This window comes from Pseudomonas moorei (assembly GCF_042846945.1).
Taxonomy (GTDB): Bacteria; Pseudomonadota; Gammaproteobacteria; order Pseudomonadales; family Pseudomonadaceae; genus Aquipseudomonas; species Aquipseudomonas moorei.
In genome coordinates this window covers 3,201,794-3,259,464 of sequence record NZ_AP035776.1, presented here as the reverse complement: position 1 = coordinate 3,259,464, position 57,671 = coordinate 3,201,794, and the positions used below count along the sequence as shown (strand labels likewise).

The 57,671-nt window shown below is 58.5% G+C and carries 45 protein-coding genes and 1 pseudogene (2 of these 46 running past the window's edge); 26 read left to right on the top strand and 20 right to left on the bottom strand.

Annotated elements, in window-relative coordinates:
• On the top strand, positions 1-459 hold the 3' end of the coding sequence (locus ACGJAX_RS15195; protein ID WP_390959771.1) for a transglycosylase SLT domain-containing protein. It extends 1,470 nt beyond the left edge of the window; 459 of the gene's 1,929 nt are visible here — the last part of the coding sequence; its start codon lies beyond the left edge, outside the window; the stop codon is at positions 457-459.
• Positions 460-536: 77 nt separating this feature from the next.
• On the opposite strand, the gene ACGJAX_RS15190 is transcribed toward ACGJAX_RS15195, so the two are convergent.
• Positions 537-2,318: an ABC transporter transmembrane domain-containing protein gene (locus ACGJAX_RS15190; protein WP_390959769.1), complete on the bottom strand. Its 1,782-nt coding sequence runs from the start codon at positions 2,316-2,318 to the stop codon at positions 537-539.
• Positions 2,319-2,569: 251 nt separating this feature from the next.
• Between ACGJAX_RS15190 and ACGJAX_RS15185 the strand changes: the two genes are divergently transcribed.
• A complete protein-coding gene (locus tag ACGJAX_RS15185) occupies positions 2,570-2,749 on the top strand; it encodes a PA1571 family protein (RefSeq protein WP_090318513.1) in 180 nt (59 codons plus the stop codon).
• Between the two features lie 154 nt (positions 2,750-2,903).
• On the opposite strand, the gene pdxB is transcribed toward ACGJAX_RS15185, so the two are convergent.
• Entirely contained in the window at positions 2,904-4,046 is a 1,143-nt protein-coding gene (pdxB, locus tag ACGJAX_RS15180; protein WP_390959767.1) for a 4-phosphoerythronate dehydrogenase PdxB, read from the bottom strand.
• A gap of 217 nt (positions 4,047-4,263) precedes the next feature.
• Here pdxB and ACGJAX_RS15175 point away from each other — a divergent pair, with 217 nt between their 5' ends.
• Positions 4,264-5,667 (top strand): MATE family efflux transporter, encoded by a 1,404-nt coding sequence (locus tag ACGJAX_RS15175; RefSeq protein WP_247254130.1) that lies wholly within the window; start codon positions 4,264-4,266, stop codon positions 5,665-5,667.
• A 105-nt stretch (positions 5,668-5,772) separates the two neighbouring features.
• On the opposite strand, the gene tusA is transcribed toward ACGJAX_RS15175, so the two are convergent.
• Positions 5,773-6,024, bottom strand: coding sequence for a sulfurtransferase TusA (tusA, locus tag ACGJAX_RS15170; protein WP_247254129.1), 252 nt, complete (start codon positions 6,022-6,024; stop codon positions 5,773-5,775).
• A gap of 173 nt (positions 6,025-6,197) precedes the next feature.
• Positions 6,198-7,271, bottom strand: coding sequence for a 23S rRNA (cytidine(2498)-2'-O)-methyltransferase RlmM (rlmM, locus tag ACGJAX_RS15165; protein WP_390959765.1), 1,074 nt, complete (start codon positions 7,269-7,271; stop codon positions 6,198-6,200).
• 222 nt (positions 7,272-7,493) lie between these two features.
• On the opposite strand from rlmM, the gene acnA reads away from it, so the two are divergent.
• The 9 genes from acnA to ACGJAX_RS15120 all read left to right on the top strand — a co-directional run bounded on the left by acnA (position 7,494) and on the right by ACGJAX_RS15120 (position 19,277).
• Positions 7,494-10,235 carry an aconitate hydratase AcnA gene (gene acnA / locus ACGJAX_RS15160; RefSeq protein WP_390959763.1) on the top strand — a complete coding sequence of 914 codons (2,742 nt, stop codon included), beginning with the start codon at positions 7,494-7,496 and terminating at the stop codon, positions 10,233-10,235.
• Between the two features lie 487 nt (positions 10,236-10,722).
• Entirely contained in the window at positions 10,723-11,514 is a 792-nt protein-coding gene (locus tag ACGJAX_RS15155; protein ID WP_390959761.1) for a type II CAAX prenyl endopeptidase Rce1 family protein, read from the top strand.
• A 239-nt stretch (positions 11,515-11,753) separates the two neighbouring features.
• A complete protein-coding gene (locus ACGJAX_RS15150) occupies positions 11,754-12,548 on the top strand; it encodes an ABC transporter permease (RefSeq protein ID WP_390959759.1) in 795 nt (264 codons plus the stop codon).
• A 13-nt stretch (positions 12,549-12,561) separates the two neighbouring features.
• Positions 12,562-13,215, top strand: a complete 654-nt coding sequence (locus tag ACGJAX_RS15145; RefSeq protein WP_390959757.1) for an ATP-binding cassette domain-containing protein — start codon at positions 12,562-12,564, stop codon at positions 13,213-13,215.
• Positions 13,216-13,263: 48 nt separating this feature from the next.
• Positions 13,264-14,370: an ABC transporter permease gene (locus ACGJAX_RS15140; protein ID WP_390959755.1), complete on the top strand. Its 1,107-nt coding sequence runs from the start codon at positions 13,264-13,266 to the stop codon at positions 14,368-14,370.
• 40 nt (positions 14,371-14,410) lie between these two features.
• A complete protein-coding gene (locus ACGJAX_RS15135; RefSeq protein WP_390959881.1) occupies positions 14,411-15,487 on the top strand; it encodes a polysaccharide biosynthesis/export family protein in 1,077 nt (358 codons plus the stop codon).
• 56 nt (positions 15,488-15,543) lie between these two features.
• Positions 15,544-17,682, top strand: a complete 2,139-nt coding sequence (locus ACGJAX_RS15130) for a glycosyltransferase (RefSeq protein ID WP_390959752.1) — start codon at positions 15,544-15,546, stop codon at positions 17,680-17,682.
• A complete protein-coding gene (locus ACGJAX_RS15125; RefSeq protein WP_390959750.1) occupies positions 17,666-18,631 on the top strand; it encodes a hypothetical protein in 966 nt (321 codons plus the stop codon). Before ACGJAX_RS15130 ends, ACGJAX_RS15125 begins: the two co-directional genes overlap by 17 nt.
• Positions 18,618-19,277: a 6-hydroxymethylpterin diphosphokinase MptE-like protein gene (locus ACGJAX_RS15120; RefSeq protein ID WP_390959748.1), complete on the top strand. Its 660-nt coding sequence runs from the start codon at positions 18,618-18,620 to the stop codon at positions 19,275-19,277. The genes ACGJAX_RS15125 and ACGJAX_RS15120 overlap by 14 nt, the downstream gene beginning before the upstream one ends.
• A gap of 146 nt (positions 19,278-19,423) precedes the next feature.
• Here ACGJAX_RS15120 and ACGJAX_RS15115 read toward each other — a convergent pair whose 3' ends face one another.
• Together ACGJAX_RS15115 and ACGJAX_RS15110 are read right to left on the bottom strand one after the other, a co-directional pair.
• A complete protein-coding gene (locus ACGJAX_RS15115; protein ID WP_390959747.1) occupies positions 19,424-20,446 on the bottom strand; it encodes a hypothetical protein in 1,023 nt (340 codons plus the stop codon).
• 182 nt (positions 20,447-20,628) lie between these two features.
• The gene (locus ACGJAX_RS15110) at positions 20,629-21,564 is read right to left on the bottom strand and encodes an SIS domain-containing protein (RefSeq protein ID WP_282482100.1); all 936 of its coding nucleotides are present in this window, start codon (positions 21,562-21,564) and stop codon (positions 20,629-20,631) included.
• Positions 21,565-22,035: 471 nt separating this feature from the next.
• On the opposite strand from ACGJAX_RS15110, the gene ACGJAX_RS15105 reads away from it, so the two are divergent.
• The 6 genes from ACGJAX_RS15105 to ACGJAX_RS15080 are packed head-to-tail and all read left to right on the top strand — an operon-like array spanning position 22,036 to position 29,720.
• Positions 22,036-24,066, top strand: a complete 2,031-nt coding sequence (locus tag ACGJAX_RS15105; protein WP_390959745.1) for a capsular polysaccharide biosynthesis protein — start codon at positions 22,036-22,038, stop codon at positions 24,064-24,066.
• A gap of 32 nt (positions 24,067-24,098) precedes the next feature.
• The gene (locus ACGJAX_RS15100) at positions 24,099-25,325 is read left to right on the top strand and encodes a capsule biosynthesis protein (protein ID WP_390959879.1); all 1,227 of its coding nucleotides are present in this window, start codon (positions 24,099-24,101) and stop codon (positions 25,323-25,325) included.
• The gene (locus tag ACGJAX_RS15095; protein ID WP_390959743.1) at positions 25,322-26,098 is read left to right on the top strand and encodes an SDR family NAD(P)-dependent oxidoreductase; all 777 of its coding nucleotides are present in this window, start codon (positions 25,322-25,324) and stop codon (positions 26,096-26,098) included. Before ACGJAX_RS15100 ends, ACGJAX_RS15095 begins: the two co-directional genes overlap by 4 nt.
• A complete protein-coding gene (locus tag ACGJAX_RS15090) occupies positions 26,091-27,653 on the top strand; it encodes a sulfatase-like hydrolase/transferase (protein WP_390959741.1) in 1,563 nt (520 codons plus the stop codon). The genes ACGJAX_RS15095 and ACGJAX_RS15090 overlap by 8 nt, the downstream gene beginning before the upstream one ends.
• Complete coding sequence (locus tag ACGJAX_RS15085) at positions 27,646-28,257, top strand: GNAT family N-acetyltransferase (protein ID WP_390959739.1); 612 nt, start codon at positions 27,646-27,648, stop codon at positions 28,255-28,257. The genes ACGJAX_RS15090 and ACGJAX_RS15085 overlap by 8 nt, the downstream gene beginning before the upstream one ends.
• Before the next feature lie 11 nt (positions 28,258-28,268).
• Positions 28,269-29,720, top strand: coding sequence for a capsule biosynthesis protein (locus tag ACGJAX_RS15080; RefSeq protein ID WP_390959737.1), 1,452 nt, complete (start codon positions 28,269-28,271; stop codon positions 29,718-29,720).
• A gap of 36 nt (positions 29,721-29,756) precedes the next feature.
• On the opposite strand, the gene ACGJAX_RS15075 is transcribed toward ACGJAX_RS15080, so the two are convergent.
• Complete coding sequence (locus tag ACGJAX_RS15075) at positions 29,757-30,932, bottom strand: MFS transporter (RefSeq protein WP_390959735.1); 1,176 nt, start codon at positions 30,930-30,932, stop codon at positions 29,757-29,759.
• A 163-nt stretch (positions 30,933-31,095) separates the two neighbouring features.
• On the opposite strand from ACGJAX_RS15075, the gene ACGJAX_RS15070 reads away from it, so the two are divergent.
• Complete coding sequence (locus tag ACGJAX_RS15070) at positions 31,096-32,922, top strand: glycoside hydrolase family 15 protein (RefSeq protein WP_390959733.1); 1,827 nt, start codon at positions 31,096-31,098, stop codon at positions 32,920-32,922.
• Positions 32,923-33,081: 159 nt separating this feature from the next.
• Positions 33,082-33,477 carry a hypothetical protein gene (locus ACGJAX_RS15065; RefSeq protein WP_390959731.1) on the top strand — a complete coding sequence of 132 codons (396 nt, stop codon included), beginning with the start codon at positions 33,082-33,084 and terminating at the stop codon, positions 33,475-33,477.
• Between the two features lie 32 nt (positions 33,478-33,509).
• Here ACGJAX_RS15065 and ACGJAX_RS15060 read toward each other — a convergent pair whose 3' ends face one another.
• Complete coding sequence (locus ACGJAX_RS15060; RefSeq protein ID WP_390959729.1) at positions 33,510-34,490, bottom strand: helix-turn-helix domain-containing protein; 981 nt, start codon at positions 34,488-34,490, stop codon at positions 33,510-33,512.
• Between the two features lie 90 nt (positions 34,491-34,580).
• Here ACGJAX_RS15060 and inhA point away from each other — a divergent pair, with 90 nt between their 5' ends.
• Positions 34,581-35,267 (top strand): isonitrile hydratase, encoded by a 687-nt coding sequence (gene inhA, locus ACGJAX_RS15055; RefSeq protein WP_090318449.1) that lies wholly within the window; start codon positions 34,581-34,583, stop codon positions 35,265-35,267.
• Positions 35,268-35,387: 120 nt separating this feature from the next.
• On the opposite strand, the gene ltrA is transcribed toward inhA, so the two are convergent.
• Positions 35,388-36,809 carry a group II intron reverse transcriptase/maturase gene (ltrA, locus tag ACGJAX_RS15050; protein ID WP_390959727.1) on the bottom strand — a complete coding sequence of 474 codons (1,422 nt, stop codon included), beginning with the start codon at positions 36,807-36,809 and terminating at the stop codon, positions 35,388-35,390.
• Positions 36,810-37,521: 712 nt separating this feature from the next.
• Complete coding sequence (locus tag ACGJAX_RS15045) at positions 37,522-38,004, bottom strand: SRPBCC domain-containing protein (RefSeq protein ID WP_390959725.1); 483 nt, start codon at positions 38,002-38,004, stop codon at positions 37,522-37,524.
• Positions 38,005-38,206: 202 nt separating this feature from the next.
• Between ACGJAX_RS15045 and ACGJAX_RS15040 the strand changes: the two genes are divergently transcribed.
• Together ACGJAX_RS15040 and ACGJAX_RS15035 are read left to right on the top strand one after the other, a co-directional pair.
• The gene (locus tag ACGJAX_RS15040; RefSeq protein ID WP_248914009.1) at positions 38,207-38,605 is read left to right on the top strand and encodes a GFA family protein; all 399 of its coding nucleotides are present in this window, start codon (positions 38,207-38,209) and stop codon (positions 38,603-38,605) included.
• Positions 38,606-38,669: 64 nt separating this feature from the next.
• A complete protein-coding gene (locus ACGJAX_RS15035) occupies positions 38,670-39,071 on the top strand; it encodes a lysozyme inhibitor LprI family protein (protein ID WP_247258174.1) in 402 nt (133 codons plus the stop codon).
• Positions 39,072-39,211: 140 nt separating this feature from the next.
• Here the strand turns inward: ACGJAX_RS15035 and peaD are convergent, their stop codons facing one another.
• The 4 genes from peaD to peaA form a co-directional block, all read right to left on the bottom strand.
• Positions 39,212-40,330: a quinohemoprotein amine dehydrogenase subunit beta gene (peaD, locus tag ACGJAX_RS15030; protein WP_390959722.1), complete on the bottom strand. Its 1,119-nt coding sequence runs from the start codon at positions 40,328-40,330 to the stop codon at positions 39,212-39,214.
• Between the two features lie 24 nt (positions 40,331-40,354).
• Entirely contained in the window at positions 40,355-40,678 is a 324-nt protein-coding gene (gene qhpC, locus ACGJAX_RS15025; protein ID WP_007971075.1) for a quinohemoprotein amine dehydrogenase subunit gamma, read from the bottom strand.
• Position 40,679: 1 nt separating this feature from the next.
• Positions 40,680-42,110, bottom strand: a complete 1,431-nt coding sequence (gene peaB / locus ACGJAX_RS15020; RefSeq protein ID WP_090318434.1) for a quinohemoprotein amine dehydrogenase maturation protein — start codon at positions 42,108-42,110, stop codon at positions 40,680-40,682.
• Positions 42,111-42,205: 95 nt separating this feature from the next.
• The gene (peaA, locus tag ACGJAX_RS15015) at positions 42,206-43,786 is read right to left on the bottom strand and encodes a quinohemoprotein amine dehydrogenase subunit alpha (RefSeq protein ID WP_390959719.1); all 1,581 of its coding nucleotides are present in this window, start codon (positions 43,784-43,786) and stop codon (positions 42,206-42,208) included.
• 573 nt (positions 43,787-44,359) lie between these two features.
• Between peaA and ACGJAX_RS15010 the strand changes: the two genes are divergently transcribed.
• Together ACGJAX_RS15010 and ACGJAX_RS15005 are read left to right on the top strand one after the other, a co-directional pair.
• Positions 44,360-46,060 (top strand): acid phosphatase, encoded by a 1,701-nt coding sequence (locus tag ACGJAX_RS15010; protein ID WP_390959717.1) that lies wholly within the window; start codon positions 44,360-44,362, stop codon positions 46,058-46,060.
• 320 nt (positions 46,061-46,380) lie between these two features.
• Positions 46,381-47,871, top strand: a complete 1,491-nt coding sequence (locus ACGJAX_RS15005; RefSeq protein ID WP_090318424.1) for an aldehyde dehydrogenase — start codon at positions 46,381-46,383, stop codon at positions 47,869-47,871.
• A gap of 134 nt (positions 47,872-48,005) precedes the next feature.
• Here the strand turns inward: ACGJAX_RS15005 and ACGJAX_RS15000 are convergent, their stop codons facing one another.
• The 5 genes from ACGJAX_RS15000 to mrdA form a co-directional block, all read right to left on the bottom strand.
• Positions 48,006-49,304 (bottom strand): tryptophan 7-halogenase, encoded by a 1,299-nt coding sequence (locus ACGJAX_RS15000; RefSeq protein WP_390959715.1) that lies wholly within the window; start codon positions 49,302-49,304, stop codon positions 48,006-48,008.
• Complete coding sequence (locus tag ACGJAX_RS14995) at positions 49,301-49,978, bottom strand: S8 family serine peptidase (protein WP_390959713.1); 678 nt, start codon at positions 49,976-49,978, stop codon at positions 49,301-49,303. Before ACGJAX_RS14995 ends, ACGJAX_RS15000 begins: the two co-directional genes overlap by 4 nt.
• Positions 49,968-51,686, bottom strand: a complete 1,719-nt coding sequence (locus ACGJAX_RS14990; protein ID WP_390959711.1) for an ABC transporter transmembrane domain-containing protein — start codon at positions 51,684-51,686, stop codon at positions 49,968-49,970. Before ACGJAX_RS14990 ends, ACGJAX_RS14995 begins: the two co-directional genes overlap by 11 nt.
• The gene (locus ACGJAX_RS14985; RefSeq protein WP_390959709.1) at positions 51,686-53,590 is read right to left on the bottom strand and encodes a sigma 54-interacting transcriptional regulator; all 1,905 of its coding nucleotides are present in this window, start codon (positions 53,588-53,590) and stop codon (positions 51,686-51,688) included. The genes ACGJAX_RS14990 and ACGJAX_RS14985 overlap by 1 nt, the downstream gene beginning before the upstream one ends.
• 206 nt (positions 53,591-53,796) lie before the next feature.
• Positions 53,797-55,689: a penicillin-binding protein 2 gene (gene mrdA / locus ACGJAX_RS14980; RefSeq protein WP_390959707.1), complete on the bottom strand. Its 1,893-nt coding sequence runs from the start codon at positions 55,687-55,689 to the stop codon at positions 53,797-53,799.
• Positions 55,690-55,962: 273 nt separating this feature from the next.
• On the opposite strand from mrdA, the gene ACGJAX_RS14975 reads away from it, so the two are divergent.
• Positions 55,963-56,235: a hypothetical protein gene (locus ACGJAX_RS14975; RefSeq protein WP_390959705.1), complete on the top strand. Its 273-nt coding sequence runs from the start codon at positions 55,963-55,965 to the stop codon at positions 56,233-56,235.
• 1,199 nt (positions 56,236-57,434) lie between these two features.
• Here ACGJAX_RS14975 and tnpC read toward each other — a convergent pair.
• Positions 57,435-57,671, bottom strand: a pseudogene (gene tnpC, locus ACGJAX_RS14970) (IS66 family transposase); it runs 1,306 nt beyond the window's last position.

The window sequence follows — 57,671 nt, the reverse complement described above, 5'->3', positions numbered from 1 at the left end:
CTGCACTCGAGCTGGGTATTCGCCATCACCCGCCAGGAAAGCGCCTTCATGGACGACGCCCGCTCCGGCGTCGGCGCGTCAGGCTTGATGCAACTGATGCCCGTGACCGCCAAGGAAACCGCGCGCAAGTTCAGCATTCCCTATGCCTCGCCGCAGCAGTTGTTGGAGCCGGACAAGAACATCCAGCTCGGTGCCGCATACCTGAGCCAGGTCCACAGTCAGTTCAACGGCAACCGCGTCCTCGCCTCCGCTGCCTACAACGCCGGACCCGGTCGGGTTCGCCAGTGGCTGCGCGGCGCCGATCACCTGAGCTTCGACGTGTGGGTGGAAAGCATCCCGTTCGACGAAACCCGTCAGTACGTACAGAACGTGCTGTCTTACTCGGTAATCTACGGCCAGAAACTCAATTCACCGCAACCGCTGGTGGATTGGCATGAGCGGTATTTCGACGATCAGTAACCTGAGCCGGCTTGCCGGCGATCGGTCCGCAAGGTGGTGCATCACCCTTGCGAATGCCATCACTGGCAAGCCAGCGCCTACAGGTCGGCCAGTACCTTGCCATCACTGAACTGCAACGCCGCCAATCTTGCATACAGCGCATTAGTGGCAATCAGCTCCTGATGCGTCCCTACCGCCACCAGTTTTCCCTGATCCATCACAGCGATCCGGTCGGCATTTTTCACCGTGGCCAAGCGGTGGGCGATCACCAGGGTCGTGCGGTTTTTCATCAGGCTCGGCAGGGCTTGCTGGATCAGGTGTTCGCTTTGGGCATCTAGCGCGCTGGTGGCTTCATCCAGCAACAGGATTGGAGCATCCACCAGTAGCGCCCGGGCAATGGCCAGGCGCTGGCGCTGACCACCGGACAAGCCCAGGCCGCCGTCACCCAAGTGAGTCTGATAACCGTTGGGCATGGCTTCGATAAAGTCATGGGCATAGGCAATTTTCGCCGCCTCCTGAACCTCCATCAGCGTCGCCGTTGGCTTGCCATAGCGGATGTTCTCCTCGATGCTGCCGAAAAACAGCGCCGGGGTTTGCGAAACGAGGGCAAAGCAGCGGCGCAGGTCCAGAGGATCGAGACAGGTCAGCGGCACGCCATCGAGCAGAAGGCGCCCTTCAGCAGGATCGTAAAAGCGCAGCAGCAGGTCATACACCGTCGACTTCCCGGCCCCGGACGGCCCGACCAGGGCCAGGGTTTCGCCGGCCTTGACGGTCAGACTCAAGCCATCAACGGCATAGCTTTCCGGACGTGACGGGTAGGAAAAACGTACGTCTTGCAGTTCCAGATCACCCCTTACCCGCTCGGGCAAGGTCGCGAGCCCCGTGCTCGGTGGCTGGATGATGTTTTCCGAACGCAGCAACTCGGCAATCCGCTCGGCTGCGCCGGCCGCGCGCTGCAATTCGCCAATCACTTCGCTCAGGGTGCCGAATGCACTGCCGACGATCAGGCTATAAAAGACAAACGCCGCCAGCTCACCGGCAGAAATACGACCGGCTATCACGTCCATGCCGCCGACCCACAGCATGACGCCGACTGCACCCAGCACCAGCACGATCACCAAGGTGATCAACCAGGCCCGCTGGAAAATACGCTTGCGCGCGGTGTTGAACGCTTCTTCCACGGTCAGCGCAAAACGCCGCTCGTCCTGGGCCTGGTGGTTGTAGGCCTGCACGGTTTTAATCTGGCCCAGGGTTTCGGAGACATAACTGCCGATATCGGCAATCCGGTCCTGGCTCAGGCGCGACAGGTTGCGCACCCGGCGACCGAAAATCAGGATCGGCGCAACCACCAGTGGCAGTGCGACCACAACGATGCTGGTGAGCTTGGGATTGGTCACAAACAACAGGACGATCCCGCCGATCACCATCAACAGATTGCGCAAAAACAGTGACAAGGAAGAGCCGATTACCGATTGCAGCAAGGTGGTATCGGCGGTCAACCGTGACTGGATTTCAGAGCTGCGGTTGTTTTCGTAGAACCCGGGATGCAGGTAGATCAGATGATTGAACACCTGACGACGGATGTCGGCGACACAGCGCTCGCCAATCCACGACACCAGGTAAAAACGCGCAAAGGTACCCACCGCCAGGCCGACCACCAACAGCATGAATAGACCGATCGATTGGTTGAGCAAGTGCGGGGACTGGGTCATGAAGCCCTGATCCACCAGCAGGCGGATACCCTGCCCCATGGATAAAGTGATGCCTGCCGTGACGATCAGCGCCAGCAAGGCGCCGAACGCCTGCCAGCGATAAGGCGCGATGAAATGGCTGGCCAGACGTATCGCACGGCGGTGACGAACAGAGAGCATTGGCATCATCCACAACGGAGCAGTGATTAAGGTCGGCCTAGACCGCTGAACGGGGCGGAACTCGGTAAATCATAATGAGTCAGGTTAATTATGACCGCCCCTGCTAGATGCTAGACACTATTGGTCTAAAGTCCGGGTGGCAACATCGCGCTATTTCTGGTGGACTGGTGCTGCCGCCATGCAGAGATCGCAGGGAGTTGTCACAGCCTGGTCACTTGGCGGTTCTAAAGTAGGCACACAACCTGATGAGGAGACAGGCCATGTCCTTGCAAGACAGCAGAGATGACAAGATTCAAGTGATCCGCACACAGCCCGACCAGTCTCTGGGTTGCTCCATAATCGATGCAGATGGCCGCGAAGTACCGATCACTGAAGACATGATCCAGACCGCGTGCCGTGAACTGGAACAGCGATTGGTCAAGCCTGCCGAACAAAAGTGATATAGCCACCGTCTTCTTGACCCGGCCCCTGTTGGCCGGGTTTTTTATGCTGTTTTTTTGAGGGTGCTGCGCCCCCCACGGATTCAATGCGATGCCAATGTTTCCGCATGACCTGTGGGAGCGTGGCCTGCCCGCGATAGGGCCAACGTGGTTATCAGACAGCCGACGCGCCCAACGCCGCCACGATCTGCCGCAATGCCGGCGAATCTCCTTCAATGCGCACCTTCAATCCGTCGATCTCACGGCGCGAAGGATAGTTTTTGCGCAAAGCATCGAACGCCGCCCGCTGCTCGCTCACGCTGCCTACAAGGCTGCGGCGGAAATCCGCGTCATCACGGCGCGGGTCGTACACCCCGCGGCACAACATCGCCAGTGCCCAGGCCGGATCGCTTTCAGCGCTCAAGGTCGCTGCGGACAACCATGGCGCCGGCAGCAAATCGTTCAGGCTGACCTCGGCCGATTGTCCGAGAAAATCGCAATACGCCTGGTAGATCTGCGCTGTTCCGCGTTGTTTGCCATCCAGGCTGTAGCCGGCAATGTGCGGCGTGGCCAGCACACAGAGTTCGGCGAGTGCCACATCCACCTCCGGCTCTCCCTCCCAGACATCGAGCACCGCTTGCAGGTCTTCACGCTGCAACAGCACCTGGCGCAGGGCGCTGTTATCCACCACCGGGCCACGGCTGGCATTGATCAGCCAGGTGCCGGGCTTGAGTTGGTTCAGGTGCTTTTGATCGAACAAATGCCAGGTCGAATGAGCGCCCTGCTTGGTCAGCGGCGTGTGCAGGCTAATGACATCGCACTGTTCGATGATCTGCTCCAGGCTGACGTAGTCCCCCCCTTCGGCGGCCTGGCGCGGCGGGTCGCAGACCAGTACCTTCCAGCCCAGCCCTTGCAGGACCTTGATCAGGCGCCCACCCACTTCACCGGCCCCCACCACCCCGTAAGTACGCTGAGTCAGGTCGGCGCCTTCGATTTCAGCCAGGGTCAGGAGACTGCCGAGCACGTAGTCGACCACGCCACGGGCATTGCAGCCCGGCGCACTGGACCAGGTGATCCCGGCCTGTTGAAAGTAATTGAGATCCAGATGATCGGTGCCAATGGTGCAGGTGCCGACAAAACGCACCTTGCTGCCTTCAAGCAACGCGCGGTTGACGTTGGTCACCGAGCGCACCAACAGTACATCGGCCTGTTCGACGGTGGCACGGTCGATGGAACGCCCTGGCACCCGGCGGATTTCACCGAAACTTGCAAAGAAGGCATCAAGCAGGGGGATATTTTCGTCGGCAACAATCAGCATGGCAGGCTCCTTAGGCGGATCGGCAGTGTAGGCGTAGATACGGGTGGTGGGCCAGTGTGCATTGCGCATGCTGGATAGGAAGGACTGCAGATTCCTGCGGCGTTGCGGATTCATTCAAGAGGTCGATTACAAATCCCCAACACGGGTCTTTTCCTGACCGTTGCGTCAATGCGTAGAATGCGCGTCTGCGCATCAATACCTTCTGGACGTTTTGCCCTTGAACTCTGTGACTGACCGCTCCACCGCCAAGCCCCTCAATCGCCCGGCCCGGGTTCGCCTCGAGCTGAAAAACCTGCTCGCCCTGGCGCTGCCGATCATGATCGCGCAACTGGCGACCACGGCCATGGGGTTCGTCGATGCGGTGATGGCCGGCCGGGTTGGGCCACGTGATCTGGCTGCCGTGGCATTGGGTAATTCGATCTGGGTGCCGGTGTTCCTGCTGATGACCGGCACCTTGCTGGCCACCACACCGAAAGTCGCTCAACGTTTTGGCGCCGGCACCCACAGCGAAATCGGTCCGATCGTGCGTCAGGCGCTGTGGCTGGCATTGGTGGTCGGGCTAATGGCGACCGGCATACTGTTCAGTGCCGAACCGATTTTGCGCGTCATGAAGGTCGACCCCGAACTGATCGGCCCGTGCATGCAGTATCTGCACGGCATCGCCAGTGGCCTACCCGCTGTTGCCTTCTACCATGTGCTGCGCTGCTTCAGTGATGGCCTGGGCCGTACCCGGCCGGCGATGGTGCTGGGCCTGTGCGGGCTGGCGCTGAATATTCCGCTGAACTACATCTTCATTTATGGCCACCTCGGTGTCCCGGCCATGGGCGGCGTCGGCTGCGGCTGGGCCACGGCGATCGTGATGTGGGTCATGGCGCTGGGCATGGCCGGCTGGGAGCGCTGGGCGCCGGCGTACCAATCGAGTGAATTGTTCAGCCGCTTCGACTGGCCACAATGGTCGGTGATCAAGCGCTTGCTGGGCATCGGCCTGCCCATCGGCATCGCGGTATTCGCCGAGTCGAGCATCTTTGCCGTCATCGCCCTGCTGATCGGCAGCCTCGGCGCCACCGTGGTCGCCGGGCATCAGATTGCCCTGAACTTCAGCTCGCTGGTGTTCATGATCCCCTACTCCCTCGGCATGGCAGTGACCGTGCGGGTCGGCCAGGCGCTGGGCCGCCAGGAGCCGCGCGAAGCACGCTTCGCTGCCGGGGTCGGCATGGGCACAGCCCTGGCCTACGCCTGTTTGTCGGCGAGCATGATGCTGTTACTGCGCGAGCACATCGCGACGATCTACACCGCTGACCCGACGGTGATCAAAGTGGCGGCAATGCTGATTGTCTACTCGGCACTGTTCCAGTTTTCCGATGCGATCCAGGTGACGGCAGCCGGCGCGTTGCGCGGCTATCAGGACACACGGGTGACGATGATCCTGACGCTGTTCGCTTACTGGGGCATTGGCTTGCCGGTGGGTTACGCCTTGGGCCTGACCGATTGGTTCGGCGCACCGAGTGGCCCGAGCGGGCTGTGGCAGGGTTTGATCGTGGGCCTGAGCTGCGCGGCGCTGATGCTGTCAATCCGCCTGACACGCAGTGCGCGCAAGCGGATTCGCAACAGCCTGAATTGACTCTGTGGGAGCGAGCCTGCTCGCGATTGCGATGCATCATTCAACATTGATGGCGACTGATACAGCGCCTTCGCTGGCAAGCCAGCTCCTACAAGGCTTTGAGCGTCAAACGGACTTCTTGCGGATCCAGTAGAGGTAGGTGCCCGCCTCTTCCTGCTGACCGACCAGTTCATGATCGAGAAACACGCAGAACTTGGGGATGTCGCGCCGGGTCGACGGATCGGTGGCGATCACCTTCAGCAGACCGCCAGGCGCCAGGTCACGGATGTGCTGGTGCAGCATCATGACCGGCTCCGGGCAATTGAGGCCGGTGGCATCCAGGGTGCCGTCAACCGGCGTATTGATCATTTCACTCATGATTTGCTCCTGAAACGTGCCGGCATTGTCGCGCATTGCCGGGCTTAACGTCATCTGTGTCGTACACCAGACCTGTGGGAGCGAGCCTGCTCGCGATGAGGGCATCAGATCGAACATTGATGCTGGCCACCGCTATCGCGAGCAGGCTCGCTCCCACATTTGGCCCGAGTGATTCAGCGGGCCTTGGGTTTCTTCACATCCAGCCGCCGCAAATGGCAGGTCACTTCTTCACGGTCGTGATACAGCTGTTTGCAGCCAATTTCGACCTTGATGCCCCGCGCCTTGAAGCCATCGGCAATCCGTTCCAGCAGACGTTTCACTTCGGCGTAACGCTGTTTCATCGGCAACTTGAGGTTGACCACCGCTTCGCGGCAATGCCCCTCGCCAATCCATTCTTCGAGCATCGCGGCGTTGCGCGCCGGTTTCTCGACGATGTCGCACACCATCCAGTCCACCGGTTGCTTGGGCTTGAAAGTGAAACCGTCGGCCATCAGATGTTGCACCAGTCCAGTGTCCATCAGGCTTTCGGCCATCGGGCCGTTATCGATGGCGGTCACCAGCATGCCGCGATTGACCAGTTGCCAGGTCCAGCCACCGGGCGCGGCGCCCAGATCGACGCCGGTCATGTCGCCGTGCAGGCGTTCGTCCCACTGGTCGCGCGGGATGAAATGGTGCCACGCCTCTTCCAGCTTCAGCGTCGAACGGCTTGGCGCCTCGCGGGGGAATTTCAAACGTGGAATGCCCATCGGCCACATCGCCGAGTTGTTCGCCTCTGCCACGCCCATGAACACTTCACGACCGCTTTTGAAGGTCAGCAACAAACGCGGCTTGTGGGCGTCTTCCACCAGTTTGCCGGCCGCCATCAGCGCCTTGCGCAGGTGGACTTCGAATTTCTTGCAGAAGTTCGACAGTTCCTTGCCGTCGTTGGTGTCGACCATCTCCAGCCACAGGCTGCCGCACAGCGGAAAGTCGGCCATATGGGCGAGGATTACACTGATGCGATCGGTTTCCGGCAAATCGATGAAGATCCCCCGAGCCCATTGGCGCGGGAAGATCAATTGATCGAAACGCTGACCGCGCATCAACCGTTCGGCGCCGTCTTCTTCGGTGCAGACAAATTCGGCACAGGCACTGGCGGTCTTGGCCTTGGCATAACCGGCTACATTCAGCCGCGCGGCAAGGTCGGAAATCTCGGAACAGACTTCGCCTTCGAAGCCCGGCCGGCAATGCATAAAGAGGGTGTTCATTCTTACTCCTGGGCAGATGGCGAGACATTCAACCACTGCGCGATGCCCAGACCTGCGTTGAAGCAAAGCCTGTCACGAAAACCGGCGCATGATAACTGAGATCGGAACCTGGGGTCTGTCCATAGAGTCCAGTTATTAGCCAGCTACTCAAAACAGGGCTAGGTTTAATGCTCTGCCCGTCCCCTCCGTCCGTAGCCATGCGGACTCAAAGGAGTGATTGCGATGCCCTCCCTCAACAGTTTGAACACCCTTAAAACCCTGCAAGTCGACGACAAGACCTACCACTATTTCAGCCTGCCGGATGCCGCCAGGAGCCTGGGCGATCTGGATAAGCTGCCGATGTCGTTGAAAGTGTTGCTGGAAAACCTGCTGCGCTGGGAAGACGAAAAAACCGTCACCGGCGCTGACCTCAAGGCGATTGCCGCCTGGCTCAAGGAGCGCCGCTCCGACCGCGAAATCCAGTACCGCCCGGCGCGGGTACTGATGCAAGACTTCACCGGCGTGCCCGCCGTGGTCGATCTGGCGGCCATGCGCGCGGCGATGGCCAAGGCCGGCGGTGACCCGCAACGAATCAACCCGCTGTCGCCGGTGGACCTGGTGATCGACCACTCAGTGATGGTCGACAAATTCGCCAGCAGCAGCGCCTTCGAACAGAACGTCGACATTGAAATGCAGCGCAACGGCGAACGTTATGCCTTCCTGCGCTGGGGTCAGAGCGCCTTCGACAACTTCAGCGTGGTGCCGCCCGGCACCGGGATCTGCCACCAGGTGAACCTCGAATACCTCGGTCGCACGGTCTGGACCAAGGACGAGGACGGGCGCACCTACGCCTTCCCCGACACACTGGTGGGCACCGATTCCCACACCACCATGATCAACGGTCTCGGCGTGCTCGGCTGGGGCGTTGGCGGGATCGAAGCGGAAGCGGCGATGCTCGGCCAACCGGTGTCGATGCTGATCCCCGAAGTCATCGGCTTCAAGCTCAGCGGCAAACTCAAGGAAGGCATCACCGCCACCGACCTGGTGCTGACGGTCACCCAGATGCTGCGCAAGAAAGGCGTGGTCGGCAAGTTCGTCGAATTCTACGGTGACGGGCTGGACGACTTGCCGTTGGCCGATCGCGCGACCATCGCCAACATGGCCCCGGAATACGGTGCCACCTGCGGCTTCTTCCCGGTGGATGACGTCACGCTGGAGTATCTGCGCCTGTCCGGCCGCCCCCTCTCGACGGTGAAACTGGTCGAGGCCTACAGCAAGGCCCAGGGTCTCTGGCGCCTGCCGGGCAAAGAGCCGGTGTTTACCGATAACCTGGCGCTGGACATGGGCAGCGTCGAAGCCAGCCTCGCCGGGCCGAAACGCCCGCAAGACCGCGTCTCGCTGCCGAACGTCGCGCAAGCGTTCAGCGATTTCCTCGGCGTGCAGCTCAAACCCACCAGCAAGGAAGAAGGCCGCCTGGAAAGCGAGGGCGGTGGCGGCGTGGCCGTGGGCAATGCGGACATGGCCGGCGAAGCGGACTACGAATATGAGGGTCAGACCCATCGACTGAAAAACGGCGCGGTGGTGATCGCCGCGATCACCTCCTGCACCAACACCTCGAACCCGAGTGTGATGATGGCCGCCGGACTGGTGGCGAAAAAAGCCGTGGAAAAAGGCCTGCAACGCAAACCCTGGGTGAAAAGCTCGCTGGCCCCCGGCTCGAAAGTGGTCACCGACTACTACAAGGCGGCCGGGCTCACGAAGTACCTCGATCAACTGGGTTTCGCCCTGGTCGGTTATGGCTGCACCACCTGCATCGGCAACTCCGGGCCGCTGTCGGAACCGATCGAAAAAGCCATCCAGCAGGCCGACCTGACCGTGGCCTCGGTGCTCTCGGGCAACCGCAACTTCGAGGGCCGGGTGCATCCACTGGTGAAAACCAACTGGCTGGCCTCCCCGCCGCTGGTGGTCGCCTATGCGTTGGCGGGCACGGTGCGCATCGACCTCAGCACCGAGCCGCTGGGTAAAGACCAGAATGGCAATCTGGTGTACCTGCGTGACATCTGGCCGAGCAGCAAGGAAATCGCCGAAGCCGTGGAACAGGTCAACACCGCGATGTTCCACAAGGAGTACGCCGAAGTGTTTGCCGGCGACGAGCAGTGGCAAGCCATCGAAGTGCCGCAAGCCGCCACTTACGTCTGGCAGGCGGATTCGACCTACATCCAGCATCCACCGTTCTTCGATGACATCGGCGGGCCGCCACCCATGGTCAAGGACATTACCGGCGCCCGCGTCCTCGCGCTGCTGGGTGACTCGGTGACCACCGACCACATTTCACCGGCCGGCAACATCAAGGCCGACAGCCCGGCGGGCCGTTATCTGCGCGAGAAAGGCGTGGAACCGCGGGACTTCAACTCCTACGGTTCGCGGCGCGGCAACCATGAAGTGATGATGCGCGGCACCTTCGCCAACATCCGCATTCGCAACGAAATGCTCGGCGGCGAAGAAGGTGGCAACACCCTCTATATACCGACCGGCGAGAAACTGGCGATCTACGACGCGGCCATGCGCTACCAAGCCTCGGGGACGCCGCTGGTGGTGATCGCCGGGCAAGAATACGGCACCGGGTCGAGCCGGGACTGGGCGGCCAAGGGTACCAATCTGCTGGGAGTGAAAGCGGTCATCGCCGAAAGCTTCGAGCGCATCCACCGCTCCAACCTGGTGGGGATGGGCGTGCTGCCGCTGCAGTTCAAACTCGACCAGAATCGCAAAACCCTGAACCTGAGCGGCAAGGAAACCCTGGACATCCAGGGCCTGACCGGCGTCGAACTGACACCACGGATGAACCTGAACCTGGTCATCACCCGAGAAGACGGCAGCAGCGAGAAAATCGAAGTGTTGTGCCGGATCGACACGCTGAATGAAGTGGAGTACTTCAAATCGGGAGGGATCTTGCATTACGTATTGCGGCAGTTGATTGCTTCCTGAGGCAGAAAGCAAAAAACGCCTTTGAGCGAACGAGGCCCCTGTAGGAGCCGGCTTGCCGGCGAAGGTCTTCAACGATAACGCGTGTATCCTGATTAAACGCGACGTACTTGAGATCATCGCCAGCAACCCGGCTCCTGCTGGTACTGCGGTACCTGTGTTTGCTGAATCCTCAAACAACCGAAACTAGTACTCGCTATCCCCTTCAATCCTGAAATGCTCGACCCAACCGCTGAGTGAAGTTGAAACAACCATCAGCGGCGCCAGTATCAACAACGTCAAAGCAACGACAGGCCAAGTCATCATGCGCATCCCCTGGTTCAGGAAAATCTGGCAGAGCGCCCTTCACGTTAATGTCAGGCACGTTTAAACATAGTCACAGGATCCGTTCTACGCACTGAAACCGAGCACCACAATTGCCGACAGGTGGTCATATCTGCCTAAATGCCCCACTTAAAGGCAAGCTTCATTCACATCCAGGATCCTGCCCATGCTCGTACTGCCCTGGCCGTACCTGACACTGCTTTGCGCCGGCTATGTCCTGGCACTCACCTACGGACAACTGACAGTCCTGGCGGGCCTGGCAATCATCCTGCTGATCCTCGCCGGTTTTGCCGCCCGGCAAGCCGACTACCGCCAGGTGCGTTATCTCGGCCACGCCCTGTTCGTCCTGTTGGCATTCGCATTGGCCGTGCATGGGTGGCCCGGGTTCTACAACGCCAAGATGATCGACCAGGCGCGCTTTACCGAAAACGCTGTCCCGTTTTCGATGAACCTCAACCTGGACAAACCGCTGATTGGCTTCTGGCTGTTACTGGTGTGCCCGTGGATCGTCGTCCGCCGGCCATTGCTTCCAACACTGAAAGCATGCGCTGCTGCCTTGTGCGTCACAGCATCTGTAACGCTAGGAGCCGCCTGGCTGCTGGGGATCATCGAATGGTCACCCAAATGGCCGGATCAGGCCTGGCTGTGGATAAACAACAACCTCTTGCTCGTCACCGTCGTAGAAGAGGCTTTGTTTCGCGGCTACATACAAGGCGGTCTGAGCCGATGTTTCAAGCATCGGCCCTACGGTGAACACCTTGCCCTGCTGATCGCCTCACTCCTGTTCGGGCTGGCCCATTCCGGTGCTGGCTGGGAATGGGTCGTATTGGCGAGCCTGGCGGGCATTGGTTATGGGCTGGCTTATCGATACGGCGGATTAGCCGCAGCCATTGCTACTCACTTCGGCTTGAACTTGCTGCATTTCGGTCTGTTTACCTACCCGATGCTGGCGGGCTGAGCCACTTATAGCCAGACCTACAGGGTGCCGGACAGGCCGAATCCCCCCTCAATTCACCCTGAGTTTTGGCGAAATCACCCGATTATCGATAGGGAACTAAGCGGCTTGACTCCTGTCCGCCGCAACGTTTAACCTCGCGCCCCACGAATGGAAGCAATCTGTCATACACCGACTGATTAGTGCTCTGAAAATGAATTCAAGCAGCGCGTTTATCGCGCTGTTGTGCTGTGCGGTAAAAAATGCTCAAGCCTCGTTCCCCCCTGCAAATCAAAAAATCCGTCATTTTTGCCCTGGTGCTGCGTGAAGCGCGTTCGCGTTTTGGTGATCGGCGCATGGGTGCCAGCTGGACGCTGATCGAGCCGATTTGCCACCTGCTGATTCTCAGTGTGCTGTTTGGGCTACTTCGTGGCCGCACCGTTGCCGGTATCGACTTCCCGGTCTTTGTATTGGTGGGTCTGGCTCCGTTCCTGCTATTTCGCAACACAGCCTTGCGCCTAATGAACAGTCCTAAGGAAAACCGCGCGCTGTTTTCCTACAAACAGATCAAGCCCCTCGACACTTACATTGCCCGAGTGCTGGTTGAGTTCAGCATTTCAGCGACTGTCTACGCCATTCTTGTGTTCGGCTTCGCTTGGTTTGGTTTCGACATGGCAATCAAATCGCCCATTGAGTGGATGCTGACTGTTTTGCTAGGCGTTGTATTTTCATTCGGTCTGGGCATGCTGTTGTCCCTGATTGCGCACGCCATGCCCAGTAGCGCGCTGTTTATCCGGATGATGTTTTTCCCGTTGTATTTCATGTCGGGCGTACTCATCCCCGCGAGCTACCTGCCGCACGCCATGCTGCCGCTGCTTCTGCTAAATCCATTCCTGCACCTTATGGAACTCATTCGCGCCGAAATCTTCCCGCACTACGTTCCAGTCGATGGCATCTCGGTGCTCTATGTGATCGCGTTCACCCTCGTCTTGCTGTTCGTCTCCCTGGGTACGTATAGGGTTCGTCGACTGCATTTGATCTCCACCAAGAACGGCTAACCGCAGGCTTCCCGTGTTTGAGCTCAGAAATATCACCAAGTCTTACCTGACCCCTAAAGGTCGTCGCCACGTGTTTCGCGATCTGTCGTTCAAGATCCCCTCCGGCAAGAACATCGGCCTGATTGGCCGCAACGGCTCTGGCAAATCGACCCTGGTTCGTCTTCTGGGCGGTGCCGATGTGCCGGACTCCGGCACCGTTGCCACCGACAAAAGCATCTCCTGGCCCGTGGGCCTGTCCGGCGGCTTTCAGAGCACCATGACCGGCCGCGAGAACATCAAGTTCGTCAGCCGCGTCTACGGCGCGGTGGGTGAGGCCATGCGCCAGAAGGTCGCCTACGTCGAAGACTTCGCCGAAATCGGCAGCTGGATCGACGAACCGGTCAAGACCTACTCCTCCGGCATGCGCTCGCGCCTGGCCTTCGGCCTGAGCATGGCCTTCGACTTCGATTACTACTTGATCGACGAAGTGATGTCGGTGGGTGACGCACATTTCAAGCGCAAATGCGCTGACGTGTTCGAGGAGCGCCTGCAGAAATCCAAGGTTGTCCTGGTTTCCCACAACATGCCGGAAATCAAAAAGCACTGTGACGTCGTGCTGCTGGTACGCGATGGCGGGGTGCAGATCTACGACGATGTCGATGAAGGCATCAAGGCCTACAACACCTGATCGCCCGGACCGGGGCGAGATTGTTTTATTTCAAGGATGCAAGTGCATATGAGCAGTACGGGTAAATTCAAAGGCTGGCGCCTGACATTGGGGTTAATCGTAGCGCCAATGTTATTGGCAATTGTCTACTATGGTTTTTTTGCCGTGGACCGTTTTGTCAGTTCTGCACAAGTAGTGGTACGCCAAGAAGGTAGCAATCCAGGCGCACAATTGCCTGGCCTAGCAATGCTACTAACAGGTACAAACCCTGCGTCCCGAGAGGAAACTCTCTACCTACGCGAGTACATTGTGTCTATGGACATGATGCAGTTGCTGGAAGATCGTCTACAATGGGTTGAACAGTACAGCAAGCAAAGCAGTGATCCACTCTTCTGGTTGGCCACTGACACTCCTCGCGAAGAAATGCTCAAGTACTACCAGCGTATGGTCTCTGCCCACTATGACGAAACTACCGGCCTCCTGAAAGTTGAAGTGCAAGCATTCAGCCCAGAACTAGCCGAGCAAATGGTTAATACCATTCTAGAAGCTAGCGAGCACTTCGTGAACGAAGTCTCTCACGGTATTGCACGTGAGCAAATGCGATTTGCCCACAGCGAACTCGAAGGAGCAAAAAAGAATTACACCCAACGCAAAGAAGAACTGCTGAATTTCCAAGATAAAAATAAGGTGCTAGATGGAAAAAGCTCTGCCCAAGGTCGTGCAAGTATTATCGACGCGCTCGAAGCAGAATATTCCAAAGAGCGCGCTGTACTTACCGAGATGCTCTACAAGCTACAACCAGACGCCCCCCAAGTTAAACAACAGCAACAGCGGGTAAATGCAATCCGCGAACAACTTGGCGCAGAAAAACGAATGCTGGTCTCGGCTCCTGACGGTGCACAGCTAAACGTGGTGGCCTCCCGGTTCCAGCAGTTAACTCTGGATGCAGGCATCGCTCAAGAAACATACAAAACGGCCGTCGCCGCACTAGACAATGCCCGTATAGAAGCCAGCAAGAAAATACGAACGCTAGTGACAGTAGTGAGTCCCAACAATCCGCAAATCGCTCTGTATCCGGAGCGACTTTACAACTTGACCACCATGTTCATCGCCTTGCTTCTGCTTTACGGAATCGCCCGCTTTCTAATTGCATCAATCGAGGACCATCGTGATTAATTCTATCTCTGGCCTAATGTTTACTACCTCGAACTCCTATATGCGATCTAAAACTTTTGTAGGCTTATTCCTCCTATCTGTGGGCCTTTCCGGTTGCGCTGGCACCATGTCTGGCGCCGGCCCATACAAGGGTGACATTGAAAGCAGAAACACAGCATATGATTTAGTCGACATTAACGCGAACACCATCGCGCAATTTATGCGGGCATCACCGAAGCCAACTGCGACCACCATCACTCGCCCGATACCTCCCGTTGTCCGTTTGATGGGTGGAGACGTGATCAATGTCCTGATCACAGATAACGCACCAGAAGGGACCGGGCTATTCGCACCACTGTCAACTGGCGGCACTCAATTGAAGGTACGCATTGACTCACAGGGTATGATTTCGTTGCCATATGTGGGCCATCAATTTGTAGCAGGGATGACTCTAGTTCAAGTAGAGGAAATGATCCGCCAGCGCTTGCGCGGTGTAACTTCAGATGTTCAAGCACATGTCGATCTAGTTGGCGACCTCTCGGGATCCATTTTGGTGGCCGGTGCAGTAAAAAACCCTGGGCGTTTTTCGACTCTACAGGGTCCGCTGACACTATTAGATGCCATCAACCAAGCCGGTGGTCCTGTCATGGAGCCATATTTGGTTAATGTCACGGTCCGCAATGGCAATCAAGCCGTCACCCTCAACTATGAAGAAGTTCTGGCAGGTAAAAACATCGTCTTGCAGCCGAACTCAGAAGTGGTACTTGACCGCTCCAGACAACGCTTCGTTGCCATGGGCGCTGTTACCCAACCAGGCCTACATGATCTGCCATCTCAAAATTCAAGTCTGTTAGATGCTCTAGGTTCCGTAGGCGGGTTGAAGGAAACAAATGCAAACCCAAAAGGGGTATTTGTATTCCGAATGGGCGACAGCAACTTGGCCTCCGCACCAAAACCAATTGTTATGCGAATAGACATGCGCGATCCAGCGGCAGTCTTCTATGCGAAGCAAGTAATTCTTAAGCCGGATGACACTATTTACGTTACCAACGCAGCGGTGTACGAATGGCAAAAAATTATTGCACCTATCGTGCAAACACTTGTACTGGGTAGAACGATTGACGCGCTTCAAAACTGACAATCTCAAACCAAGCTACCTTAACCTATAAACCGCTTTAACGCAGAGCCCGAAAAATGATCTACAATATAAAAGGAATTTATATTTTTTTAGATCCTTTCGACCGGGCTGATAGCGGAGTTTCTAGTTATACTTCTCTGGCCGCCGCGCGTTTGCAGCGGCTAGGCATTAGCACAAAAATAATAAAGCTTAATAAAAATGAAGGCATTTCAAACTTTAGAAACCGCGTTGCTGCTGACATAAATAATATCAAAGAAGAAATTCTTTGCATTGAAGCACCCGAATCTTTGGCATCCACTGCAAATCTCCCGGACTCGCTTCCTTTGCATATTAGACTACATTGTTCTAAAAGCTTGGGCGCCGCAATACAGGGGCTACCGTACTCCGAAAATGATGTCGCAAGTGAGCAAATCGAGCTTTTCAGGGCTAAACACTTATCCGCACCGTCTTGGGCAGCATATTTTACAAGTTTGAGTTTGTTCAAATTCCCAAACACACCATTATTCTACCCAAACCCGTCCCCCGAATTTCAAAACCGAAATATAAAAAAACCCGAATACGATTTACTGTTTGTAGGGCGACTTCAGTTTTTGAAGGGACTGCACTACTTAGAATACCTAATTGAAAATCTACCAAACCTCAAATTTGCCGTTGCCTGCCCGCCAAATACTAACTGGAAATTTTCAAAAAAAAATAATGTAAGAGTAATAGATGGGACCATTCTCAGCAAACATGAGATTTATAATCTCGCAAACATAGTCATTGTCCCAAGCATATTCGAAACCTCTTCAATGGTAGCCATTGAGGCATTAGCTCATGGCTGCCAAGTAATTACCTGGAAGCATTTAGGCATCTCAGAATACATCAACGACAGTCGTCTAATCAAAATTAGCTCGGGCATTTTAGATGACTTTTTGCATTCAATAAAAACAAACACTCTTTCACAACAACCAATAGCTACATTAGCAACCAAAGTTATTAATAAAAATTTTGACCGCGGCATTAGCCAGGTATTAAGCTCAGTAAATCTGAACACAGTGTTAGTCAATCGTCCAGATGAAAAAACTGAGCTCTATCTAAGAAATCTCATCAGAGAGCAGACATTTTTCATGAAACCGAAAAAAAAATCCTCTTTCTCAGCAAAAACACGCAAGCTCATACTGAATCCTGTCGCTTTTTTCAGAGACTCAAAAGAAGCCAAGTATGTACGTCGTAAAATCCATGAAAGAAAACAACTGAAGTACCAAAAACTTCAAACAGAGCTTTTCCCTCAAGGCTTACCCAACGATATCGAAGCCAGGTATGCGAGCAAAATTGAGCAATCAGAGCCTGAAACTCTGAACACAAACGCACCGGCACCGGCTCTATTTGCGGAGATACAAAAAGAAGGTCGAATTACATTTTCGCCATTGCCTTCCATGCCCGCAGGATGTTCGACCGCGTTTTTTTATTCAATCAGTGAAGATAATCAGTTTGTTAGCAGCATCCTGGAGGAATTTGACAACATTGATGATTTCAATTACCTGAATAAAGCGAAGCTTAACATTGGCACTTTCGATATCAGCAGTGACGAGACCGCTCTTTCGATAATCAATAGAATTGACGTAAAAAACAAAACGACCTTTTCAGGATTAGACACTGTCGTTCTAGTTAATGCCCCTGTAAGTCTATGTCAAGCACTGCGAGCGATTGGTACAAACCATCGAATTGTCCTTATCAAGTCCAATGAAATACTGATAGACAATCATTCGATCGATGCTCTAATAAGTACCATCGACAGCCAAACTTTCGACACTCTTGTGACGACAAGAAGATATATAAAACTTGAATCAGTAAAACACATCCCTACAGCAGTACGACGGATAATTCAGGAAGGTTTTCCAAAAAAACCAGACATGCTTCTCTCCCTATTCATGAATTCAAACTGCGGATTTACCAAAGAAGAATTCGACCTGCTTAACACAAACAGATATCAAGGAATAATAAAAATAAAACCCTTCTCCCCAACAGACTCAAAAACCATGACTGATATTTATAGAGGCTTTTCCGAGTCAGTCATTGCAATTGCCCTTCTCGAATCGATTTACATGCGTTATCGCTCTCTCTGTGAGGCTGTCGAAAACGGCGCATCTCCAGAAACCCTAATTGGCTCATGCTTAACTGACGGAATTCTTTTTGATGTGCAAGAAATATAAAATAGTACATATTTCACAAACCCCCTTGGTCGCTGCGCCCGCCAAAGTGGCTCTCGCACAGAGAATGTCAGGCCACGAAACCGTTGCAATCGCGATTAAGGACTACCCGATCAACGGGCCGCTCGCGGGAAAATTTATTGAAGATTTCTTAATCGAAGATGAGTTCACCAAAGGAATTATTGACGAGGCCATTTCCAAAGCAGATATTATTCATATACATAATGATTTACCCCAAGAATGGACTACAAGATTATTACACGCCAATCAAACAGCCAAATATGTTTATCAAGTCCACTCCCCCCTTCGAGAGGGGCCGTTGTATTTACCTAGAGACTCATCCTTAGGCCTGCCATTTAGCCTGAAATTGGTTGTTGGACAATTCCAACCAAGAATCCACCAAGACCACGTATTTGTCCCAAACATCATTCATGACACCCCTAGCGTTAGACCTCGTCGCAAAGGTGAAAAACTTAAAGTTATTTTTAGCCCCACTCACTTACGACCTGGACGCTGGAATAATAAATATGTAGAGCAACTGGATACTGCACTTCAATCGCTCGTAAAACTAGGTAAGATAGAAGCTATAATTCCAGACAAACCAGTCTCACCGAAAGCACTTATGGCTGTTCGGAGGTCTTGCCACGTTTCAATTGATGAGATCGCTACAGGTGGATTCCATCAAGTATCAATCGAAGGACTTGCGGCTGGAAATGTGACAATCAATAAAGCTGATTATTTTTCAAAGACTGTCTTTTCTACATTTTCAAACGGCGAGAAGCCACCATTTGTTTACGCCGACGGCGAGAGCATCGCTTCGACACTAGAAGATTTTGCAAATGACTGGGAAAAAACTGCCGAGCAGCAACTAGTCAGCTACAACTACTTCAAAAAGCATCTTACTCCTATTAAAATGTCGAGCATATTTGATAAAGCCTATGAGACTCTCTAAATCCATTCGCTCATTGAAAAACAAAGAATATGGGCGAAGAGCCTTTATTCTTGCCAACGGCCCATCCATAAAAGAAGAAAACCTTTCATTACTAAAAGGTGAACTAGTTATCGGAATGAATGCCTCCACCCTACTGGAAGAAGAGCATAACTTCTCGAGCGACTACTATGTAGTCTCAGATACTAGGTTTATCACCCACCCTGAAAAAAAGAGATTTGCAACAAACTTACTCTCACCGAATACGGTACGAGTACTTAGAGAAGAACTAAAGGAATATGACGAGCCCTCGCTACAAGACAGAACGTACTATCTAAAAGCTCTTAAACGAGATGGCTTTTCGGAAAATCTAGCTGCCGGCTTTTTCTTTGGCTGCACAACAACAATGCTCGCCATTCAGCTAGCGTATTATTTGGGAGCCGCCGAAGTTTATTTACTCGGGTGTGATTTACGTTATACCGCTGAATCGCCTCGCTTTTACAAAGAGAACTCCCCTCAGCTCGAGGATAGCTTCACCAGCGTACAGATTTGGAATATTTCGAATGCTAGCGAACTTTTTCTTTCAAAAGGAAAAAAACTACTCAATTGTAGCGAACGCTCCTTTCTACGCCCGCACATTGAATATAAACCCTTCAGAGAGCTTTTCTGATCCAGGTCAAAACCTAACCTAAACCATCCATACCGCTGAAACAGATGTCCCGCTTTCGAAAAGAAAAACTAGGCTTTCGATTATAAGAACAAAGCGGGACACCACAACAAACAATCAGTAAAATCCACCTTCTTATAAAAACCAACTCACTTTGAGAAATGTTTTTTATCGATAAGGCTTGGAGTCTTCTCTATTAAACCCATTACCAACTTGCAAGCCACACTCTGCCAGTTATTTGATCGCGCGTACAGTGAGTTACTCTCAGAATTTACATCCCTAAGTGTCAGTCCATTCCAATCAACCGCATTCTTAAACTCAGCATGTCGAATGGTTTTTAGACGATCTGGATTAATTGCATTCAGTGGAGCGTAGACAAAAGCCCCCGCCATTGCACTTTCAATTGCGCACATCCCTACAGATTCAGCATGAGTCACAAAAAACAGGTGAGCCTGGCGAAACTCTGAAGCCAACAGATCCATCGGTATTGGTGTTCTAAAATACGGACGAATGCATATATTATCTAAATCAACAGATACCACGCCATCATCATGAAGAGCTTTAACTTCTAGTTTTTTAAACCCTAAATACTCGCCTTTCTTTACAAAATAATTGTCCCGTAACTCCTTAAGAGACATAAGTACATTTAATGTAGCATCAAGTGAGTTCGCAACAAATGTTGGGTGATCAACAAATACGCGCAACGTTTCACTAGATTGTTGAGGATAAAAAACAGCAGAATCTGCAGCCCAGCCGATATGCCAATTTCTTTTGTGATGACGTGTCAGTCTATTATTTTCATTGCCTATATAGCGCCATTCATCCTCACGGATGGTGAAGTTCAAGTCACAGGGAAAATCATCGAACAACGAACCATCATGGATCTGGCAGAGAAGACCATCTATGGCCAGAGATATTTTTGCACCGAGCTCTTTAGGCAGGCGGCTAAAAAATCTCACCCCGAGAGCAACAATATGATCAGCTTGTACTTCTTGGAACGCACTAATCAGCTTTGTATAATATTCATCTACATTAGTGAACGGAGTACTAAAATAGTCAGTTTCCACCCCAATACTATTTAGAGCCCTTGAAATGTAATACGATTGCATATCTGAATAATTTGTAATTAAACTACGATCTTTTATCGCCCTACCGATTAATAGAATCTTCATTAGACCCCCAGAAAATGTATTTTTATTACCGCCTCTCCTTGGCGCAATGATGGCGACATTTCAGAATATTTTATTGTGGCCGCATTAATGTTGCGCAAACATAGCATTACTTATGCAACACTTACATCTAGCTATCTAAAACATCTTAAGTAGTCTTCAAGCACTAAATTCCCATGGATACCTCAATCAAAAATCTCCACAACCCCCACCACCTCATCACTCCCCTCTGCCGTCACCAACAACGCACGAATCTTGTGATCCAGCATATAAGCCTCTGCCTCACTTAACTGCGCATTCGCTTTCACGGTGTGCGGGCTGGCGGTCATGAAGCTGGCGACGCGCTCGTTGACCACACCCGGATTGCCCAGCAGTGCGCGGCGCAGGTCGCCGTCGGTGACGATGCCGACCAGTTTGTCGTTGTCCATTACCAGTGCCAGTCCCAGACGGCTGGAGGTCATGACCAGCAGACAGTCGTGGAATGAGGTTTCTCGGGTGACCTTGGGGAGGTTGGTGTGCATCACGTCGCTGACGCGGGTGAGCAGTTTGCGGCCGAGGCTGCCGCCGGGGTGGTAGCGGGCGAAGTCCATCGGTTTGAAGTCGAGGGCGCTGATCAGGGCGACAGCGAGGGCGTCGCCCATGGCCATGGTGGCCAGGGTCGAGGTGGTGGGTGCCAGGTTGTTGGGGCACACCTCGCGCTCGACGGAGATGTCGAGCCAGATGTCGGCGTGTTTGGCCAGGGTGGATTGGCCGTTGCCGGTCATGGCGATGATCTTGTTGCCGAAGGACTTCAGGCTCGGGATCAGCTTGATGACTTCTTCTGTTTCACCGCTGTAGGAAATCAGGATCAGTACATCAATTGGCTTGAGCATGCCGAGGTCGCCGTGGAAGGCTTCGGCCGGGTGCAGGAACAGACTTGGAGTGCCGGTAGAGGCGAAGGTGGCGACCATTTTCTGGCCGATCAAACCGGATTTGCCCATGCCGCATACTGCTGCACGCCCCTTGCAACCCAGAATCAGTTCAACGGCACGTTGAAACTCGCCATCCAGGCGCTCTGCGAGTTGACCGATGGCTTGCGCCTGGGCGCAGAGTGCTTCTTTGGCTATTGGAAGGTGATTCATGAGGGCCCTATCGTTCCTTGATTTTGAAGGCGCGTATGGTAGCGGCTCAAAGTCAGGGAGGAAACGCGGATCTCCCTCCTTCTGTAGGAATTTTCCTGAATCGCTCGAGATGTGGATGGTTGTGACCTTGGGAACCCACGGACAACCTAAGGGGTGGATGTTGACTGGCAGGGCCTCATCGCTGGCAAGCCAGCTCCCACAAGGGAGTGCGCCCCCACCTGATTTTTCCTGTCGTCAAGCGCGCCAGGCGGCGTGTTTTGACCGTTTATCGGACATTTCAATTCCCTGCACCTGTCATGTTTAAAAAAATCACGGAACTTGTGAAAAATCCGTAAAAAATCTCGCGCTTTCCTGAATGGCAGCTGTCCGTTTGTATTATCATTCGCGCCAAATTTTGATTAAGCATTTTTCAGACACGACTGATTGTGTCTGACACAAGACTGCGCTCGTTATGGATATCCGCTGTTTTTTATGGACAATGCCGCTCCACCGCGTCGCTCTTTGCTGATTCTGTCCAAAGGCGCGCAACAGATCTCTACGCTCCCCTCTTTGCTGCCTGAATATCGGCTGCTGTGTGGGACCGTGCGCGACATTGCCCAGGCCGATGATGTGCTCGCGTGGGGGCGCAAGCCCAGCGCTTTGCGCGCGCAGGCCGTAGCTGAAGAAGCCGGTTTGCCGCTGCTCACCGTTGAAGACGGTTTTCTGCGCTCTGTGGGGCTGGGGGCGGAAGAACCGCCGCTGTCGCTGATTGTCGATCCCGTGGGCATCTATCACGACGCCACCGCGCCTTCTCGCCTGGAACAACTGATTCCCGTCCCGCTGACGCAAGCGCAGAGCCTACGTGCCCGTGCCTTGCAGGCCCGTTGGTGCGAAGAGCGCGTGTCCAAGTACAACGGCGCCCGCATCGACGCCTGCGAGCTGCCTCAGCCCTGTGTGCTGGTGGCCGATCAGACCTGTGGCGATGCTTCACTGCAAGGCGCCACCGCCGCCGATTTCGAGCGCATGCTCGAGGCCGCGCTGACGGAACATCCGCACAGCACCGTCGTGGTCAAGGTGCATCCGGATGTGGTGGCCGGGCGCAAGCACGGTCACTTCGACCTGGCGAAGCTGCGCAAGCATCCCCGCATCCATTTGATCAGCGATAACCGCCACCCGGCCGAGCTGATGCCGAACGTCCAGGCTGTCTACGTGATGACCTCGCAACTGGGCTTCGATGCACTGTTGTGGGACGTGCCCGTGCACACCTTTGGTATGCCGTTCTATGCCGGTTGGGGGTTGACCCTCGATGCCCTGCCCGCCCCTGCGCGGCGCCAACCGGTGAGTCTTGAACAGTTGCTGCATGCCGCGCTGGTGGAGTACCCGCGCTACGTCGACCCGGAAACGGGCGCGCCTTGCGAACCGGAGACCGTGCTGGCGTGGCTGGGACTGCAGCGCAGAATGCGCAGTCGCTTGCCCCATGACTTGCAAATGGTCGGTTTCAGCAAGTGGAAGCAGCCGTTGGTACTGGATTTTTTCAACGGATCATCCATTCGTTTCCTTGGCCGTTTCTCCCGTCGTCGTCCCGCCACACCGGTCATCACATGGGGTTGTCAACACGACACGCCATTGACAAAGAAAGTGGGCAAACACCTCGGCCGCGTCGAAGACGGCTTCCTGCGCTCTGTCGGCCTGGGCGCGAAGAAAACCCGCCCACTGTCGTGGGTGTTCGATGACCTGGGGATTTACTACGACGCCACCCGTCCCTCGCGCCTGGAACACCTCTTGCAAAACGAACCCTGGACTTCAGGTTTGCTGCAACGGGCTGCGGCCTTGCGTGAAGCGATCTGTGCCGCCGGTGTGACCAAATACAACTTGCCCGGCACCGCGTGGAAACGCCCGGCGGGTGTCGCCAAGGTGATTCTGGTCCCGGGTCAGGTCGAGTCCGACGCTTCGATTCGCTACGGCGCGCACCGGATCCGGCGCAACCTTGATTTGCTCAAGGCGGTGCGCGAGCGCCACCCGTTAGCGTGGCTGTTGTACAAGCCGCACCCTGAGGTATTGGCCGGCACCCGCGAAGCCGGCGACGGCGAAGAGCGCACCAGTGACTGGTGCAATCAGGTGGTGGGCGATGTGCCCTTCCACCAACTGTTATCCGAGGTGGATGAGGTGCACGTACTGACCTCGCAATCGGGCTTTGAAGCCTTGTTGCGCGGCGTGCCGGTGACCACCTATGGCCAGCCGTTCTATGCCGGCTGGGGGCTGACCCGGGATCTGGGCATGAGCCCTGAGGTCCAGGCGCGCCGCACTCGTCGCCTGAGCCTGGACGAGTTGGTGGCGGCGACGCTGATCCGCTACCCGACCTATGTCAGCCGCATCACCCGAAAATTCACCACCCCCGAACGCACGTTAATAGAGATTCAAAACTGGGATGAAGTACCTACCCAAGGAAGGCCTACGACATGGCGAGAGATGATTCAACACCTGGTCCTCAGCGCTTTGAAGCCACGCCCAAGAAACTCCTAGTGCCGGTCGATCGCTCCCAACGTCCGGTGTCGGTGAAACCGCGAAATTCGTTCCTGTTTCTGCAGGGCGTCAGTTCGCCGTTTTTCGCACGCCTGGTGCGCGCACTTCGGGCCGAAGGGCAATTGGTGAAGTCGGTCAACTTCAATATGGGCGACACGCTCTATGGCAGTGGCGCGCGAGTGTTTTATTCCTCGCGGCCCGAGCAGTTGATGGACTTCTACAGCCAGTGCTTCCGCGCGGACCACATTACCGACGTGGTGTTGTTCGGTGACTGCCGGCCGGTGCACCAGCCGGCGGTGGAGCTGGCCAGGTCGCTGGGCATTCGCGTGCACGTGTTCGAAGAGGGTTACTTCCGCCCCTACTGGATCACCCTTGAGCGCAATGGCGTGAACAACCACTCGTTGCTGCCCCGTGATCCGGAGTGGTACCGGGAAGTCGGCAAGTACATCCCGCGTTATCACAATGGCGATTCGTTCCGCCTGTCCTTTGCCTCCCGGGCCTTCCACGATGTGATGTACCACGTCGGTGGCGCGCTGAACAAAGTGGTGTTCCCCCATTACAAAACCCACGCGCCGTTCAACGCAGCGGTGGAATATGCCGGCTACATTCGCCAGGGCATTCGCCTGGTCAACGCCAAGGGCCGCGACTCCGAAGTCATCAGTGAAGTGGCGCGCAATCGCCATCGCACCTTCCTGCTGCCACTGCAACTGGACAGCGACGCGCAGATCCGCGATCACTCGCCGTTCAAACACATGAAGGATGTGTTGAAGCATGTCATGGGTTCCTTCGCCCGCCATGCCGGCAGTGACACGCGCCTGGTGGTGAAGAACCATCCCCTGACCCCGGGCATCGTCAACTATCACCGAATTACCCGGCGCATCGCCCACAAACTCGGCATCGCCGACCGCGTGGACTTCCTCGAAAGCGGCCACATGCCGACGCTGCTGTCCCACGTCGCGGGCGTGATCACGGTCAACAGCACCGTCGGCGGTTCGTCGCTGATGCACAACGTGCCGACCATTGCCCTGAGCGATCCGATCTACAACCTCAAGGGGCTCACCCACCAGGGCAGCCTCGATGACTTCTGGCACACGCCGGAACCGCCTGACTCCACGTTGTTTCAGCGCTTTCGCAGCACGGTGATTCACACCACCCAGGTCAATGGCGGCTTTTATACCCGCTGCGGTATCGACATGGCCGTGAACAACTCGCTGGAAGTGCTGCTGGCCAAGACCTCCAGGATTGAACGTTACTTATGACGCTGCACAAAAAACCACGCTGCATCCTGATCACCGGCGCCACAGGTGGTATCGGCGGTGCGTTGGCACCCGCTTATGCGGCGCCGGGCGTGACCCTGATCCTGCAGGGTCGACGCACCGAGCGTCTGGAAGAAATGGCCGGACAATGCCGCGCCGCCGGTGCACGGGTCATCCTCCACGCGCTCGACGTGCAGGACCTGGAAGCGGTGCGCGAATGGATCACCCGGATCAGCGCAACCGAGCAACCGGACCTGATCATCGTCGGCGCCGGGCTCAATACCGCGACCGGGCCGAATGCCGAGGATGAGGAGTGGGAATTGTCCCAGGCGGTGATCGAGGTCAACGTCATGGCCGCCATTGCCACTGTGCAGGCGGCGTTGCCGGCGATGCGCACACGCAAGCACGGGCAAATCGCACTGTTCAGTTCCCTCGCCGGCTGGCGCGGGTTGCCGGCCACACCCAGCTACAGCGCCAGCAAGGCCGCGATCAAGGCGTACGGCGAGTCCATGCGCGACCTGGTCGCAGCTGACGGCGTGCGGATCAACGTGATCATGCCCGGTTATGTCGAATCGAAAATGTGCTTTGAAATGCCGGGGCCGAAACCACTGCAGTGGAACCCGGACAAAGCCGCACAACGAATTCGTCGCGGCCTGGCCGCCAATCAGGCGCGAATCAGTTTCCCCTTTCCCTTGAACCTCGGATGCTGGGCCCTGGGCGTGATTCCCCCGCGGATGTCCTCGGTGATTTTGCGATGGCTGGACTACGGTGCCTGACTTTCTGAACAGTTCTTTCGCCTGGGTGATCCTCGGCGGCTTTTTGCTTTCCTGCGGCATCGAAGCGCTGCTGATCCCCAGGCCCACCTTGCGTCGGCCACTGCGTAGCTGGCTGCTGCATGCCGGTGCATGGCTGTTCGCGGTGGCCCTGCTTTATGGGCTGACCGGGCGCGCGTATTTCAGTGCGGTGAATGTGCTGGCGCTGTGGCTGCTGATCGTGCTGGTGAGTAACTCGAAGTATCACTCGTTGCGCGAGCCCTTTGTGTGTGCGGATTTCGAGTACTTCAGCGACGCCGTGCGCTTTCCGCGCCTGTACCTGCCCTTCTTCGGCATCGGCAAGACGATTGTGTTGGCGCTGGCGTTTATCGCCTATCTGGCCTGCGGGTTGTATTTCGAGGCCACCGCCAGCGATGCGCTGTCCACCGCTGCCGTGGCGCTGGCCGGTGCCTCGCCGTTGCTGCTCATCGGCGCGCTGAAGCCGCTGCAACCCAGCTACGACGCCAGCCTGGATTTGCGCCGCTGGGGATTGGCCGCCAGTTTATGGACCTACTTTTGTGCCGCCCGGCGCAAGGTGTCCATCGACGCCCTGCACTCGCCTTTTGCGACCGATGCGCAAGCGATTCGCCCTCCTTGCGATACGGCCTTGCCTGACCTGGTCTCGGTGCAGAGCGAGTCATTTTTCGACATTCGCACCTTGTGGCCTGGCATCCGTGAGCAGGTGCTGAGCCAGTACGATGTGCTACGCGGCGAAGCCAGGGCCCATGGTCGCCTGCAAGTCGCAGCCTGGGGCGCGAACACCGTGCGCACCGAGTTCGCCTTCCTGACCGGGATCGCCGGCGACCGGCTCGGCGTACATCGCTTCAATCCTTATCGCCACCTGGCCCGCCTGGGCTTGCCCAGCATCGCCGCCGACATGAAACGCCGCGGTTATCGCACCGTGTGCATTCACCCTTATGCGGGCAGTTTCTACGGTCGTGATCGCGTGCTGCCAGCGCTGGGCTTCGATGAGTTCATCGACGTGCGCAGCTTCAACGAGGAGCAAAAGGCCGGCCCCTTCATTGGTGATTGTGCGGTGGCAGACAAGATCATCGAACTGCTCGACGACAGCGCTCGCACCCAGCCCCTGTACATCCATGCCGTCACGATGGAAAACCACGGGCCGCTGCACCTGGAGCAGGTCGACGCGGCAGAGTTGCCCAACTGGTTCGATCGACCGCTGCTCGACGGCATGCGCGACCTGGCGCCTTACCTGCGTCACCTGAGCAATGCCGACCGGATGCTCGGCAAGTTACGTGAGTACCTGCTGGTCAGTCCGACTTCGACCGGGCTGTGTTTCTTTGGCGATCACGTGCCGATTCTCCCGGATGTGTATGCCGCCCTCGGCGCACCGGATGGCGATACCGATTACTTCATCTGGTCCAATCAGACGCCTTCTTCCAGCCTGCCGCGGCCCCTCGGCGTTGAACAGTTGGCCAAGACCTTCGTCGAGCAGATGAGCAACAGCCACACACCGGTCAAAAAAGCCAGCCGGGCACAGACGGCAACCCATGACTGACATCGCCCCAGCGCCCTTGCGGATCGCCCTCGGCTCCAGCTTGCCGGAACCTGATGAATCGATCGCGCGGATGATCACTTCGGGACGCAGTTCGCTGGCCTTCTTTCTCGGCGATGAGGCCTGCCGCTATCGGCTGCTGGCCGCGTCAATCAACTGGGACCGGATTCTGATCGCCTACCGTGACTGCACACCCCTGGGCTACGCCGCCTTCAAGCACCACTGGCGCGGGCCTTTCTCGCCCGGCGCCGGGCCTTTTCTGCGGGAATTCGGTCGCTTGCGCGGCGCAGCGCGTTACCTGTTGTTTGCGCTGACTGAGGGTCGGGAGTGGTACTACGGTTTCTATCTCTATGGGCTGCATGTGATCAAGCACGCCCGTCACCAAGGCATCGCACGTGCGCTGTTGAGCGCAACGTTCGATCAGGCCGCTCGGGCCGGTTATGACCGGGTCGAACTGGAAGTCCAGGTGAAGAATCAGCGGGCCCGGCGGCTCTACGAGCAGTTGGGATTCATCCGGGTGCGAACCACGCCGCTGAACTGGCTTGGCCGCTTTCTGCCCTTTCCCTCGGTCATCAATATGCGCCGCACGCTGAAATCCAACCCATGAGCCGCGAAGAGATGAGTCGATCAGTCCCCCTTGAATCACTGGTGGAAGGCCCCGGCTGGGTGGGCATCATGTCGCAGTGGGTGATGTGGAAAGTCTTTCACCTGAGTGAGTTCCTCGACCCTGAAGGACCGCCCCACTGGCTGTGGCGGCGCGGCCAGAAACGCCCCGCGGGTTTGAAGGCCATTTCCGGGATCGGCTACAAAAGCTCCTCCGACCATGCCCGCGTGTTATGCAAACGCTGGGGCATTCCCTACGTGGCGCTGGAGGACGGTTTTCTGCGTTCTTCTTCACTGGGGGTCGAGGGCGATACGCCGATGTCGATGGTGGTCGATCCCATCGGTATCCACTACCTGGCTGATCGCCCGTCACTGCTGGAAAACATGCTGCAAACCCCGCACACCCTGACCGCTGCGGAACTGGCAACCGCCAAGGCATTGATTGCATTGATGCGCAGCAGTGGCATCGGCAAATACAACAACGCCCCGGACTTGAGCGAGGACGACCCCCTGGGGCGCGACAAGCCACTGGTTCTAGTGGTGGACCAGACTTACGGCGACTTCTCCATTCCGGGCGGCGGCCTGTGCGAAGCAGACTTTATCCGCATGCTCGATGCGGCGCTCGCGGAAAACCCCGATGCGGATGTGCGGGTGCGGATTCACCCCGACTGCATCAACGGCCACAAGAAAAGCTGCCTGCTCAATGCTGCCCAGGCACGCGGGGTAACGCTGGAGAACCGTCACGTGTCCTGGGCCTCCCTGGCGTGCCGGGCCCGACGGGTGTATGTCGGCACCAGCCAGGCCGGGCTGGAAGCCTTGATCCAGGGAACACCGGTGACGTGTTTCGGCCTGCCCTTCTATGCCGGCTGGGGCCTGACCGATGATCGCTTGCCGATCCCGCGCCGCCAGGCCCGGCCAACGCTGGAGCAATTGGTGGCTGCCGCCTACATTCGTTACTGCCGCTACGTGGACCCATTGACCGACCAGCGCTGTGATGTGATGACCGTGGCCCGGCAACTGGCCCGGCAGAAACAACAGGACAGCCAGTTCGCCGGTACATTGACCGTACTCGGCGCGCCCCGACGCCAGCAATCGACGATCCGCAGCTTGCTCGACAGCCGTTGGGGTCGTGTGCAGTTCAGCCAATACAAGGCCGACCTGATGAGCACCCTGGCGCGGGAAAACGACAAGCTGCTGGTGTGGAGTGCCGACGAGCCCCATAACCTGTCAGTACAGGCTGCAGCGCAGGACCTACCGCTATGGCGCCTCAGCCCTGGCAATGCAACCGCCAGCTTGACCCTCAAGCGTAATGACGGCGAAGAGCAACAACTGGTACAGGTCCGGGGCATGCCCTGCAGCCCACAGCAGGCACTGGAACATCGCACACGAAACACCCCGGGCCTGTTCGAACAGTGCCCGCGCTATCGACAGGTTCGCCGCTACCTCAAAGGCATGCTCGCGCTCTAAGCTTCTGTAGGAGCGAGCTTGCTCCCCACGGGTGGATCATCCTTTCAAATGACGATGGCTTTGCACTGCCGCCCCCAGCACCACCGCCCCCGCCGCAATCGCCACCCAGAATCCGCTGCGCGCACCGAACGCGTCCACCAGCCAGCCTGAACTGGCGGCCCCCATCGCCACGCCGATGCTCAACCCGGTGACCAGCCAGGTCAGGCCTTCGGTGAGTTTGGCCGGTGGCACGATCTGCTCCACCAGGGCCATAGCGACGATCAGCGTCGGCGCAAAAAACAGGCCGGCGACGAACACTGCCAGGGATAACCCGAGAATGTTCACCGCCAGCAGCAGCGGCAAGGTGGTCACCGCCGTCGCCACCCCGCCGTACAGGAACAGGCGCGGCAGCGGCACTTTCGAGCGCAATGCGCCGAACGCCAGCCCGGCCAGGCAAGAACCGATGGCATACACCGACAACACGATGCTCGCCGCCGCCGGTTGCCCCTGCTGCTGGGCGAAGGCCACGCTGACCACGTCCACGACGCCGACGATGGTGCCCATGGCGACCATCAACAGCATCAGCAACTGGATGTCCACCGAACGAATGATCGAACCCAGGTGGTGTTCTTCATGGGGATGAACCGCAGGCTCGGTGTCGCGTTGCAACACAAACGCGGTCACGCCGATCGCCAGCATCAACGCTGCCGCCAATGGCCCGGCCTCGGGGAACGCCACCACGCACAGGCCCACCGACAAGGGTGGCCCGACAATGAAGCAGACTTCGTCCAGCACCGACTCCAGGGCATAGGCCGTTTGCAGTTGCGGCTGACCACGGTAGACCTCGGTCCAGCGCGCCCGCACCATCGCCGACATGCTCGGCATGCAGCCGGCGAGCGCGGCGAACACGAACAATGTCCAGTGCGGCGCCTGCAAACGGGTGCAGAGCAACACCATCAGCAGCGCCCCGCCTCCGATCAGTGCCGACACCGGCAGGACCCGCCGCTGGCCAAAACGGTCCACCAGCCGCGACACCTGGGGCGCGCAGAACGCCGTCGCCAGGGCGAATGTCGCCGCCACCGCCCCGGCCAACCCATAGCCGCCCTGCAACTGCGAGAGCATGGTGATCAGGCCAATACCGGTCATGGAGATCGGCATGCGCGCGATCATCCCCGCGAGCACGAAGGCACGGCTGCCAGGAGCGTTGAACAGTTCGCGGTAGGGGTTTGCCATGGGGGCCGGCCTCGATCAGGGCCTGCACGTTGCCACAACGCTGGAATGAGGGGGAAGCGGCAATTTGTTGGTTGAATGTGAAGGCCCCATCGCGGGCAAATGAACTCCAGGCCACCCCAATCAGTCAGCTGCATAGGACCTTAATTCCCGGAGCGTCACGGTAATGCCTGATCATCACCCGGAACGACAAAGCCCCATCGACGCCCACGGCATCATCGGCGACATGCGCAGCGCGGCGCTGGTCAATGACAAGGGCAGCGTGGATTTTTTCTGCTGGCCGGAGTTCGATAGCCCGTCGATTTTCTGTTCGCTGCTGGACACCCCCGAGGCCGGCATTTTCCAGCTGTCCCCGGACTTGCCCGATGCGCGTCGCGAGCAGATTTACCTGCCCGACACCAACGTGCTGCAAACCCGCTGGCTCAGTGATCGCGCCGTGGTCGAAATCACCGACCTGCTGCCCATCGGCGACACCGAAGATGACCTGCCGATGCTGATGCGTCGGGTGCGCGTGGTCAGTGGCCGGGCGACCTTTCGCCTGCGCTGCGCGGTGCGCCATGACTACGCCCGCGCCACCACCCTCGCCCGCCTGGACGGCAAGGACGTAGTATTCGCCGCCAGCGGTCAACCGTCGTTGCGGCTGTCCACGGATCAGCCCCTAAGGATCGACGGCAACGCGGCGGTGGCCGAATTCTCCCTCGAACAGGACCAGACCGCGCAATGCCTGCTCGGCGCCGTCGACGATCCCCGCTTCAAGGAAGGTGCCGCCGACTTGTGCCTGGAACGCACCCTGAAGTTCTGGCGCGACTGGATCAGGCAGTCCAGCTACCGTGGGCGCTGGCGGGAAATGGTCAACCGCTCGGCACTGGCGATGAAGTTGCTGACCTCGCGTAAACACGGCGCCATCCTCGCCGCCGCGACCTTCGGCCTGCCGGAAAGCGTTGGCGGCGAACGCAACTGGGACTACCGCTATACCTGGATCCGCGACGCCTCCTTCACGGTCTATGCCTTCATGCGCCTGGGGTTCGTCGACGAGGCCAACGCCTACATGCGCTGGTTGCGCGGACGGGTCAGCGACTGTCGGGGCCACGCGATGAAAATCAATATCCTGTACGGCATCGACGGTCGCCAGGAGCTGCCGGAAGTCGAACTCACGCACCTGTCCGGCCATGGTGGTGCGACCCCGGTGCGCATCGGCAATCTGGCGTATACGCAGGTCCAGCTGGATATCTTCGGCGAGCTGATGGACGCGGTGTACCTGGTCAACAAGTACGGCGAAGCCATTTCCCACGAAGGCTGGAAGCACACGGTGGAAGTGGTCGATCAGGTCTGCGAAACCTGGCAGCAGGAAGATGTCGGTATCTGGGAAATGCGCGGCGAGCAGCACCATTTCCTGCACTCGCGCCTGATGTGCTGGGTGGCGCTGGACCGGGCGATCCGCCTCGCCTCGAAACGCTCCCTGCCCGCCCCGTTCGCCCGTTGGGACCAGACCCGCCAGGCCATCTACTCGGACATCTGGGAAAACTTCTGGAACGAGGAACACGGGCATTTCGTCCAGCACATCGGCGGCACCGCCCTCGACGGCTCGATGCTGCTGATGCCGCTGGTGCGTTTCGTCAGCGCCAAGGACCCACGCTGGCTGGCGACCCTCGACGCCATCGCAAAGAATCTGGTGCGCGATGGCATGGTGTATCGCTACCACAATGACGACAAACACATCGACGGCCTGCCCGGCACCGAAGGCGCGTTCGCCGCGTGCTCGTTCTGGTACGTCGAATGCCTGGCCCGGGCCGGTCGTCTGGAAAAGGCTCATCTGGAGTTCGAACAACTGCTGCGCTATGCCAACCCCCTGGGGTTGTACGCGGAAGAATTCGACAGTCACGCGCGGCACATGGGCAACACACCGCAAGCGCTGACGCACCTGGCGTTGATCAGTGCGGCGTGTTTTCTGGATCGGAAGTTGAGTGGGGAGAAGAGTGTCTGGCAGCCTTGAAGCCAGCGCCTGTCACCTGTTCACCCCAGGTGGATGTCCTACATTTCTTAAACAAAACATGCAGAAATACTCTGTTGCCAGCCGTTACATCCCCACCTAACATCCCCGATCAACGGGCACAGCGGAGCTGTCCAACCACCCCGAATTCAAGGAACCAGAATGACCCAACGCATCCATCGCAGCATCGAATCGCCCTTACGCTCGGGCCTGACCCGCGACGAACTGTGGGAAGCCTCCGACAGGGGCCTGATCAAATGCTGGGAGATCGGCCGCCAGCGTGCCGTCCGCTTCCCGGACCTCGCGCAACGGTGCCTGGCCGGTGAACTGCCGGTGCTGGGCTGGAAGGGTGGTGTCAGCCGCAGCCTGAAAAAACTCGAAAAATACGGTTCCCTCAAATACCTCGCCCAGTGGCAGGGCTTGCGCGGCGAGGACCTGGATGTGGATTTGAGTGAAGAGCGGTCACTGACTTGTTCACGCACGCGGATGGTGGTGACGTTTACGCCGGATCGGGCGAAGTACTTCAATCAGGTGACGGAAGTCGAGGCGGCTGAGTAAAAGGGCTGCGCATCGACTGACGTCCCCCGCGTTCAAGGCAGCACGGGATCTGCGGCGCTGACAGAAAACCGCTCACGATAGGCTTGTGGTGTCACGCCCATGGCCCGCAGAAAGCTGCGGCGCAGGGTTTCCTCGCTGCCGAATCCGCATTGCACGGCGACCCGTTTGATCGGCACGCCGGTGTCGCTGAGCAACCGTCGCGCGGTTTCGACGCGGATCTGTTCGATGGCACGGGCCGGGGTCTGGCCGGTGTCGGCGCGGTAGTGGCGCACGAAGCTGCGTTCGCTCATGCCGGCCTGCAGGGCCAGGGTGGGAACGCCGAGGTCCTTGGTAAGGTTTTCGCTGATCCAGGCATGAAGTTCGTCGAACCGGTTGCCTTCCTTTTGCAAAGACAGGGTCACGCTGAATTGCGACTGACCGCCGGGCCGCTTGAGGAACACCACCAGTTGCCGGGCGACTTCCAGGGCCATGGTGCGGCCGAGGTCTTGCTCGACCATGGCCAGCGCGAGGTCGATGCCGGCGGTGACTCCCGCCGAGGTCCAGACCGGGCCATCGTTGATGAAGATCGGATTCGGCTCGACCCGCAATTGCGGGTGCTGCTGCGCCAATTGCTCGCAACGGGTCCAGTGGGTCACCACGCGCCGACCATCGAGCCAGCCACTGGCCGCGAGCAAAAACGCCCCGGTGCACACCGATGAAACCCGCCGACACGCCGCTGCATGCTCGCGCACCCACGCCACCAACGGCAGGTCTTCAGACGCCGCGTACACACCCCAGCCGCCGGCGATGATCAAGGTGTCGCTGCCCTGCTTCGGCAACGGTTCGGCCAGCAAGGCCAATCCCGCCGATGACAGCACCGCCCCGCCGCCGCTGGCGATGACCGACGGCGCGTAGGGCGGCGGCAAACCTTGATGGCGGGCGATGTCGTTGGCCGAAGCAAACACCTGCAACGGCCCGGTGACATCGAGCAGTTGCACGTTGGGAAACGCAAGCACGTGAATGGTCTTGGGCATGATTGGCGTAATTCGTGGGGTTATTGGCGTATACGCCAAATCCTACGAGCCTACAGTGAAGCCGTCCACCCACTTCATGAGAAAAACACCATGACCTTGCAGATCGGTTTTCTGTTGTTTCCACAGGTTCAGCAACTCGACCTGACCGGCCCTTACGACGTGTTGGCCTCGCTGCCGGATGTGAAGGTGCATTTGATCTGGAAGGACCTGATGCCCATCACCGCCAGCACCGGCCTGATGTTGAAACCGACCGTCACTTTTGACGACTGCCCTGCACTGGATGTGATCTGTATTCCGGGCGGCAGCGGCGTCGGTGCGTTGATGGAAGATGACCGGACCCTGGCCTTTATCAAGTCTCAAGCCGCCAACGCGCGTTACGTCACCTCGGTCTGCACCGGTGCTCTGGTACTCGGCGCCGCGGGCCTGCTCAAGGGCAAGCGTGCGACCACCCACTGGGCCTATCACGAACTGCTGGCACCGCTGGGGGCGATTGCGGTGAAAGACCGGGTGGTGCGCGACGGTAACCTGCTGACCGGTGGCGGGATCACCGCGGGCATCGATTTCGCCCTGACCCTGGCCGCCGAACTGTTCGATAAGGACACCGCGCAGTTGGTGCAATTGCAGCTCGAATACGCCCCGGCGCCGCCGTTCGCCGCGGGCAGCCCGGAAACAGCGCCAGCCAGCGTATTGGAAGAAGCCCGCAAGCGCGCTGCCGGTTCATTGAAGCTGCGTGCAGAAATCACCGAACGTGCCGCAGCGAAACTGGATCGACGCTAAAAGAGCGGCTGCGGGAACCCGGCTCCCGCAGCCAATACTTTTCTTGCGCATCGAGTAGGAGGCGGATTCACATCCGCCGTCCTCTCACACCACCGTACGTACGGTTCCGTATACGGCGGTTCAGGCTATGCGGCTAAACCGGTTGATCGTATCCAGTATTGAGACCAGCCCGAGTCGATCCCACAGTTTCTTCGGCAGCGCCTGATTCATATGTGGCGCGCCCGAGTTCCACCATGGACCTCGGCCATTGACTGCTGATTTCCACGCCCGCGCCTCATCGAGCCCCAGACGTATCAGGTTGCGCGCCCTCGTCGAGGGTCGCTTCCATTGACGCCAGATGACACAACGAAGTTTGTGGCGCACCCAGCCGTCCAACTCCTCAAGCGGCCGTTTGCTTTGACTTAGCTTGAAATAGCCGGCCCAACCGCGCAGTACGGGGGTTATTTGCTCAACGATGTGACTCATTGAGCGCCTACGCACCCGGCGCAAGAGGTCCCTGAGTCGGTCGCGCAAGCGACGCAGACTCATCGTCGCAACTCGCAACCTTGGCTGTTGATGCCAGCTCATTCCATAGCCCAAGTAATCACACATCCACGACCCGGCTACTCGGCTCTTGTCCCGGTTCAGCGTCAGTTTCAGGCGCCGGCTCAGGAAACGCTCAACGCCGGCCATCACCCGTGCGCCTGCCCGTTGGCTACGCACATAAATGTTCGCGTCGTCGGCATAACGCACGAAACGATGGCCCCGCCGTTCCAGTTCGCGGTCGAGTTCGTTGAGCAGGATATTCGACAGCAGCGGCGAGATCGGACCGCCTTGCGGCGTCCCTTCCTGCCGTCGGCTGACGACTCCACCTGACATCGTTCCCGCCTCGAGATAACGGCGGATCAGCGTGAGCACCCGCTTGTCTTCGATCTGACGCGCCACGTAAGCCATCAGGACATCGTGGTTGACCCGATCAAAGAACTTTTCCAGATCAAGCTCCACACACCAGCGGTGACCCGCTGCCACATGGCCGCGAGCGGTTTCGATGGCTTGGTGAGCGCTTCTGCCCGGACGAAAGCCGTAGCTGTAGTCCGAGAACAGCGGATCGAAGATCGGCGTGAGCTGTTGTAGCAGGGCCTGCTGGATCAGGCGATCCACAACACTGGGGATGCCCAGCTGTCGGGTTCCTCCTTTAGGTTTGGGGATGTCGACGGCGCGTACACCTTGTGGGTGGTACTCACCGGCCAGCAATCGAGCCTTGAGGATCGGCCAATACTGTTTCACGTAGCCCGCCAACTGGTCGACCGTCATGCCGTCGGCACCCGGTGCGCCCTTGTTGCTGACTACGCGCTGATACGCACGCTTGAGGTTGGCGGGTGCAAGCACCCGCGCCATCAGCGTGTCCGGCTCCGCGTTCGTCCACGTCACAGACGCCGTCGATGCTTGCGCCCTGTCAGCCGTCATCCTCGGATACCGTCCGGGACTTGGAGTAACAGTTTTCTCTTGGAGAATATTCTGCGTTTCAGCATTCGACGAGACTCTGACGCCTACTGGCGGCATAACCTGTTCGGCCCTTGGTGGCGGGGTTATTCGCCACTTACTACGGCTTCGGCTGACTTCTGCACGCTCATCCCGTCGCCTCTCGACGCTCGGTAGCACAGTGGCAAACGTGCAGATCTCCCAGGGTAATTCGCGCGACCTTCCTGCTTATGCCTGTCGGATTTACGTCACAGCGTCCCGTGCAAGTATTGGGCTTTGACGATTTGGGCCGTCTCACCCCGCTGCGCCGCCTCTATCCGCTTCCTGTTCGTCAGGCCAGCATTTTGCCTCGGGCTTCCTTCAGATTCGCAGTCACCCGCGACACCCTTGCCTCTGGCTAACACTTCCCCTTGCCGGGTGTGTAGAGGACTTTCACCTCCAAGTCACCAGCCTGGCCACCACAGCCAAGCTGGTTGCGCTTACGCGCAACGCGCCATGCCTGGCGCACCCATAAAAAAAACCCGCCGAAGCGGGTTCTTCCCAGACCAGTACGACTCCCTGTCGTCAGCATTCCATGCAGGCCGATCATCCATGATCCTGAGCACTCCCTGTGCTTCAGTGGATGGGGCCAGAATACGCATGGGATCCAATCTGCAATAGAGGACATATCTACTAACACTTGTAGGACATTCGCTATAGCTGCCCCTCCGAAGTCCCTTGGACATGTCGGACTTCGAGCGCGAAGGCCGCGAATGACGCGACCTGCGGCTGACTTGCAGCTTTGCGGGCGTGATCATTCCACCTGGCGTTCGTGAGCCTTGGCGATAAGAAACTGCTCGATGTTGCTCATTTGCTCATCCCAACCACGGCTGTCCATGCGGAACGCTTTGAGTCGGCGAGTTTGGGGAATGTGGTCGAATCCCGACTCGGACACCTTAAGCAACGTGCCCTTGTCCATGTCTTCGAGCTCGAATTTCACCAGGGTGGTGGGTTCCTGGGAGTAATCGAAGCCCGGCTCCACGGCGTACGGATGCCAGCGAAACGAAAACAGCCGCTCCGGCTCGACCCGTTCGACCAACACGTTCCACAACACATGTTCATAACCCGGGTACGTCACTTGCCCCTGGGTCCACTCGCCGGCGACAAAACGCCTTCCGTCCAGCGCCACGCCAAACCATTTCCCGAACTCCTCGGCATGGGCTATGACGCGCCAGACCTGTGAACGCGGCGCCTTGAGCAGGATCTTCCTTTCGATGCGATCTGATGCTGGGTTCATAAGTCACCTCCTGTACTGAACAACAGTAGGCCTGTAAGACCACTTGTCCAATCCTAAAGTTGTGTGGCGATCAACGTTGCTCGAAGTATTCGGCTGTATTCGTGATGATTAGTTCTGCTTTGACGGTGCCGGTTGGTGTCGATCGAACCTGCTAACGTTGACCGCCACAACGCAGAATCCAGTCATGCCACCGGGAGGCACCATGAACAAACTGCAGGGAAGCTGCCTATGCAAAACCATCCATTACCAAGTGGACAGCCTCGACATGCCCATCAGCCACTGTCACTGCCATACCTGCCGCAAGGCACACGCGGCGGCTTTTGCGTCGACTGCCGGCGTGATGCGCGAGCATTTTCGCTGGATCAAGGGCCAGGACCGGCTCAGCAGCTTTGAGTCCTCGCCGGGCAAGTGGCGGCATTTCTGTTCGGTGTGCGGCTCGCATCTGATGGCGGAACGTTTGGCCCAGCCCCACGTGATCGTTCGTGTCGCCACACTGGATGACGATCCGAAAATGACGCCTCAGGCGCATATCTGGACGTCCCACGACGCGCCTTGGCTTGCCTGTGACGCGGTCAAGAAACACCCTGAATGGCAGACGTAGAGGGCCGAAGATTGCACTGCGCTAAACTGCACCGCTCTTTTCCCTGTCACAGCGAGCTTCTGACATGCATTCACGCTTTCTTCTGGCGTTGACACCCTTGATGTTCACCACCCTGGCCCATGCCGTGGGCTGCGACAACGCGGCCGACCAGGCGACAATGAACCAGTGCGCGGCGCAACAGCACGCGGCGGCTGACAAGGAGCTGAATGCGCTCTATCAGCAAATCACCACACGGCTGAAGGCCAATCCCGACAGCAAGAAACTGTTGGTGAGCGCACAGCGTTCGTGGATTGCGTTTCGGGATGCCGAGTGCAAGTTTTCGGCGTCAGGGGTGGAAGGCGGGAGTGTCTATCCGCTGGTCTACGGCAATTGCATTACAGAGTTGACCAAGGCGCGGGTCGAGACGTTCAAGACTTATCTGAAGTGTCAGGAAGGTGATTTGAGCTGCCCGGTGCCGGGGGTTTGATTATGGCTATTTTTGCTGTGCTTGTGGGGGCCCCATCGCGAGCAAGCTCGCTCCCACAAGGTTCAGCGGCGTACACAAATTTGTGATCCACTGAAATCCTTGTAGGAGCTGGCCAGCGAAGGCAACTCAGGCGCCGCGAATCAGCGCACAAACACCTGCGCCGTGGTAATCGCCATGTCCCCGCCCGGCATCTTGATGCTGCCGATCTGCTTCAGGCTGTCGGCATCGAAGATCGCCACATCGTTGAAGGTCCCGGCCAGGTAGATCTTGCTGCCGTCCTTATTGAAGGAAATGCAGTAGTAGGAATGGTCAAGGGTGGCGGACTGGAGCAGTTTCTTCTGCTTGATGTCGTACTTGGCCAGGCGGTTGAGCACGCCAAACATCAGGTTCGGGTCTTTGGGCGAGCGCATGCCACTGAAGTAGATTTCCGTCAGGGGACCGAAGTCGGTGGTTTCGGTCTTGCCGGTTTTCAGGTCGACGCTGAACAGGCCGTACAGGTATTCGGCGGTGGCCGGGTCCTGTTTCTTGTCCTTGAACTTCGCGGCGGTGTAGAGCAGCGAGAAGTCATGGCGATAGGTCTGCTGGTTCCACACGTACAGCACGTCCGGGGCGCTGTAGTTCGGGCGCTTCCAGTGGCGGCTCGGGATCAGCACGTCGAATTTTCCGGTCTGCACGTTGACCTTGTAGACGTCCGCGCCCGCCACGTACAGCGTGCCGTCGTCACCGCTCTGCATGATGGTCAGCTGTCGCGGTGCCGGGAAGCTGCGCACGGGTTTGGCGTCCATGCCGGCGTCAGTCTTGTACACATCGAGCCGTGGCTGCTGCACTTCGTAGCGGTCGTTGAGCATCAGCGTCGGGTTGGCGACGGTGAACAGTTCCTTACCGTCGTGGCTGAGGGTAAAGGCGAACATCGACCGCGCTTTCTCCCCCGGCTTCTGGGTGATGCTGGCGTGGAACACCTGCTTGCAGCTGTCCAGTTCGACGCCGTAGACATCGGCATAGTGGTTGTTCAGCACATAGGCGGTCTTGCGGTCCGGCGACAGTTGCACGGTGCCGGGACCAAAGGCGTCGGGCATCTTGCAGGTCTTGTACAGGCTGTCGGTGACCAGGTCGATCACGTTCAGGTTGTTCGGGTAATTGGTGGTCAACATGTACTCGTGACCGTCTTGCAGTACGGTGTTTTCATCGGCCATCACGTTGAGCGAACAGGTGCTCAGGAGGGCGAAAGCGGCCAGGCCGCAGGCGTTGATGCTGTGCATGCTGGAATCCTTCTTCTTATCTGATCACTTGTCTTTGGGGAAGACAGTGCCGAGGTTGCGCCAGTTTTCGTTGGACGCCTGGGCATCCTTGTTCCAGTCCGGGTAGGTGCTCATCATGTCGGGCACCTGGGCCGGCCACCAGCACGGATCGGAGCAGCCATACAGGTCGGCTTCCATCGGCTGGCACAGCGACGACACACCGCCAAACGCGTCGATCTCCCAACCCGGATCGGTGGTCGAGGCGCAGCCCGCCACGGAGCTCATCGCCACCACTTCTTCGATGCGGTTTTCGTCCGCGGCCTGATCCAGCTTCAACGCTTTGTTATTGATTGCCTTGAGATGTTTCATATCAGTGAGCCTTGCGCGGAGTGATGTAGCTGCTGATGAACGCAGGGTTGTGAGCCATGATCCGGGTGTAGACCTCGATGCCGAAGTCGACCCAGTCACGCATCAGTTCGCAGTAGTGATAGGTCGGATGGGTCGGGTCGCCATAGCGGGCGTAGCTTTCGTGGTAGCAACCGCCGGAGCACAGGTTGCGGATCTGGCAGTCTTCGCAGCCGGTGTTGGTACGGTCGAGGCGCTGGGACAGGAAGTCGTTCAGCTCAACCTGTTTTACGCCGCTGTGCACATTGCCGAAGGTTGGCAGGCTCGAACCGGTAAAGCGGTGGCACAGGTTCAATTCACCCTTGTGATCGACCGCCAACATCTTCAGGCCCGCGCCGCAAGGCAGGGCTTTTTTGTGGCCTTCGTGGATGTCGGTGATCAACTGATGCAGGTTGGAAAAACCGATGTTGCGGTGCTCCAGCGCCGCTTCCAGGTAACGTCGACCGAGCTTCTTCATGTTGGCGAAGACTTCGATCAGTTCATCACTGGTCAGGTTGAACGTACTGATGTCGCCTGAGGTGACCGGGGCAAACCCGACTTCGGCAAACCCCAGTTCGTTGAACAGGTGATCCCAGATCGTTTCGACGTCGGTGACGCCGGTGGTCAGGGTCACCCGCGCGCCGACCGGACGACTGTTGTAGCGCGACAGCAGCATTTCGGCCTTACGCCGCACCACGTCGTAGGTGCCCTGCCCGCCCACGGTGATGCGGTTGCGGTCGTGCACGGTTTTCGGCCCGTCGATACTTACCGAAAGCCCGAAACGGTGGGCGTTGAGGTAGTCCACGGTTTCTTCGGTCAGCAGCGTGGCGTTGGTGGTCATCACGAACTCGACGAACTTGCCGGCTTCGCGAAAACGCTTTTCACAGTAATCGACCATGTACTCGATCAGCTTGCGATTGCTCAGCGGCTCTCCGCCGAAGAACACCACGGTGAAACGCTCTTCATCCGGGGATTCGCGCAGCAGCATTTCCACCGAAGCGATGGCCGTCTCGACGTCCATTTTCTTGCCGGCCGAAGGCTTGTCGAGGTCTTCCTTGTAGCAGTAGGTGCAGCTCAGGTTGCAGCCGGTGTTGACGTTGAGCACCACGGTGTTGATCGCCGTGCGTTCGACCCGCTTGGTGGCGATGTCCGGGGTCAGCGGCGAACCGTCGCTGACCAGTTCCAGGGCCATCAGCTCGCGCAGGGTTTCAGTGACTTCTTCACCGTTGAAACGCGCGGACAGCCGCTGGATCAGGTCGTCCGACGAGCAGCCGGGACCGCGCAAGGTATCGATGATGGTGCCCGTCAGTTCATCGCTGGCGAACAGCGAACTGCTGGGGATATGGAACAGCATGCGGTCGGCATCAACGTGCACTTCGTGCAGGTTGCGTTCGACCAGATTCAAGATAGCGCCCATTGCAAACCTCCTGTGCAAGCCCCGTTATGCGGGGCTTGCGATCATTCCGAAAAGTGTCTGAAGCCTTTGCCTGCAGCCAGGCTCACGTTTCAACCTCACGGAATGGGTGGATTGTTCCAGCGTTGCACGGTCACGATCATGTGGCCTTCGCCGGTCAGGGATTTCCCTGCGTCGTCGACGGCGGCGATCACCTTGAGGTTGCCGGCATTGTTGGTGGACATCTTGCGCGCCGGGTTCGGTCCGGCATCGCCCGGTGTGAACACGCCCGCGTCAGCCTGCATGGTGCCGGCGAACTTGACGTCTTCGTCTTCCTTGGCGCGCTCGTCAAAGGCCTCGACCTTCCACTGCGCCGGGAACACGCCGATGCGATACGGCTTGCCATCAGCGCCCTTGCCCCAGGCTTCGGCGTCGAAACGGCCCTGGACTTTCGGCGTCGAACCGCCGCCCTCGCCGATCCGCGCCACCGAGAACTCAGGCACGACTTTGACTTCGGCGATCTGGCTGTACACCGACAGGCTCGGGCCTTTCAGCGTACCGACGGAGACTGCACGCAGACCCGGCTGGGCATTGGCGGCGGCCTTGAGTTTGACCTTGATTTGCTGCGGGCTCTGCTCGACGATTTCGAGCACTTCCACGCCTTTGCCGAAATTCGGCTTGCCACTCAGACCGCTGCCGATCAGGGTGACTTCGCTTTCGCTGCCGGCCTTCAGGTAACCCGGCTGCACCGCCAGCAAACGGGCGGAGCCCTGTTTGGCGGCGACGAAGTCCAGGCCACGCTCATCGTGCTCGGCCTCGAACATCCGGCCCTGCATCGCATTGCCCTGGGCGGCGAACACCTGGCGCATGGTCACGCCGTCGATGGTGACGTTGCCGCGCCATTCGTAGCCGGTGTAGAGGATCGCGCTGCCGTCGCCGTTGAACGGGGTACCGTCGGCGTATTGGCCTTTGACGCTGACCTTGAAGGTGTCGCTGCCGTCAGCGCTGACGCTCATCACACCCGCCAGTTCACCCTTGCCCGGCAAGTGACCGCTGAAGCTCCAGTCGCCTACCAATGCGTCGGACTTCGGCGCCACGCTCTGCCATTTTTTCCAGGCCGGGTTGTCCAGCGGATAGCGCTTGGCCAACAGCGGCACCATGTCTTTGCGAGCGATATCGAACCAGTCGCGATCGCGGGCCAGGGCCTGGTATTCCAGGGACGGCCACTGGCCGAGGTGGAAATTCACCAGGCGCTCCCACTCCTGAGCCGGACGCCGTTGCAAGGCGACCCGCGCACCGGAGTGGCAGCGACCGCACATCTGGCTGGTCTGCTCGTCGAACTTTTCGACGGTGTTGAGCCGGCGCTCCAGCGCATAGCGCACGCCGTCGGTCTCGCTGGGCGCCAGGCCCTGGGTGTCGGCCAGGTACTTGACCAGCGTCCGGCGGTCTTCATCGCTGATCTGCAAACCGTGCATGGTCTGCATTCGGGCAATGCTCATCAACCAGCCTTCCGGCGTTTTGCGCTGGTGGCTGATGCGGCTCAGGGCGTTATCGGCTTCGGGGGTATGACAGCCCTGACAGGTTTCCTTGAGGATGGTCTGGGCGTCGCGGGCTGCCAGGCTGTGAGGCGAATGCAGCGCTATACAAGCGGCTACGGCCAGCAGGCTGGCGCTCATGCCTGATCGGAGTTTTCTCTTCATCAACGTCGAACCTCGCACGGTGCTTTCTTATTTTTGTGGCTTATCGTTTTTTGGGTTTCTGCCGCCGGCGGCAAGCCGCTGACGGAGGCAGTAGAAACGTCTGCGATGAGCAATACACGGAGCGTGCCAGCTTGTTAAAACCTCGTTGAATCAATGATTTGCCAACATCGTCGGGCGTTTCTCCCAGGATACCGACCTGGCAACACGTTTAATTTCGCGACAACTGTTTCACTCTGAGACGAGCATAGGTGAGCCACGTCGATGGGCGATGACCAATGATCGTTTGGGCAGGGACGATGTGGTTATCCAGGGGGCTCGCGTTATCGTTGCCGACCTTCGCTACGATGCGGCGACCCGACAAGCCAGCGCCTATGTACAGAGATCACACCAAACCTGTGGGAGCGGGCTTGCCCGCGAAGACGGCAGCACATCCGCCATGAATGTGGCTGACGTACCGCTTTCGCGAGCAGGCTCGCACCTTTGAACGGTGAGTCGTCACCCAACTGTCACAATCCCTTGCTAGCGTCCGGCCGAAACATGTAGAAACAACTCGACCAGGCCAGGGGATTCGATATGAGCGACGAAACAGACGGTATAAACCCATCCTCAGCCGAATCCGACCACCCCATCGACACCAGTCGCCGCCGTTTTCTCGGTGGCGTCGCGGTACTCGGCGCCGGCGCAGCCCTCACTGCTTACGGCAATCAGGGCAATGTGCCAGGTGAGACGCCTGATCGTCCGCTATCGGCCGAAGAACTCGACAAAGCCTTGCACGACCAGGTGAAAACCGTGGTGGTGATCTACGCCGAAAACCGCAGCTTCAATAACCTCTTTGGCGATTTTCCCGGGGTCGAGAAACCGCTATCAGCGCTCCAGCCTGCCGATTATCAGCAGCGCGACCGCGATGGCAGCCTGTTGCAAACCTTGCCGCCGGTGTGGGGCGGTGTCTTGCAGATCGGTCCGCAAACCCTCGACGGCGTGACTTATCCCAACGCCGTCCAGTTTCAGGAAAACCTGCCCAACGCGCCCTTCGCCCTCAAAGGCCCGAACGCGGAAGACTTGCCGTTCGGTCTGGTGACCCGCGATCTGTGGCACGTGTTCTACCAGAACCAGATGCAGATCAACGGCGGCAAAAACGACGGCTTTGTCGCCTGGGCCGATTCCGGAGGCTTGACCATGGGCCACTATGCCCAGAGCCAATATTCCCTGCGCCTATGGGACATTGCCCGGGATTTCGTGCTCTGCGACAACTTCTTCCAGGGCGCCTTCGGTGGTTCATTTCTTAACCACCAATACCTGATCAGCGCCACCGCACCGTTTTATCCGGACTCGGCCAATTCGGTTGCCAAATCACAAATAGCCGTGCTGCAAAGCAACGATCCGGCTGACCCACGCCTCAAACCGCTGGAGTCCTCGCCGGCCAGCGCCATGACCGGTCCGCCGCAGTTCGGCCCCAGCGCGCTGACGCCCGATGGTTACGGGGTCAATACCCTCGCCCCGCCCTACTGGCCGACGTGGATCCGCGACCCGGACCATCCGGACTACTCCAAACCTGATCTGCCGAACGTCCTGGTTCCGCAGACCCACGAGCACATCGGCGACAAGCTGTCGAAGAAGAACATCGATTGGGCCTGGTACGCGGGGGCCTGGCAGGCGACGCTGGAGCAGTACAAGGATTCGGGAGGCATTCCGAAAATCCCGAACTTTCAGTACCACCACCAGCCGTTCAACTATTTCAAACGCCAGGGCCCGGAAAACCCGGAGGAACGTAAAAAGCGCCTGCGCGATGGCGGCCTGGGGGACGAATCCAGCACGAACAAGTTCTTTGCCGACGCCGAGGCGGGCAAGCTGCCGGCGGTGACTTTCTACAAACCCCAAGGCAACCTGAACATGCACGCCGGTTATGCCGACGTGGCGTCGGGTGACCGACATATCGTTCGCGCGCTTAAAGTGCTGCAACAAAGCCCACAATGGAAAAACATGGTGGTGGTGGTGACCATCGACGAGAACGGTGGCTGGTGGGACCACGTCGCCCCACCCAAGGGGGATCGCTGGGGCCCGGGCTCGCGGGTGCCGGCCCTGGTGGTGTCGCCGTTTTCACGCAAAGGCGCGGTCGATCACACGGTGTATGACACCGCGTCGATCCTGCGGCTGATTACCCGGGTGTTCCAATTGGAAAAACTCGAGGGTCTGAAGCAGCGCGATGAAGCGATGATCGCCCGAGGCCAGGCGCCGATGGGCGACCTGACCAACGCCTTGCAGTTTCCGGTCTGAATAAACCTTAAAAAAGGTTCTTCACGTAATCCCGGGGAAAACAAGGAGCCAGGTTGCCGACGATGATTGCAGGAGCGACGTAGTTATCCAGACGGTACGCGTCATCGTTGACGACCTTCGCTGCGATGCGGCGACCCGACAAGCCAGCTTCTACAGATCAGCGGGCGTCATGCTTGTCTCATTTGGCGTCTCAAGTTGCGACAAATCCGCCTCCTCCAGCGCCCCTCCCTCCGCACCGAACCCGGCTAAATACGGCCTTTGGGCAAACTGGCACAACCGTTGCGAAAGACCTCGGCACACGAACAAGACGAGGTTTCAACATGTCGCTTCCTGATCTGCTTCCCGCCACTTCGGCCTTTATCCAACGCGCGCCGCGCATGCTTATCGGCGGTGACTGGGTCGAGGCCGCCGACGGCCAGACCATGCCCCTGCACAACCCGGCCACCGGCGAGGTACTTTGTGTGGTGCCACGGGCCACGCCGGAAGATGTCGACCGCGCGGTGCTCGCCGCGCGTCAGGCGTTCGATGACTCGGCCTGGAGCCGTACCCGCCCCCGGGAGCGGCAGAACCTGTTGTGGAAACTCGCCGACCTGATGCAGCGCGACGCCGAGCTGCTGGCGCAGCTGGAGTGCCTGAACAATGGCAAGAGTGCCGCCGTCGCACAGGTGATGGACGTGCAGCTGGCCATCGACTTCCTGCGCTACATGGCCGGTTGGGCAACCAAGATCGAAGGCTCCAGTGTCGAGGTGTCGTTGCCGCTGATGCCCAATGATCAGTTCCACAGCTTCATCCGCCGCGAAGCGGTGGGCGTGGTTGGCGCCATCGTCGCCTGGAACTTCCCGTTGCTGCTGGCCTGCTGGAAACTCGGCCCGGCCCTGGCTACCGGTTGCACCGTAGTGCTCAAACCCGCCGATGAAACACCACTGACCGCACTGAAACTGGCGGAGCTGGTATTGGAAGCCGGTTATCCCGAAGGCGTGTTCAACGTGGTCACCGGCACGGGCATCACCGCCGGCTCCGCACTGACCCACAACCCCCTGGTGGACAAGCTGACCTTTACCGGCTCCACCGCCGTGGGCCAGCAGATCGGCAAGATCGCCATGGACTCGATGACCCGGGTCACCCTGGAACTGGGCGGCAAATCGCCAACCATCGTCATGGCCGATGCCGACCTGCCGAGCGCTGCCGCCGGGGCCGCCAGCGCGATTTTCTTCAATCAGGGTCAGGTGTGCTGCGCCGGCTCGCGCCTGTATGTGCAACGCAAGCATTTCGACAATGTGGTGGCGGACATCGCCGGCATCGCCAATGCCATGAAACTCGGCAACGGCCTGGACCCGAGCGTCGAGATGGGGCCGCTGATCTCTGCGCGTCAGCAGGCGCGGGTGTATGGCTATATCGAAAAAGGCCGGGAAAGCGGTGCGACCATTGCCTGCGGCGGCGAGCAATTCGGGCCGGGCTTTTTCGTCAAGCCGACGGTGATCGTTGACGTCGATCAGAAGCACTCACTGGTGCAGGAAGAAATCTTCGGCCCGGTGCTGGTGGCGATTCCGTTCGATGACGAAGCCGATGCGCTGCGCATGGCCAATGACAGCCCTTACGGGTTAGGCGCGAGTATCTGGTCGAATGACCTGGCAGCGGTGCACCGGATGATTCCGCGGATCAAGTCCGGTTCGGTGTGGGTCAACTGCCACAGCGCGCTGGACCCGGCGCTGCCGTTCGGGGGGTACAAGATGTCGGGGGTCGGGCGCGAGATGGGCTATGCGGCGATTGAGCATTACACGGAGCTGAAGTCGGTGTTGATCAAGCTGTAATAGCGGGCCCCTCTCGGCCGCCATCGCGGGCAAGCCCGCTCCCACAGGTTTTGTGGTGTTGCTGAATTCTTCGGCCTCACACAAATCACTGTGCGGGCTTGCCCGCGATGAGGCCGATTCAGACAGCTCAAATCTCAGGGCTTGAATCCCTGAGTCAACAACCAGCCGCGAACTATCCTTCCCTGCTCCACCGTCATCCCGGCCAACACCGAACCCGCCGGCTCGCCCTGCTTTAACCTCTGCACCAACGGCGCCAATTCAACCCCATGCACATGCCAGATCCCCAACGGCTGATCCGCGGTGATCACCACCTCGGCCTCGTCGACAAAACCATCCTTCAGCACTGGAGCCCGCTCGATCCTCAGGCCAATGAAGTCCGCTTCTGCATGGGCGACCTCAGCATCCGGCCACTGTCGCCGCGCTTGCCAGAAAGGCTGGTTCAACCAGCGTTGTTCATCGGCATAGAAATCCCGACCGATCCGCGCGAACCGCAGAAACAGCTGTTCCACCCGTTGCTGGTGAAAACGCTGGGCCAGCGCCGCCCGTTCGGGTTTGCGCAACAGGGTGTTGATCACCGTCGGTGCCTGTAATGCCGACGACAATGATTGGAAGATGCCATTGCCCGACAGCGGGTCGACCGCCATCGCCGCATCGCCGACCCGTATCCAGTGTTCGCCACACACCTGCGGGCTGAGGATGGCTGTGCTGCTGCGGGCGTGCAGGTTCAGATCAACCTCCGCTTCGCCGGCAAAAAATGCCCGAGCCACGGCTGAATCCTGACGTCGCTGGCGACAGTACTCCAGCAACTGCGCCTTGCCCGGTAACCCGGCGCTGGCCACGTCCACCGTCCATTGCCAGTAGCACTGGCCGTCGGCCCGCCGCGCCATCCACGCCCAGCCGTCCTTGAGACTCTCCACAGCGCTGGCGGTGTCGCCCGGCTTGCCTTGCCAGCGATTGAGCAGACTGACCGTCTCCGGCCCGCGCAGGCCCTTGCCGAGCGCCGGTGCCTGACGCCCGCGGGCTTCGACCAGAAAGTCTGCGCTCAGGCTTTCGCGTCCTTCGATGTCGATGCGATGCCCATCGGAAAATGACTGCACGCCCAGCACCCGGCCTTCGATCAACAGCACGCCAGCCGCGCGCAAGTCTTGGCGCAGGCCGCGATCGAAAGTCGGGCGATCCAGCAGGAATTCGATGTTTTGTGCGTGTTGCTGGCCGTTCCAGTTGACCTGCCGTTGCGATGGCAACGCCGCCTCCTCCAAAGCGTGATGTAGCCCTGCACCGCGCAAGGCGTCCAGCACCCGCACGGATACGCCTTCGAGCGCGGCAAACCGGCGCCACTCGCTGACCAGCGTGACGGCATAGCCCAGTCGCCGCAGCCCCAGTGCCACCGCCGCGCCCGCCGGGCCGGCCCCCAGCACCACAATCGCAGTCATGGCCCGAGGCGCCGTTCAGGGCCGCGATAGCGGGCGTTGTGCTGCAGATAGTCGATCACCTGTTCGTTGCTCGCCCCGGGGTGTGCTACCAGGAACGCCGCGATATGTCCGCTCAACGCGGCGCAGCCGAGACTGGCACCCGACTGGCCTGGATAAGTGCCGTGCACGCACGCGGCAAAGTCCGCCTGGGTGGTGTTGAGCCACGACCATTCAAGTTCGGCACAGCGCGCATCGCCCGTTACCCGCAGCACCTGTGGATAATTCGCCGGGTATACACCCTCGCCCTGGGCAGGGCTCGACGCGCACAGTAATACGCCCTTCGCCACCGCCGCCGCGCAAGCGTCACGCAACAGACTGCGGTCCTGACGCAGGCCGAGACTCAAATTGATCAGCCGCACATCCTGAGCCACCAGCCAGTCGATCGCCGTGGCTATCTGCAAGGCACTGGTCACCCCGCGCTGGTCGAACACCTGGGCCACGCAGAACAGTGCCGATGGCGCACAGCGACCTATGGCTTCGATGACCGCGCTGCCGTGGCCCAGGGGATCGCCGTGCAAATCGCTCTCGGTGAGTCCGTCCTCCACCAACGCAAAGCGCCGCCCGGCGATGACTTGCACCCGTTGCGCCGCCGAGTGACCGCTGTCCACCACGCCGATACACAATTCAGGCTTCATGCAGCACCGCTTTGGAAATCAATACGCCGTCGAGCAATTCAAAACGCAGATCGGCATCGGCCAGGGTTGAAGGACGATGGCTGATCAGTATCCGCGTACGCCCGGCGAACAGGCGGTCGATGGCCTCGATCACTTCGCGCTCAGTGGCTTCGTCCACCGCCGAGGTGGCTTCGTCGAGCACCAGAATCAAAGGGTCTTGCAACAGCGCACGGGCGATCGCGATGCGTTGTTTTTGCCCTCCGGACAACTGTTGCCCGCGCTCACCCAACGGGCTGTCGAGGCCTTCGGGCAAGGAGGCGATCAGGCTGTCGAGTTGGGCCAGCCGTGCCACTTCGGCTACCGCTTCGCGGCTGGCATCCGGCACCGCATAGGCCAGGTTGTCGGCCAGGCTGCCGCGAAACAGCACGATGTCCTGACTGACCACGGCGATGCGCCGACGCAACTGGAACAGGTCGAGTTCGCGCAGGTCCACTTCACCGAGCAACACCCGCCCGGATTGCGGGTCGTGGTGGCGCTGCAGCAGGTCGATCAAGGTCGATTTGCCAACCCCGGAGCCGCCGCTCAAGGCGACTTTCAAACCGTAGGGTATGGATGCCTGGATGCCGCGCAGGGTTGTGGTTCGGCCGGGATGACTGAAGTGCACGTCATCGAAACGCAGATCGCCAGAGGCCGGCAGCGACTGTGGCGTCGCGGGTGTGAGTACGGTCGGCTGTTCGCCGCGCAGTTCCATCACACGCCCGAGGCTGACGGTCATTCGCTGAATGGCGACATAGAGCCCGAGCAGGCTTTGCACTGGCCCGACGGCCATGCCCAGGTAGGTCGAAAACGCGATTAGCGCGCCCAGTTGCCAAGTGCCCTGCACCACCCAGTATCCGCCGATCAGAAAGGCGCAGGCGCGGGACAGGGAGGTCAGCGTGCCCGGCACGGCCTGGGTGAAAAACTCGGTGACTTGCAGGCGCAGTAACTGGCTCATGTAGCCCTGCCCCAGGTTTTCCAGGCGCCGCGCTTCGCGTTGCTGCTGGCCGGCGGACTGGATGAACTTCATCACCGGCAACGTCTCGACCATGAACGACGACATGTCCGCCGAGCGCTCGCGCAACTGCCGCACATCACGCTCGACCTTGCGCCGCATCCAGCGCAGCCAGAGCACGTCGAGAGGAATCAGCACCAGTGCCAGCAGCGACAGTTTCCAGGACAGGGTCAGCAGCATCGCCAGCGCAACCACCAGGCCAATCACGCTGGACACCGCCGAAAACAGCGAGTCCACGGCAAAACGCTGGATCTCCGCCACGTCGCCATCGAGGCGCGACATCAGGTCACCGATGCGCCGCTGACCGTAGAAGCTGGGGGACAGGGTCTGCAAATGCCGATAGAGGTCATCGCGCAGGGCAAACAGCATGCGCCCGGACAGCCGCGTGTGCAGATAACGGTTAATCCCGGACAACGCCGTGCCGAGCAAGCCGGCAACGATCATCAGCCCGGCGATCAGCACCAGCATCGGGAAATTGCGCGCGAGCAACCCGTCGTCGATCAACAGCTTGGTCAGCCACGGTTGCACCAGCACCAATGCCGAAGCACAGACCGACAAACCCAGCAGCCCGGCGATCGCCAGTCGATGAGGCCGCACGAAACTGTAGAGCCAGCGCAACGACGATTGCAGGGCTTCGGGGTTCTGGCTGTCGATCAGCCGAACGATCAGGCGCTGCATCACGAGCGCAACTGTTTGAGCTTGCGATACAGGGTCGCGCGGCTGATGCCCAGGGCGTCGGCGGCGGCCGAGACGTTGCCCTGATGGCTATCCAGGGACTGACGAATCATCTCCAGTTCGTTTTCGCGGATGCTCCCGGACTGCGGACGTTCGCTTGAGCTCAGGTCATCGAGCATGCTGTCGGGTAAGTGATCGAGGGTGAGGACGGTTTCCCCCGGCTCGCGCATGGCCAGTGCAGTGCGCAGGACCATCTCCAGTTGGCGGATGTTGCCCGGCCAGTGATAGCCGCCGAGCAAACGGCTCAAGTCGTCATGCAGCACCACCGTTGGTGCATCGAGTCTGGCCAGCAAACGGCTGACCAGCGCGCTGAAGTCTTCACGCTCGCGCAGGGCCGGGAGCATCACGCTGATGCCGTTGACCCGGTAGAACAGGTCTTCGCGAAAGTGTTTTTCTTCCACCAGCCGCTTGAGGTCGCGATGGGTGGCACAGATCAATGCGACGTCGATGTCCTGCTCTTCGCCAGCGCCCAACGGAGCGACCTTGCGATCCTGCAATACGCGCAGCAATCGCGCCTGCAGTGCCAGCGGCATGTCACCGATTTCGTCGAGGAACAGCGTGCCGCCGTGGGCCTGTTGCAAGCGACCGATCATGCCGCCACGCCGCGAACCGGTGAATGCGCCTTCGCGGTAGCCGAACAGTTCGGACTCGATCAGGCCTTCAGGAATGGCCGCACAGTTCACCGCGACGAAAGGTTTGTCGGCGCGGCTGCCCGCCATGTGCAGGGAACGGGCGATGACTTCCTTGCCGGTACCGGTTTCGCCCAACAGCAACACCGGCAGTTGGTTGGCCAGGCCTTGGCGAGCCATGCGCAGGGCCCGGGCATAACGCACATTGCTGCCGGCCAGGGATTCGAGGTCCGGCTGGGACTTGGCGGGTTTTGCAACGCTGCGCGGTGGATTGCTGACGTTGATCGAACGCTGCGGCGCACGCAGGGTTTTGTAGAAAAATTCACCTTTGGCGGTCTGCAGGTTGCCAACGCCGCCCTGATGCAGTCGCGCCAACAGTTGCAGGCCATCGACGCCGAGAAACTCTTCACACCGCCGACCGACCAGTGCCGAGCGCTCGGCATGCAGCAACTGGCAGGCCTGGGCGCTGACGGCGAGGATCTGCCCGCCGAGGCTTACGGCCAACAAGCCCTGCCAGGGGGATTCGAGGTACTGGCGACGGCTGTGGAAGGCCAGGACGATTTCATCCGGATAGCTTGTGTTGAAGACGCGGCTTTCGATCTGGCTGACGGCCATGGCCAGCAACGCGGTGCTGTCGTGGGCGCGGCCGAGCGGACCTTCGCGGGTCAGGTCCAGGACACCGAGAATATTGCCCTGTGGGCAATGGATCGGCACCGAGGTGCAGGAAAAATCACTGAGGCGATCCAGGTAATGCTCGCCGCAATCGATCAGGGTTGGCCGCGCTTCCACCAACGCCGTGCCGAGGGCGTTGGTGCCACGTACGGCTTCGCTCCAGCAGGCACCGAGGGTGATGTCTTGCAGGCCACTGCCCTTGAGTCGGTCGGCGCGTCCTTCGACCGCCAGAATGGTCGCCTCGGAGTTGGCGAGAATGATCAGCCCTTCCTTACCCTGGCGTTCGGCCAGGTAATCGATCGCCGGTAAGGCTGCGTCAATCAGCAGACGGTTGCTTGCCAGCAATACATCGAGGCTCGCCGTCGATTCCAGCGCCAGTTCATGCTGGGCATTGAAATGCACGCCATGGCTGAGACTGCGCCGCCACGAGGCATCGATTTCGGCGCGCAGGACGCCATCCGGTACTTCGCCTTCCAGATGCAGCTTTTCCCGGGCCAGCCGGGCTTCGCGGTGCAATTTGGGGGAATTTGTTTTTATAAGTGTCATCAAGCGCTCCGGGTCGGTCCGCCCTGCGCCTTTGTACAACGGCGCCCTGCCGCAATCTTTACGTTAACGTAAGGGCTATGGCAAGAGCCGTAGAGCGTTTGTGTTTCGCCAGGTGGATGGTGACACCGTTCATTGTCGGCAAGCCTGGCCCTACAGTGGGATTCAACTCGATAGATCGCAGGAGCCTGGCTTGCCAGCGATGGCCTTCAGACGTGAGGATCACCCGGCGGTTTGCTCGGCGCGGCGTATTGCGGTTTCAGGTGGCCTTCCTGATCGAGCAGCCAGGCGTCCATGATCTGCCGCACCACGGGACCGGCAACGCGGCCACCGGCCTCACCGTTTTCGATCATCACCGAAATGGCAATCTTGGGATGTTCCGCCGGCGCGAAACCGACAAACAAAGCGTTGTCACGGTTGCGTTCAAGGGTCTTCTCGCGGTTGTAACGCTCGCCCTGCTTGATCGCCACCACTTGCGCAGTACCGCTCTTGCCGGCGATGCGGTACTGCGCGCCCACCGCTGCCGCGCGGGCAATCCCGCGGGCATCGTGCATCACCATCTGCATGCCGTGGTTGACCTGCTCCCAGTCACTGGGATCCTTGAGCAGGATATTCGGCATCGGGTGCTCATCCACTGGCGCGACACCGTCCACGGTCTTGGCCAGGTGCGGACGGTTCCACACCCCTTTGTTGGCGATCAACGCAGTGGCCTGGGCCAGTTGCAGCGGCGTGACTTGCATGTACCCCTGGCCAATGCCGAGGATTACCGTCTCACCCGGGAACCACGGCTGGCGGCGCGTCGCGCGCTTCCAGGCCTGGGATGGCATCAATCCGGGAGACTCTTCGTACATGTCCAGCGAGACCTTTTCACCGAGACCGAACATCGCCATGTAGTCGTGCAGGCGGTCGATGCCCAGCTTGTGTGCCAGATCGTAGAAATAGGTGTCGTTGGAACGCATGATCGCCGCGTCCATGTCTACCCATCCATCACCGCTATGGTTCCAGTTACGGTACTTGTGATTGAAGTCCGGCAACTGGTAGTAGCCAGGGTCGAAGACTCGGGTCTGCGGCGTGACCACACCGGCGTCGAGGCCGGCAATCGCAACTTCCGGCTTAATGGTCGAGCCAGGCGCATAGAGGCCGCGCAGCACGCGGTTGAACAGTGGCCGGTCGATCGAATCGTGCAGCGCCGCGTACTCCTTGAAGCTGATGCCGGTCACGAACAGATTCGGGTCGAAGCTGGGTTTGCTGACCATGGCCAGGACTTCACCCGTCGACGGATCGAGCGCAACCACCGAGCCGCGACGGTCACCCAGGGCCTGCTCGGCGGCTTCCTGAAGTTTGACGTCGAGACTCAGGACGATGTTTTTACCCGGTATCGGGTCGGTGTGCTTGAGCACTCGCAGCACACGCCCCTGAGCGTTGGTTTCGACTTCTTCGTATCCGACATGGCCATGCAGTTCCGACTCGTAGAATTTCTCGATCCCGGTTTTGCCAATGGATTGGGTGCCCCGGTATTCGACCGAGTCCAGGGCCTTGGATTCTTTCTCGTTGATACGACCGACGTAGCCGATTGAATGAGCGAAGTGTTCAGCGAACGGATAGTGGCGCACGAACTGCGGCTCGACATCGATGCCCGGCAAACGGAACTCATTGACCGCGAGCACCGCGATCTGTTCTTCGCTGAGCTCATAGAACAGCGTGACCGGAACGAACGGATGCCGCGCCTGCTTCATCGCTTTGTCGAACAGCGCACGGTCTTCGGCAGGCAGGTGCAGCAGGTTGACCACTTCGTCCAGCTCTTGTTTGACATCCGAAGCGCGTTCGCGAGTGATCGTCAGGTTGTAGCTGGGCCGGTTGTCGGCTAGAACCACGCCATTGCGGTCATAGATCAACCCGCGAGTAGGTGTGATTGGCAGGACATGGACACGGTTGTTTTCGGAGATCGTGGAGTGATAGTCGAATTCGACTACCTGCAGGACATACATGCGCACCACCAGCGCGCAGGTAATGGCGACGACAAACAAGGCGCAGGCGATCAGTCTTTTGTTGACCAGGCGCTTCTCATTTTCGTGATCCTTGATCGGTATCGGTTCGGGCATTTCTGTAGCAACTCTGTGAAGAGGAAGTGCCGATCCGTGGGCTTGAAATCAGTCCGTTAAAAAAACGAGCTGCACCATACCAAAAACTGCCCGGTCACTTTAGTGCGATTTCCTATAAGGACGGTCCTTGAGCGTCGCAAAGGGGTTTCGGTGGGATGGTGGATTCGTGCTTTTCATACAGGATTGATAATCCCATTCATGCATTTTTCTTGCTCATTAGCCCGTGAATACTGGGTGCATGTCATTCCATTCTGATTTTTGGGAGTTTTTTCCATGCATCCACGATTTCAACGACTATTGGGTTCGAATGGGTTCTCCATCGGACTGGAGTTGCCACTCGACAATGACTGGTCCAGTGCCGGTCAGGGGCTGCGGATGACCGAAGGTCGACCTTTTGGTGTACCGGACCTGAAGCAGCACGCAGCTATGGCACGCCTGGCTGACAAGTCGGGTTTTCACGCACTGTGGGTTCGTGATGTTCCGATTTATGACCCGAATTTCGGTGATGCGGCACAGGTTTTCGAAACCTTTTCCTATCGTAACTGATCCATAAACCCCACCTATCCAAACAGGTGGCGTCTAAGGCGGGGAGGAATCAAATCATGCTGGCGCGGAGGCCATTCGCGGCGCAGCTACTTCATTTTTTGTGGCTTGATATCCACCACTGTCCCCGCTTGTACGTTTTTGATCGGTGAAAGCAAGTGCGGCGAAATATTCGTAAGCGCTCCATGGTATCCGCTCCATGAACCCCGCATTCCAAGCCGCCATCTGATGCCCGAAGCTATGCTCCCGACTTCTCTACTTGTGGCACAAAATTGCCAAAATTTGTATTCGTCCGGGCATCCCGTCTTGCACCCTGGAGAGCAGGAAAACAGAGGGACACGTAGGTCAGTTCGTATAATTACATTAGACGGTGTTTTAACTGGTTTCCGTCCCCCCAATTTGGCACTGATTCGAGTGTGTTTTCAGCCTCCCTCCATCGGTTTGCCACGCCATCGGGTGAGGCGGGCGGATTTATGCGCCGAAATGCTCTCGACTTGTTCTCGCGATATTGCACGAGTGATCAATACCGGCATCGCGCGGGCCTTGTTTCTGAAATCCCAATCGGCTGTGCGTCTTATCAAGCTCCGCATAATTATATTGGCCATGTTTTAGCTTTGGCTTGGCCCCCATTTCGTGACCAGGAAACTGGAGCCCCATGCTGGTTTGACCGGTGCAGGCGTGAATGAACCTGAATTGGGTCCATGTGCGCCACGGCAATATCGCCCTCGGTGCGATATGAGTGCTGATCTGGTTTGTGTCGGGGCGTTAGGGTGGGCATCCGGGTTGAGAGGGTGTGGCGTAGGTGCGTCTACGGTGCTTTCAGTTGAAAGTCGTCGAGAAATAAGCGGCGTTTTTAGGTGCGGATCAGGGCTTGTTGAGTGCTTATAAGGGTTGGGTGAGTGTGGTGCGGGGCGTTCTCGGGTTTATATGGAGTGGTGACGGTGCAGGTCGGGGCAGAGAGCGCACCCAAAGCACCCAAACTGCCAAGAAGGGTGTTGCCGGAGGGAAGCCTGCTCGGCTCCTTCCGAAGATAGCTGAGCTGTCCGAGAACTTTGCGGAACAGTTTCGTGTGTCTGCCATCACGAGAGGCGGCATCCTCCACCTGATTCATCACGTGCCTGGAGAACTTGGCGGTACATCGAAGGACGTCGAAAGGTCCTAGCCTACGATACGATCCATACACCCCATGGTAGGGTTCAGGCTTAACGTCGTATCTCTGGCGAGCAGTTCCACGGCAGCAGCGCTTCATAATCCGCCACCGACTGCGCATGTGGTAACTGCTCCAGTACGTGGCGCAGCCACGTATAAGGCTCTTGGCCGTTGACTTTGGCGGTCTCCACCAGGCTGTAGATCTGAGCACTGGCGGTGGCGCCTTTGGGCGTGTCGCTGAACAGCCACGCCTTGCGACCGATAACAAACGGTTTTATCGCTCTTTCGGC

Coding starts and splice junctions, on each gene's coding strand:
- ACGJAX_RS15005 (WP_090318424.1), top strand. CDS start 46,381: ATGTCGCTTCCTGATCTGCTTCCCGCCACTTCGGCCTTTATCCAACGC.
- acnA (WP_390959763.1), top strand. CDS start 7,494: ATGCCCTCCCTCAACAGTTTGAACACCCTTAAAACCCTGCAAGTCGAC.
- inhA (WP_090318449.1), top strand. CDS start 34,581: ATGACCTTGCAGATCGGTTTTCTGTTGTTTCCACAGGTTCAGCAACTC.
- mrdA (WP_390959707.1), bottom strand. CDS start 55,689: ATGCCCGAACCGATACCGATCAAGGATCACGAAAATGAGAAGCGCCTG.
- ACGJAX_RS15125 (WP_390959750.1), top strand. CDS start 17,666: ATGTGCAAGAAATATAAAATAGTACATATTTCACAAACCCCCTTGGTC.
- ACGJAX_RS14990 (WP_390959711.1), bottom strand. CDS start 51,686: ATGCAGCGCCTGATCGTTCGGCTGATCGACAGCCAGAACCCCGAAGCC.
- ACGJAX_RS15135 (WP_390959881.1), top strand. CDS start 14,411: ATGCGATCTAAAACTTTTGTAGGCTTATTCCTCCTATCTGTGGGCCTT.
- ACGJAX_RS15045 (WP_390959725.1), bottom strand. CDS start 38,004: ATGAACCCAGCATCAGATCGCATCGAAAGGAAGATCCTGCTCAAGGCG.
- peaD (WP_390959722.1), bottom strand. CDS start 40,330: ATGCACAGCATCAACGCCTGCGGCCTGGCCGCTTTCGCCCTCCTGAGC.
- ACGJAX_RS15070 (WP_390959733.1), top strand. CDS start 31,096: ATGCCTGATCATCACCCGGAACGACAAAGCCCCATCGACGCCCACGGC.
- ACGJAX_RS15080 (WP_390959737.1), top strand. CDS start 28,269: ATGAGTCGATCAGTCCCCCTTGAATCACTGGTGGAAGGCCCCGGCTGG.
- ACGJAX_RS15110 (WP_282482100.1), bottom strand. CDS start 21,564: ATGAATCACCTTCCAATAGCCAAAGAAGCACTCTGCGCCCAGGCGCAA.
- ACGJAX_RS15000 (WP_390959715.1), bottom strand. CDS start 49,304: ATGACTGCGATTGTGGTGCTGGGGGCCGGCCCGGCGGGCGCGGCGGTG.
- ltrA (WP_390959727.1), bottom strand. CDS start 36,809: ATGCCGCCAGTAGGCGTCAGAGTCTCGTCGAATGCTGAAACGCAGAAT.
- ACGJAX_RS15185 (WP_090318513.1), top strand. CDS start 2,570: ATGTCCTTGCAAGACAGCAGAGATGACAAGATTCAAGTGATCCGCACA.
- ACGJAX_RS15120 (WP_390959748.1), top strand. CDS start 18,618: ATGAGACTCTCTAAATCCATTCGCTCATTGAAAAACAAAGAATATGGG.
- peaA (WP_390959719.1), bottom strand. CDS start 43,786: ATGAAGAGAAAACTCCGATCAGGCATGAGCGCCAGCCTGCTGGCCGTA.
- ACGJAX_RS15035 (WP_247258174.1), top strand. CDS start 38,670: ATGCATTCACGCTTTCTTCTGGCGTTGACACCCTTGATGTTCACCACC.
- peaB (WP_090318434.1), bottom strand. CDS start 42,110: ATGGGCGCTATCTTGAATCTGGTCGAACGCAACCTGCACGAAGTGCAC.
- ACGJAX_RS15155 (WP_390959761.1), top strand. CDS start 10,723: ATGCTCGTACTGCCCTGGCCGTACCTGACACTGCTTTGCGCCGGCTAT.
- ACGJAX_RS15075 (WP_390959735.1), bottom strand. CDS start 30,932: ATGGCAAACCCCTACCGCGAACTGTTCAACGCTCCTGGCAGCCGTGCC.
- ACGJAX_RS14975 (WP_390959705.1), top strand. CDS start 55,963: ATGCATCCACGATTTCAACGACTATTGGGTTCGAATGGGTTCTCCATC.
- ACGJAX_RS15130 (WP_390959752.1), top strand. CDS start 15,544: ATGATCTACAATATAAAAGGAATTTATATTTTTTTAGATCCTTTCGAC.
- ACGJAX_RS15095 (WP_390959743.1), top strand. CDS start 25,322: ATGACGCTGCACAAAAAACCACGCTGCATCCTGATCACCGGCGCCACA.
- ACGJAX_RS15190 (WP_390959769.1), bottom strand. CDS start 2,318: ATGATGCCAATGCTCTCTGTTCGTCACCGCCGTGCGATACGTCTGGCC.
- ACGJAX_RS15040 (WP_248914009.1), top strand. CDS start 38,207: ATGAACAAACTGCAGGGAAGCTGCCTATGCAAAACCATCCATTACCAA.
- pdxB (WP_390959767.1), bottom strand. CDS start 4,046: ATGCTGATTGTTGCCGACGAAAATATCCCCCTGCTTGATGCCTTCTTT.
- ACGJAX_RS15060 (WP_390959729.1), bottom strand. CDS start 34,490: ATGCCCAAGACCATTCACGTGCTTGCGTTTCCCAACGTGCAACTGCTC.
- tusA (WP_247254129.1), bottom strand. CDS start 6,024: ATGAGTGAAATGATCAATACGCCGGTTGACGGCACCCTGGATGCCACC.
- ACGJAX_RS15105 (WP_390959745.1), top strand. CDS start 22,036: ATGGACAATGCCGCTCCACCGCGTCGCTCTTTGCTGATTCTGTCCAAA.
- ACGJAX_RS15065 (WP_390959731.1), top strand. CDS start 33,082: ATGACCCAACGCATCCATCGCAGCATCGAATCGCCCTTACGCTCGGGC.
- ACGJAX_RS14985 (WP_390959709.1), bottom strand. CDS start 53,590: ATGACACTTATAAAAACAAATTCCCCCAAATTGCACCGCGAAGCCCGG.
- ACGJAX_RS15010 (WP_390959717.1), top strand. CDS start 44,360: ATGAGCGACGAAACAGACGGTATAAACCCATCCTCAGCCGAATCCGAC.
- ACGJAX_RS14995 (WP_390959713.1), bottom strand. CDS start 49,978: ATGAAGCCTGAATTGTGTATCGGCGTGGTGGACAGCGGTCACTCGGCG.
- ACGJAX_RS15115 (WP_390959747.1), bottom strand. CDS start 20,446: ATGAAGATTCTATTAATCGGTAGGGCGATAAAAGATCGTAGTTTAATT.
- qhpC (WP_007971075.1), bottom strand. CDS start 40,678: ATGAAACATCTCAAGGCAATCAATAACAAAGCGTTGAAGCTGGATCAG.
- rlmM (WP_390959765.1), bottom strand. CDS start 7,271: ATGAACACCCTCTTTATGCATTGCCGGCCGGGCTTCGAAGGCGAAGTC.
- ACGJAX_RS15085 (WP_390959739.1), top strand. CDS start 27,646: ATGACTGACATCGCCCCAGCGCCCTTGCGGATCGCCCTCGGCTCCAGC.
- ACGJAX_RS15150 (WP_390959759.1), top strand. CDS start 11,754: ATGCTCAAGCCTCGTTCCCCCCTGCAAATCAAAAAATCCGTCATTTTT.
- ACGJAX_RS15140 (WP_390959755.1), top strand. CDS start 13,264: ATGAGCAGTACGGGTAAATTCAAAGGCTGGCGCCTGACATTGGGGTTA.